At 53.0% G+C, this 56,101-nt stretch carries 60 protein-coding genes, 1 tRNA gene and 1 pseudogene (2 of these 62 cut by a window edge); 12 read left to right on the top strand and 50 right to left on the bottom strand.

What is annotated here, in order from left to right:
• From EBB_RS19155 to EBB_RS19105, 11 genes are all read right to left on the bottom strand, one after another.
• A protein-coding gene (locus EBB_RS19155; protein ID WP_192395352.1) for a vWA domain-containing protein crosses the window boundary here: on the bottom strand, positions 1-382 show its beginning. 551 nt of this gene lie to the left of the window's left edge; 382 of the gene's 933 nt are visible here — the first part of the coding sequence; the start codon lies at positions 380-382; the stop codon falls past the left edge of the window.
• 36 nt (positions 383-418) lie between these two features.
• On the bottom strand, positions 419-982 hold the full coding sequence (locus EBB_RS19150; protein ID WP_192395351.1) for an MxaK protein: 564 nt from the start codon (positions 980-982) through the stop codon (positions 419-421).
• On the bottom strand, positions 979-1,962 hold the full coding sequence (locus EBB_RS19145; protein ID WP_192395350.1) for a vWA domain-containing protein: 984 nt from the start codon (positions 1,960-1,962) through the stop codon (positions 979-981). The genes EBB_RS19150 and EBB_RS19145 overlap by 4 nt, the downstream gene beginning before the upstream one ends.
• Entirely contained in the window at positions 1,959-2,876 is a 918-nt protein-coding gene (locus EBB_RS19140; RefSeq protein ID WP_192395349.1) for a nonribosomal peptide synthetase MxaA, read from the bottom strand. Before EBB_RS19140 ends, EBB_RS19145 begins: the two co-directional genes overlap by 4 nt.
• Positions 2,873-3,727, bottom strand: a complete 855-nt coding sequence (locus EBB_RS19135; RefSeq protein ID WP_192395348.1) for a DUF58 domain-containing protein — start codon at positions 3,725-3,727, stop codon at positions 2,873-2,875. The genes EBB_RS19140 and EBB_RS19135 overlap by 4 nt, the downstream gene beginning before the upstream one ends.
• Before the next feature lie 350 nt (positions 3,728-4,077).
• The gene (locus EBB_RS19130; protein WP_192395347.1) at positions 4,078-4,704 is read right to left on the bottom strand and encodes an MxaP protein; all 627 of its coding nucleotides are present in this window, start codon (positions 4,702-4,704) and stop codon (positions 4,078-4,080) included.
• 5 nt (positions 4,705-4,709) lie between these two features.
• Positions 4,710-5,729 carry an AAA family ATPase gene (locus tag EBB_RS19125; protein WP_192396402.1) on the bottom strand — a complete coding sequence of 340 codons (1,020 nt, stop codon included), beginning with the start codon at positions 5,727-5,729 and terminating at the stop codon, positions 4,710-4,712.
• Between the two features lie 360 nt (positions 5,730-6,089).
• Positions 6,090-6,371, bottom strand: coding sequence for a methanol dehydrogenase (locus EBB_RS19120; protein ID WP_192395346.1), 282 nt, complete (start codon positions 6,369-6,371; stop codon positions 6,090-6,092).
• 162 nt (positions 6,372-6,533) lie between these two features.
• Complete coding sequence (gene moxG, locus EBB_RS19115) at positions 6,534-7,010, bottom strand: cytochrome c(L), periplasmic (protein ID WP_192395345.1); 477 nt, start codon at positions 7,008-7,010, stop codon at positions 6,534-6,536.
• 14 nt (positions 7,011-7,024) lie between these two features.
• Positions 7,025-7,867: a methanol oxidation system protein MoxJ gene (gene moxJ / locus EBB_RS19110; RefSeq protein WP_192395344.1), complete on the bottom strand. Its 843-nt coding sequence runs from the start codon at positions 7,865-7,867 to the stop codon at positions 7,025-7,027.
• Between the two features lie 146 nt (positions 7,868-8,013).
• The gene (locus EBB_RS19105; protein ID WP_192395343.1) at positions 8,014-9,822 is read right to left on the bottom strand and encodes a methanol/ethanol family PQQ-dependent dehydrogenase; all 1,809 of its coding nucleotides are present in this window, start codon (positions 9,820-9,822) and stop codon (positions 8,014-8,016) included.
• A gap of 504 nt (positions 9,823-10,326) precedes the next feature.
• Here EBB_RS19105 and EBB_RS19100 point away from each other — a divergent pair.
• Entirely contained in the window at positions 10,327-10,998 is a 672-nt protein-coding gene (locus tag EBB_RS19100) for a response regulator (protein ID WP_192395342.1), read from the top strand.
• 437 nt (positions 10,999-11,435) lie between these two features.
• Positions 11,436-13,637, top strand: coding sequence for a hypothetical protein (locus EBB_RS19095; protein WP_192395341.1), 2,202 nt, complete (start codon positions 11,436-11,438; stop codon positions 13,635-13,637).
• Between the two features lie 184 nt (positions 13,638-13,821).
• Here EBB_RS19095 and EBB_RS19090 read toward each other — a convergent pair whose 3' ends face one another.
• Positions 13,822-14,349 carry an SRPBCC family protein gene (locus EBB_RS19090; RefSeq protein ID WP_192395340.1) on the bottom strand — a complete coding sequence of 176 codons (528 nt, stop codon included), beginning with the start codon at positions 14,347-14,349 and terminating at the stop codon, positions 13,822-13,824.
• Positions 14,350-14,531: 182 nt separating this feature from the next.
• A complete protein-coding gene (locus EBB_RS19085; protein ID WP_192395339.1) occupies positions 14,532-15,149 on the bottom strand; it encodes a TetR/AcrR family transcriptional regulator in 618 nt (205 codons plus the stop codon).
• A 125-nt stretch (positions 15,150-15,274) separates the two neighbouring features.
• Here EBB_RS19085 and EBB_RS19080 point away from each other — a divergent pair, with 125 nt between their 5' ends.
• Genes EBB_RS19080 through EBB_RS19070 form a run of 3 tightly spaced genes read left to right on the top strand, consistent with a single transcriptional unit; the run spans position 15,275 to position 21,171 of the window.
• On the top strand, positions 15,275-16,504 hold the full coding sequence (locus EBB_RS19080; protein ID WP_225587601.1) for an efflux RND transporter periplasmic adaptor subunit: 1,230 nt from the start codon (positions 15,275-15,277) through the stop codon (positions 16,502-16,504).
• Between the two features lie 3 nt (positions 16,505-16,507).
• Positions 16,508-19,699: an efflux RND transporter permease subunit gene (locus EBB_RS19075; RefSeq protein ID WP_192395337.1), complete on the top strand. Its 3,192-nt coding sequence runs from the start codon at positions 16,508-16,510 to the stop codon at positions 19,697-19,699.
• The gene (locus tag EBB_RS19070; protein WP_192395336.1) at positions 19,696-21,171 is read left to right on the top strand and encodes an efflux transporter outer membrane subunit; all 1,476 of its coding nucleotides are present in this window, start codon (positions 19,696-19,698) and stop codon (positions 21,169-21,171) included. The genes EBB_RS19075 and EBB_RS19070 overlap by 4 nt, the downstream gene beginning before the upstream one ends.
• Before the next feature lie 380 nt (positions 21,172-21,551).
• Here EBB_RS19070 and EBB_RS19065 read toward each other — a convergent pair whose 3' ends face one another.
• A complete protein-coding gene (locus tag EBB_RS19065; RefSeq protein ID WP_442785868.1) occupies positions 21,552-24,077 on the bottom strand; it encodes a TonB-dependent siderophore receptor in 2,526 nt (841 codons plus the stop codon).
• Between EBB_RS19065 and EBB_RS19060 the strand changes: the two genes are divergently transcribed.
• The 3 genes from EBB_RS19060 (at position 23,970) to vapC (ending at position 24,983) form a co-directional block, all read left to right on the top strand.
• A complete protein-coding gene (locus EBB_RS19060; protein ID WP_192395334.1) occupies positions 23,970-24,254 on the top strand; it encodes a hypothetical protein in 285 nt (94 codons plus the stop codon). The two genes, EBB_RS19065 and EBB_RS19060, sit on opposite strands and share 108 nt — an antisense overlap.
• 148 nt (positions 24,255-24,402) lie before the next feature.
• On the top strand, positions 24,403-24,597 hold the full coding sequence (locus tag EBB_RS19055) for a type II toxin-antitoxin system VapB family antitoxin (RefSeq protein WP_033156185.1): 195 nt from the start codon (positions 24,403-24,405) through the stop codon (positions 24,595-24,597).
• Positions 24,594-24,983 carry a type II toxin-antitoxin system VapC family toxin gene (gene vapC, locus EBB_RS19050; RefSeq protein ID WP_192395333.1) on the top strand — a complete coding sequence of 130 codons (390 nt, stop codon included), beginning with the start codon at positions 24,594-24,596 and terminating at the stop codon, positions 24,981-24,983. Before EBB_RS19055 ends, vapC begins: the two co-directional genes overlap by 4 nt.
• A gap of 27 nt (positions 24,984-25,010) precedes the next feature.
• Here the strand turns inward: vapC and EBB_RS19045 are convergent, their stop codons facing one another.
• Positions 25,011-25,976, bottom strand: coding sequence for a FecR domain-containing protein (locus tag EBB_RS19045; protein WP_192395332.1), 966 nt, complete (start codon positions 25,974-25,976; stop codon positions 25,011-25,013).
• 6 nt (positions 25,977-25,982) lie between these two features.
• Complete coding sequence (locus EBB_RS19040) at positions 25,983-26,486, bottom strand: sigma-70 family RNA polymerase sigma factor (RefSeq protein WP_192395331.1); 504 nt, start codon at positions 26,484-26,486, stop codon at positions 25,983-25,985.
• Positions 26,487-26,999: 513 nt separating this feature from the next.
• On the opposite strand from EBB_RS19040, the gene EBB_RS19035 reads away from it, so the two are divergent.
• Entirely contained in the window at positions 27,000-30,167 is a 3,168-nt protein-coding gene (locus EBB_RS19035; protein ID WP_192395330.1) for a hypothetical protein, read from the top strand.
• 7 nt (positions 30,168-30,174) lie between these two features.
• Here the strand turns inward: EBB_RS19035 and EBB_RS19030 are convergent, their stop codons facing one another.
• Positions 30,175-31,566, bottom strand: coding sequence for a glycoside hydrolase family 30 protein (locus EBB_RS19030; RefSeq protein WP_192395329.1), 1,392 nt, complete (start codon positions 31,564-31,566; stop codon positions 30,175-30,177).
• A 238-nt stretch (positions 31,567-31,804) separates the two neighbouring features.
• Here EBB_RS19030 and EBB_RS19025 point away from each other — a divergent pair, with 238 nt between their 5' ends.
• Complete coding sequence (locus tag EBB_RS19025) at positions 31,805-32,044, top strand: hypothetical protein (protein ID WP_033156179.1); 240 nt, start codon at positions 31,805-31,807, stop codon at positions 32,042-32,044.
• Between the two features lie 94 nt (positions 32,045-32,138).
• On the opposite strand, the gene EBB_RS19020 is transcribed toward EBB_RS19025, so the two are convergent.
• Positions 32,139-32,456 carry a hypothetical protein gene (locus tag EBB_RS19020; RefSeq protein WP_192395328.1) on the bottom strand — a complete coding sequence of 106 codons (318 nt, stop codon included), beginning with the start codon at positions 32,454-32,456 and terminating at the stop codon, positions 32,139-32,141.
• Positions 32,457-32,653: 197 nt separating this feature from the next.
• Between EBB_RS19020 and EBB_RS19015 the strand changes: the two genes are divergently transcribed.
• Positions 32,654-32,965 carry a hypothetical protein gene (locus EBB_RS19015; protein WP_192395327.1) on the top strand — a complete coding sequence of 104 codons (312 nt, stop codon included), beginning with the start codon at positions 32,654-32,656 and terminating at the stop codon, positions 32,963-32,965.
• A gap of 259 nt (positions 32,966-33,224) precedes the next feature.
• Here the strand turns inward: EBB_RS19015 and EBB_RS26510 are convergent, their stop codons facing one another.
• From EBB_RS26510 to EBB_RS18885, 29 genes and pseudogenes are all read right to left on the bottom strand, one after another.
• On the bottom strand, positions 33,225-33,359 hold the full coding sequence (locus EBB_RS26510; RefSeq protein WP_306790026.1) for a hypothetical protein: 135 nt from the start codon (positions 33,357-33,359) through the stop codon (positions 33,225-33,227).
• A gap of 13 nt (positions 33,360-33,372) precedes the next feature.
• Complete coding sequence (locus tag EBB_RS26060) at positions 33,373-33,720, bottom strand: methyltransferase (RefSeq protein ID WP_229427609.1); 348 nt, start codon at positions 33,718-33,720, stop codon at positions 33,373-33,375.
• A complete protein-coding gene (locus tag EBB_RS26055; protein ID WP_225587600.1) occupies positions 33,681-34,232 on the bottom strand; it encodes a methyltransferase family protein in 552 nt (183 codons plus the stop codon). The genes EBB_RS26060 and EBB_RS26055 overlap by 40 nt, the downstream gene beginning before the upstream one ends.
• A 1-nt stretch (position 34,233) precedes the next feature.
• A complete protein-coding gene (locus EBB_RS19005; protein WP_192395326.1) occupies positions 34,234-34,845 on the bottom strand; it encodes a TetR/AcrR family transcriptional regulator in 612 nt (203 codons plus the stop codon).
• Positions 34,846-34,958: 113 nt separating this feature from the next.
• Positions 34,959-35,579 carry a hypothetical protein gene (locus tag EBB_RS19000; RefSeq protein WP_192395325.1) on the bottom strand — a complete coding sequence of 207 codons (621 nt, stop codon included), beginning with the start codon at positions 35,577-35,579 and terminating at the stop codon, positions 34,959-34,961.
• Positions 35,580-35,727: 148 nt separating this feature from the next.
• Positions 35,728-36,939, bottom strand: coding sequence for a type II toxin-antitoxin system HipA family toxin (locus EBB_RS18995; RefSeq protein WP_192395324.1), 1,212 nt, complete (start codon positions 36,937-36,939; stop codon positions 35,728-35,730).
• Positions 36,940-38,556: a DUF262 domain-containing protein gene (locus tag EBB_RS18990; protein WP_223146872.1), complete on the bottom strand. Its 1,617-nt coding sequence runs from the start codon at positions 38,554-38,556 to the stop codon at positions 36,940-36,942.
• A gap of 260 nt (positions 38,557-38,816) precedes the next feature.
• Positions 38,817-39,119, bottom strand: coding sequence for an XRE family transcriptional regulator (locus tag EBB_RS18985; RefSeq protein WP_192395323.1), 303 nt, complete (start codon positions 39,117-39,119; stop codon positions 38,817-38,819).
• Entirely contained in the window at positions 39,116-39,253 is a 138-nt protein-coding gene (locus EBB_RS26050) for a type II toxin-antitoxin system RelE/ParE family toxin (protein ID WP_229427643.1), read from the bottom strand. Before EBB_RS26050 ends, EBB_RS18985 begins: the two co-directional genes overlap by 4 nt.
• Positions 39,254-39,544: 291 nt before the next feature.
• Complete coding sequence (locus EBB_RS18975) at positions 39,545-39,814, bottom strand: type II toxin-antitoxin system RelE family toxin (RefSeq protein ID WP_192395322.1); 270 nt, start codon at positions 39,812-39,814, stop codon at positions 39,545-39,547.
• The gene (locus EBB_RS18970) at positions 39,798-40,025 is read right to left on the bottom strand and encodes a DUF6290 family protein (RefSeq protein ID WP_192395321.1); all 228 of its coding nucleotides are present in this window, start codon (positions 40,023-40,025) and stop codon (positions 39,798-39,800) included. The genes EBB_RS18975 and EBB_RS18970 overlap by 17 nt, the downstream gene beginning before the upstream one ends.
• Before the next feature lie 452 nt (positions 40,026-40,477).
• Positions 40,478-41,347, bottom strand: a complete 870-nt coding sequence (locus EBB_RS18965) for an AraC family transcriptional regulator (RefSeq protein WP_229427608.1) — start codon at positions 41,345-41,347, stop codon at positions 40,478-40,480.
• 66 nt (positions 41,348-41,413) lie between these two features.
• Positions 41,414-41,545 carry a hypothetical protein gene (locus tag EBB_RS26505; protein WP_306790025.1) on the bottom strand — a complete coding sequence of 44 codons (132 nt, stop codon included), beginning with the start codon at positions 41,543-41,545 and terminating at the stop codon, positions 41,414-41,416.
• 261 nt (positions 41,546-41,806) lie between these two features.
• Positions 41,807-42,292 (bottom strand): DUF6624 domain-containing protein, encoded by a 486-nt coding sequence (locus EBB_RS18960; RefSeq protein WP_192395319.1) that lies wholly within the window; start codon positions 42,290-42,292, stop codon positions 41,807-41,809.
• Between the two features lie 67 nt (positions 42,293-42,359).
• Positions 42,360-42,515 (bottom strand): hypothetical protein, encoded by a 156-nt coding sequence (locus tag EBB_RS18955; protein ID WP_192395318.1) that lies wholly within the window; start codon positions 42,513-42,515, stop codon positions 42,360-42,362.
• A gap of 73 nt (positions 42,516-42,588) precedes the next feature.
• On the bottom strand, positions 42,589-43,221 hold the full coding sequence (locus EBB_RS18950; protein WP_192395317.1) for an FMN-binding negative transcriptional regulator: 633 nt from the start codon (positions 43,219-43,221) through the stop codon (positions 42,589-42,591).
• 31 nt (positions 43,222-43,252) lie between these two features.
• The gene (locus tag EBB_RS18945) at positions 43,253-43,675 is read right to left on the bottom strand and encodes an SRPBCC family protein (protein WP_192395316.1); all 423 of its coding nucleotides are present in this window, start codon (positions 43,673-43,675) and stop codon (positions 43,253-43,255) included.
• A 9-nt stretch (positions 43,676-43,684) separates the two neighbouring features.
• A complete protein-coding gene (locus EBB_RS18940; protein WP_192395315.1) occupies positions 43,685-44,548 on the bottom strand; it encodes an alpha/beta fold hydrolase in 864 nt (287 codons plus the stop codon).
• A complete protein-coding gene (locus tag EBB_RS18935; RefSeq protein ID WP_192395314.1) occupies positions 44,536-44,961 on the bottom strand; it encodes a GFA family protein in 426 nt (141 codons plus the stop codon). The genes EBB_RS18940 and EBB_RS18935 overlap by 13 nt, the downstream gene beginning before the upstream one ends.
• A 14-nt stretch (positions 44,962-44,975) precedes the next feature.
• Positions 44,976-45,701, bottom strand: a complete 726-nt coding sequence (locus tag EBB_RS18930) for a class I SAM-dependent methyltransferase (protein WP_192395313.1) — start codon at positions 45,699-45,701, stop codon at positions 44,976-44,978.
• 84 nt (positions 45,702-45,785) lie between these two features.
• Complete coding sequence (locus EBB_RS18925; RefSeq protein ID WP_192395312.1) at positions 45,786-46,445, bottom strand: HAD-IA family hydrolase; 660 nt, start codon at positions 46,443-46,445, stop codon at positions 45,786-45,788.
• Between the two features lie 108 nt (positions 46,446-46,553).
• Positions 46,554-47,120 carry a hypothetical protein gene (locus EBB_RS18920; RefSeq protein ID WP_192395311.1) on the bottom strand — a complete coding sequence of 189 codons (567 nt, stop codon included), beginning with the start codon at positions 47,118-47,120 and terminating at the stop codon, positions 46,554-46,556.
• Between the two features lie 41 nt (positions 47,121-47,161).
• Positions 47,162-47,644 carry a GNAT family N-acetyltransferase gene (locus EBB_RS18915; protein WP_192395310.1) on the bottom strand — a complete coding sequence of 161 codons (483 nt, stop codon included), beginning with the start codon at positions 47,642-47,644 and terminating at the stop codon, positions 47,162-47,164.
• Positions 47,645-47,669: 25 nt separating this feature from the next.
• Positions 47,670-48,071: a DUF4260 domain-containing protein gene (locus EBB_RS18910; protein ID WP_192395309.1), complete on the bottom strand. Its 402-nt coding sequence runs from the start codon at positions 48,069-48,071 to the stop codon at positions 47,670-47,672.
• A 261-nt stretch (positions 48,072-48,332) separates the two neighbouring features.
• Positions 48,333-49,939 (bottom strand): annotated as a pseudogene (locus tag EBB_RS18905) (IS3 family transposase).
• Positions 49,940-50,141: 202 nt separating this feature from the next.
• Positions 50,142-50,357, bottom strand: coding sequence for a hypothetical protein (locus EBB_RS26765; RefSeq protein ID WP_371744345.1), 216 nt, complete (start codon positions 50,355-50,357; stop codon positions 50,142-50,144).
• A 266-nt stretch (positions 50,358-50,623) separates the two neighbouring features.
• A tRNA-Met gene (locus tag EBB_RS18895) sits at positions 50,624-50,701 on the bottom strand.
• A 52-nt stretch (positions 50,702-50,753) separates the two neighbouring features.
• Positions 50,754-51,845, bottom strand: coding sequence for a redox-regulated ATPase YchF (ychF, locus tag EBB_RS18890; RefSeq protein ID WP_192395308.1), 1,092 nt, complete (start codon positions 51,843-51,845; stop codon positions 50,754-50,756).
• A gap of 139 nt (positions 51,846-51,984) precedes the next feature.
• Positions 51,985-52,851 carry a hypothetical protein gene (locus EBB_RS18885; RefSeq protein ID WP_192395307.1) on the bottom strand — a complete coding sequence of 289 codons (867 nt, stop codon included), beginning with the start codon at positions 52,849-52,851 and terminating at the stop codon, positions 51,985-51,987.
• Positions 52,852-52,954: 103 nt separating this feature from the next.
• On the opposite strand from EBB_RS18885, the gene EBB_RS18880 reads away from it, so the two are divergent.
• Entirely contained in the window at positions 52,955-53,569 is a 615-nt protein-coding gene (locus EBB_RS18880) for a tetratricopeptide repeat protein (RefSeq protein ID WP_192395306.1), read from the top strand.
• A gap of 276 nt (positions 53,570-53,845) precedes the next feature.
• On the opposite strand, the gene EBB_RS18875 is transcribed toward EBB_RS18880, so the two are convergent.
• The 3 genes in view from EBB_RS18875 to EBB_RS18865 are tightly spaced (at most 29 nt apart) and all read right to left on the bottom strand, a layout consistent with a single transcriptional unit that may run on beyond the window.
• Positions 53,846-55,045 carry a sensor domain-containing diguanylate cyclase gene (locus EBB_RS18875; RefSeq protein ID WP_192395305.1) on the bottom strand — a complete coding sequence of 400 codons (1,200 nt, stop codon included), beginning with the start codon at positions 55,043-55,045 and terminating at the stop codon, positions 53,846-53,848.
• The gene (locus EBB_RS18870; RefSeq protein ID WP_192395304.1) at positions 55,045-55,884 is read right to left on the bottom strand and encodes an HDOD domain-containing protein; all 840 of its coding nucleotides are present in this window, start codon (positions 55,882-55,884) and stop codon (positions 55,045-55,047) included. Before EBB_RS18870 ends, EBB_RS18875 begins: the two co-directional genes overlap by 1 nt.
• A gap of 29 nt (positions 55,885-55,913) precedes the next feature.
• Positions 55,914-56,101, bottom strand: the final stretch of a protein-coding gene (locus EBB_RS18865) for a protein YgfX (RefSeq protein WP_192395303.1). The gene runs 244 nt beyond the window's last position; 188 of the gene's 432 nt are visible here — the last part of the coding sequence; its start codon lies off the right edge, out of view; the stop codon is at positions 55,914-55,916.

Below are 56,101 nucleotides of genomic sequence, written 5' to 3'. Positions count from 1 at the left end.
TGTCGGCGGCCCAGGCCATGCGCCAATCCAATGCCGCCAGCGCGGCGTCGATCTCGGCAAAACCCGAACAGACTTCGATCGGTTCGAACAGCAAAGTTGAGCGCCGTTCGGTAAACACGCCCAAACCGACTTGCGAACCGCAAGGCAGTTTTAACAATTCCTGGCGCAATGCGTGTTTGACAAACTGCAAGCGGCTGACCGGCTGTTTATCCAGCTGATAATCTTCGGTGTTCATGCTGCGGGTAATATCGACAACAAACACTAGCCGGTACAGTGACACTTGCGCGCTGGTTTGCGGATGGAAAAACACCACCGACAAACTCAGCAGCGCCGCCGCCAGCAAGCAGAAACGGTAATCCTTGAAATTGGGCGCTATGCTCATGCAGGAAAATTATGGTTAGAAAACAAAGCCGCGGCGCTAAGGCAAGCCACGCGGAAAGCCCGGCAAGGTAGTCCACAGCTGGGTCTTTTGGCTGAGATCGTCCTGCTCGTCGCCACTGCTGATTCTGTCCATCTCCGGCAGCAGCCGCATCGCCACTTCCAGGTTGTATTTGGCATCCCAAAACTGGCTATCCAGCGTCAAAGCTTCGCGATAGGCTTGCTTGGCCAGGCCCAACAGCGGCATAGCTTCGTTGATATTGCCGGCTTCGGCTTTTTGCATCGTTTGCCTTAGATACAGATTGCCCAGGTTGTAGCGGGTGTGCGCCTGAGCCTCGGCGCCGGCTTGCTGCAATAACAGATTCAGCGTCGCCAAGGCTTCGTCGTAGCGCTGGTGCTGGCTCAGATACACCGCGCGGGCCATGCGCACCTCCGGCGCCGATGTGGCAAGCTCGTCGGCGCCGACATCCTGGCCGGCCAACAATTGGCCTATCAGCCGGTTTTGGCCGCTCAACCCATACAATTGCAGCAGCTGCGTCAGTGTCACCAATAGGGCTACCGCTAGCGAAGCCCAAAGCAACCAATGTTTTAGTTTACGAATCACGGTCTGGTCTCGCAGAGTTTCAGGCCCAGCAAACCCAGCAACATCGCTGCCGCCCAGGCATAGCAGCGGGTGGATAAATCTTGTTTCGGTATCCGTTCAACATAATGCAAAGGCCGATTCTCCAAGCGGTTGATGTCGTCTATGGCCTGCTGCAACGCGCCGGGGGTTTCGGCTTCGTAAGCTTGATACGGGATATGCAGGCTGTTAAAAAATAGATGCAGATAGCGTTCCGGCATGGCCTGAGCATTGTCGTCGCGCGGATCGTCAGGCATTTCAAACAAGCCGGGGCTGTTGGCGGTGCGCAGGAATACCCAATACAAGCTGACTTGGCGTTGTTTGAACAACTCGCGCAAGGCTGCCTCGCTGTCCGGATCGATCACCGCCGCGCCGTCCGACACCAATAACACGATGCGCGAACCGGTCACCGGCCGGCTATCGAAAAACTCCAAAGCCATACTCAAACCCTTGCTGACATTGGTATACGCCAAGGCCGGCAAGGCTGTGGCGTCTATCGCGGCATGAATCGCGGCTTTGTTTTCGGTCAACGGCAGCACGAACAGCGGTGAGGTACTGTAGGCGGCGATGCCGATCAAATCGTGCGCGCGCTGATCGACAAACTGGTTCAACAAGCGGCGGGCGGCGCTGGCTTTGGATTCCTCACCCTGGGTTTCCGGCGTCTTGCCGGCGAAGGTATTGTCCATGCTGTTACTGCGATCCAGCAACATGACGATGTGCGCGCCGTGGCCGATGCGCTCCACTTGCTGTTCTTGCAGATAGGCACCGGCCAAGCCCAGGATCAATCCGCCTATCGCCAATCCGCCCAGCAAGCGGATCAAGGCGCTGATAGCCAGCGATAGCGGATCGATAGGCAATATCGCCAGCCAGGGATAAGGGTTGGCGACCGCCCCTATTCTCCATATCGGCAACAGGCATAAGCCCAAGCCCAGCAAAACCCACGGATACTCAAAGCCCAAATTCATCGGCTGCCTCGCTCGATTTCCCGGCAATGCCGGCACACGGCTTTGAGTTTTTGCAGATCTTGTTCTTGCGACTGGATCGAAGCGTCAGCGAAGAAGTAACGGTTGGAATAGTCGAAAAACCAGGCCAATTCGTCGGCGATGCTGCGGTATTCCGGATGGCTTTGATAAAACTCGGTCAATTTGTGCAAAAACACCGGCTTGCCGTGCAGACCGTTAAACGCGGTATGTAGCGCAGCCAGCGCCTGTGGCAATTGTGGCAGACCCAGCGTTTGCAGTTGGCGCTGCGCGCGCTTGAATACGCTGCGTTTCGGTAGTCCCGGTAAATAACCGTAAAGCCAAGCTAACCGTAAAGCGATGCCCAGCGCCACCGTCAGCGCCACGTATAAGCGCCGGACCATGACTGCGTCGTCTAACAGCGGCGGCGCTTGATCCGGACGCAGGTACTCGCCGTGTTGATCCTGTCTGACCACTAATTCCCGCAGTGGCGCGGCCGTAAAGGTCCAGGCCGCGACCGGCTGTTCCAAGGTTTGCCCTTGCTGCTGAAAGCGCAAGGTAAAACAGGGTATGCTCAAGGCTTTCACTTCCAGCGGTGCGTAAAATTGCTGATACAGCAGATCGATTTGATAGCGCTTGCCGTCACTGCCAGCCAGTTCCTGCACAGTCACCGCGTTCAGTTGTAACCAGCGATTTAACCGGCCCGGCGTCGGCAGACTGTTGCGTTCCAAGGCCATACCGGCGCGGGTTTCCAGCACAATTCGTTGCGGGATGGTATCGCCGATCACATAACCGAACGGCCGCGGCGTTTGCATTTGAAAATCGCGGAGTGCTTGGGTGGACGAGCCTGAACACGCCGCCAGCAGCGTGACGCATACCCATGCTAAACCGCAACCAAGCCGCTTTGCCGCCAACGTCATCCGGCTCTCCTTAAAAAATATTGCCCCAGCTGCTCAGCGCGGTAGCCGTTGTCGATAAACAGCGGCTCACAGCCCGAGGCCCGAAACTGCTGTTGCAATTGCACACGGCGCTGCGCAAATGCCTGTTCTATCTTGCGCTTCAAACCGGGACGCAACCACAGCGTGCGGCGCTTGCCGGTTTCCAGGTCCTGAACTTGAAACAGCCCCCAATCAGGTAACCGGCCGTATTCGGCTAGGTCCCACAGCACCAGCGGTATCACGTCATGGCGACGCAAGTTTTGTAAAATGGCTTGCAACTGCGGCAACGGAAAATGAAAATCCGACGCCAGAAACACCAAGGCCCTATGCTTGGGCAGATAGCGTTGGGCTTGCTGCAAACCGGCCGAACCGGGTTGCAGGTCGAGTGTTTCCAGGCGTTTTGCCGTGGCTTGAATCCGGCCCAGGTGTTTACCGGCCGGCAAATAGCCATCGGTGAGTACGTGCTGGTTAGCCGCAATAAAGCCGATGTTGTCGCCGTATTCCAGGGCCGATGCGGCAATCGATAACAGCATATCGGCCATTACACGGCGCTTGTCGTTATTGCCGACAAAACGCATGGAAGCGGACAAATCGGCCAGCAAATACACATCGATAGCACTGTGTTGCTGCTGCACCCCCACTTGGTAATGGCCGAACGGATCGAGCAGGCTGGCCCGTAAATCGATGCGCCTGGGGTCAGGTCGGGCAATCAAGGTGTCATGGCGCTTGAACAGTTGGCCGTTGCCGACCATTTGCCCCGGATGTGCGCCGGGAAACACACCGACTGCTGGGCGTGGCAGGCGGTATTGGAAGGGTTGGGTGTTGGCTGTCATGAATTAACTCGCGACATGCCGAAAGGTGTCGCTATCGCGACGACCAATTTAACGCCGGTTCTCGCACCGGCAAGCGAGATACTTTTCTTTGCTTGTCCTCGGCAATTGCTCCTGCATTGCCCTACCTCCTGCGTCCATGCAGTCGAAAGATAAAGTATCCAAAAGAAAAGACACCCGGATGCCGCTTTGATCCTGCGCTCCGAAGCTTTCGCCGGGGGTTGACGAAAGGGGCTTCCTGCCCCTTCGTCAACGTGCGGCATCCATGCCGCACCCCTTCGAGCTGTTCCCGGCGAAAGCTTCGGTGCTCGGCGCGGCATACGGGATAAACACCAATTCATGCTCAACATCGTTTATTGGCTAACAACCAAATTCGCCAGCACCGCCGTCACGACGAGGTATCCGGGCAGAGAAAACTTCAATGGCACCCTCATCAATAAGGCCACCACGCCTGAGTAAGTTTGTGCATTGCGGCTGTGGATGGCTTCGCCGAACAGCCATAGCAGAGAGTTCAAAAGGCATAAAGCCAGGATCGTGAAAAAACCGACATCGCTGAACAAAAACGATTTGTTAGCCAGCAGCGAGATGCGCTCGCTGGTATCGATAAAATTGGCAGTCAAAATCCCTATCATCAGGCCGCCCTCATCAAAGGCCACCAAAAAAAACGTGTAGGTAAACCGCCGCAAGCGCCGGCTGAACTCCGTCAAGGCGGGAAAATGCAGCGATAGATATAACACCGGCAGGCTCAGGCAAAACAGTAAGGTGCCGACCACCGCCAATAAAATCCAGAACTTAAAGCCCACCGCGTCGTTCAGCGCGCTGGTGTAATACGCGGCATACGGCACGTCCGAGTGTTTATCCAGGCTACTGGCGATAAATGAGCAGATAAAGCCGACGCCGGACCAGGTTAAATAGGTTTCCAATAAGTGGCCAAGGCCGGCATGCGGCAGCATGGCGTGCAGAATCGATTTAATGTTCATGGCTGTTACGGTGCGGCGATTTGGTTGAGTATGCTGGCTATCAAGGTGGGAATAATGTCGTCTTGGCGATAGCTGTACATCGGGTTCAGAAATATCCGGTGCGACATGGTGACGGCGAAAACCGCCTGCAAATCTTCCGGCAACAGGCTGTCGCGATTTTCCAGCCAAGCCCGGACTTTGGCGGCGCGAATCATATAGCTGACGCCGCGCGGACTGGCGCCGGCCTGCAGCAGGTTGCCAATCTCCACATCGGCTAAAGCGATGCCGAATGCGCCGGGATCGGCGGTGGCTTTCCATAAATCCAAGGCGTATTGGCGCAAGGCGGCGCTGGGTTGAATGCTGTTCTGAATCGCCGCCGCCCAGTCGTTGAGCTGGTAATACGGCATTTGGCTGGGGGCCATTTCCCCAATCAAGGCATCGACATCGTGGTAACGCGGATTGAACAGCAAATCGTCCAGCACCTTGTCGTCGCTGGGTGTGTTGATGTTGATTTCCATAAAAAACCGGTCGCGCGCGGCCGCCGGCAATTCAAAGGTTTCTTCTTTTTCGACTCGATTGCGGTCGGCAAATACCTGAATGTGCGGCATCCGGTATTCGCGATTGAACGCGCCGATACTGCGCTCGGCCATCACCCGCAACAGCAGCGAATGCACTTGCGGCCGAGCCCGGTTGATTTCGTTAAAAAAGAACACCGACAACTGTTCGCCTTGCTTAAGCAAAGGGCCGGGATCGACGCAGGGCCGGCCTTCTTGATTTAAGTAGGTGTAATAGATCAAGTCGGCCGGCATCAGATCGATGGTGCCTTCGATACGTTGGTAGTGACCACCGAGCCCTTGGGCAATGGCCCGCAATAAGGTGGTTTTGCCCACGCCAACCTGGCCTTCCAGCAACACATGGCCGCGGGCGAATACGGCTATCAAAAGATTGCGTACCGCCGCCTGCTGGCCGACGACGACATGGTTGATTTGTTGTTCCAACTGCAACGCACTGGCGCGCCAGTCGCTGAGGGTTTGCTTGCTTGTCATAGCTAATTGAGCGCTGTTGATTAAAGCCAATACCGCAAAAAAACTCCGGTGCTGGGTTGCCACGCCGCCGAGTGTAGACATACGCACGCTGACAACAGGCTGTAGCTGCGGATGGCTGATCCAAGCGGCGTAGCAACGGCCCGGAGCCGTGAGATTTCGTTTAGAAGCTGTTTAAAGGCTACTGCACTCGCGAAGTTCTTAAACAGCTTGCAGAGATTGATCGTGCCGTTGCCCTAGGCATTCCCTGGCCTACGATTCCCTCCCTATTATTAGTTGCCGCCATCCCTGGCGGCGTCCTAAGGGTTCGATCTTCCGAGCAACTGCCAGGGAGCGCGACGCGCCCCCTGACCTAACCGGTGTTTATTGGCCTTCGACGTCGTAAACAAACTTGCCGGTTTTCGCCATGATCTCACTGCGTTTAGCGTTGCGGGCTTCCATTTCTTTGATCGACTGCGCTTGTTTGTTCAGCTCGTTGGGATCGTGTTTCGGGTCGTATTTGCTACCCGCCACTTGCGCCGGATAACCCGGTTTCGGTTCCCAGCAGTTGCCGGCTTCTTTGCATTTGGTGCCGTCATAGGCTTTTGCCACGCCGGACAGGCCTAAAGCCAGCAGTACCGCGCCTAACATTACTAATTTGTTCATGTTGATCTCCTAAAGTAATTTGTTGGATAACCCTCACCCTGCCCTCTCCCACGGGGAGAGGGTTCAATACCTAACTTCCAAGGCAAACTCGAGCCGCCGGGAGTTAACTGTAATTTGGCTTGAATTCCCTCTCCCTCCGGGAGAGGGCTAGGGTGAGGGTGTTTATTTCAGCCATTCGGCTTTCTTAGGATCGCCCTTATAAATGCTGCGTAAGAAAGACATGATGTGCAGCATGTCGTCGGTGCTGAAGTTGACATACTGCGGCCCCATCATGCCGTTGGCGCCGCCGAACAGGATTTCGAACAAGCCCTGGTCGGACAGGCCGCGCGGATAGGTCCAATAGTCGTCTGCCAGACCGGGGCCGAGTTTGCCTTCGGCTTCATGGCCGTGGCAGCCCGAGCAACCGGTCATGTACAAGCTTTCGCCTTTCTTGGCTGCCTCTGCATCACCGTTGTAAGGGTTTTTGCCGGTTTGCATGAATTGCTTGAATTTGTCCGTGTTACCGCCTTTTTTGGCGAAACTCAAATCCAGCGCTTCGCCGGTCAAGGCATGGCGCAAGGTGATGTCGGCCTGGGCAGTACTTGCCGCCACCGCTGACATCGACAGCACGGCGCCAGTCAAAAATGTTTTCAATTTCATTCAAGGTTTCCTGTTTAGTTCATGGACACGGCGGTTTCGGGTTGATCCAGCAACGGAATGCCTTCCGCTTCCAGCAACTCTTCGATATTGTCCTGCCCGTCTTTGATGATTTTGTTCAATTGCGCCAACAAAGCGCTGTCGTCCTTACGCACGCCAATGGCGGTGCTGTAATGGAAGCCCACTTTTTCGCCGTCGGCACGCTTGGCGTTGTCCGGAATAACCGTCATCGTCAGCGGCGTGGCCGATGCCTTCACATAGCGAGCTGCGGCGGGTCCCCACAAGATGGCGATTTCCGCTTTGCCGGCAGCCACTTCGTTGACCAGTTTGTCGTTGTCGTACTTGACGTACTGGTTACGTTTGGACTTGAAGCCGGCCAACTCTTGTTGGTAATTGAACATATCGTTGTAACGGCCGATGGCCCGCAGCATGGTTTCGGCCGGAGAGCCGGGCGCGAAAGCAATCCGCTGGGCTTGCTTTAAGGCTGGGCTATCCCAGTTCTGCAAATCCAGCCCGTCTTTTTCGCGGCTGATAAAGACATAGCCGGAACGGTAGTACGGTGCCGTGGTCAACAAGCGCGGATCGCCGGCATCGACGCCCATCACCACGTCGCACAAGCCTTTATCCAGGTAATCGCGGATAAAGTAGCGCGGGTCAGTCCAGGTCACGGTTTCCAATTTGCGACCCAGTTTTTCGGCAACGTATTGCGCCAATTTGTTTTCAAAGCCTTCGCCATTTTTATTGGAGTAAGGCATTTCGTTTTCAGCCGTGCAGACTTTCAAAACCGGCTGTTCGGCTTGAACTGTGGAAAAACCAAAGCCCAATGCCAACGCAGCCACAATGCGTGTGCTTGTTTTCATAGTGATTCTAGGAATTAAGTAGACTCGTTCCCACGCGCCGCGCGGGAACGCCTTAGTAGCCGCGCTGCGGCAGAGTTGTAGGGTACGCACCGCGTACTTTTGACCGGTACGCCACACTGGTACGCGATGCGTACCCTACGCCTGATTTACAACGCGAACACCATCACGCCGCCGCCCATTTGCGTGTAGTGCGCCAACTCTTTAAACGCACCCACCGCACCCAAACCGGCAGTCGGATCGGCCAAGTCAAATACCAGACCTACGCCAGGCCAGCCGCCGACACCGTAGTAAATCGCCACGTATTGTTTGTTGTTGTGTTTATAGGTAATCGGGTGGCCGATGACACCGGAAGGCAGCTTAAACTTCCATAACTCTTCGCCGGTTTTGGAATGACGGGCCTTGATGTAACCGTCCAGCGTGCCATAGAACACCAAGTCGCCGGCAGTGGCGGTAGTACCCCCCCACACTGCAAACTTCTCTTGAACTTCCCATTCCATTTTTCCGGTGACCGCGTTCATGGCTTTGACTTGGCCCAAAGTGCCTTTCGGCCCCGGATACATGTTCAAAGTCGCACCCACGAAGAATTGGCCGGCCCGGTAAGGCAGCATGAACGGTTCCCAGTCCATGCAGATATGGTTGGTGCCCATGAAGAACAGCTTTTTGTTTGGATCGTAAGACTCGATGCCCTGGTTGTGATAACCCATCGCCGACGGACAGATGCCGGTGGCTTGGTGGTCCATGTGTGTGGAATATTCCGGATCGCGGATCGGCAGACCGGTTTTCAGATCGACTTTTTTCACCCAGTTGACGGTGTCGTCGATTTTGAAAGCATTGACCAAGCTGCCGTTTTCCCGATTTAAGGTGTACACCAAGCCGTTGCGGTCCGGATGAGTCAGCAGTTTGGTCATTTTGCCGTCGACCATTTGCTCGGACAGCCCCATGTAGTTAACGCCGGCGTAGTCCCACTCGTCGTGCGGGGTTTTTTGGTAGCCGAACTTGGCTTCGCCAGTGTTAACGTCGCGGCCCCAGATGGTCATGGTCCATTTGTTATCGCCGGGACGCATGGTTTCGTTCCATGGCGCCGGGTTACCGGAACCGTAGTAGAGCATTTCCAGATCGCTGTCGTAAGCGTACCAGCCCCAGTTGGTGCCGCCGCCGATTTTCCAGGCATCGCCTTCCCAGGTTTTCAAACCCAGACCGAACTGGCCGTAATGCGGATTGGCGCTGTTGAAGTCTTTGGACAATTTAATATCTTCGTCCGGACCGGTGGCGTAGACGCGCCAGGCTTGTTTGCCGTCCTTGATGTTATAGGCGGTGGCGTAACCGCGCACGCCCAACTCGGCGCCGGAGGTACCGACGATGACTTTGTCTTTCACCACGAACGGCGCGATGGTCAACGTAGAGCCCATCGCAATATCGGAGTTTTCCATTTTCCACAGCACTTCGCCGGTCTTGGCGTTAATCGCCACCACATGGCCATCCAACTGATTCAGGAAAATGGTAGCCGGATAATCCTTGCCGGCCGGCGCATAAGCCAAACCACGGTTGACCACGTCACAGCAGGCCACGGCGCGAGCCGCCGGATTTTGCTTGGGCTTGAACTGCCATAAAATTTTGTCCGGCTCGTCCAAACTGATCGCAAACACATTGTTGGGATACGGGGTGTGGACGTACATAATGCCATCAACAACCAGAGGCCCACCTTCATGGCCGTTCAAGACGCCGGTGGAAAACGACCACGCCACTTTCAGGTTTTTGACGTTGTTGGCGTTGATGTCGATCATTTCGCTGAAATGCGTCGAACCATAATCCTTGGTCTGCATCACCCAGTTGGTGTTTTGCTTGGACATCTGTTCCAGTTCTTTATTCGCTTGCGCCGATGGCGACACGGCCAAGGCCGCAGCCGTTACTAAGGCCGTGGTCGATACCTGCTTGGCAAACCGTGAAATTTGCATGAATCCTCCTATGTTGTTTATTAGGTTGCATGGCCCGGCAAATCGGTTGGTTAGGGGAGCCTTCCGTTAAAAGCGGATAACGCCATCGGCATTTCCGGGCAAAATCAATCACACGCTGCGCTTAATTTTGGCGTCAATCCGTGACGCGAGACTTTGCTTTGCGGCAGAAATCTCCTTCACTTTTCACATCAGCAATCTCAATCAAGTCGCACACAATATTGACTTAGACCTACCGGGCCATGCTGGCGCAAATGGTAAAGAAGGCGGCCCATCGGGCGTTACGGAATAATCCATAAATAGCTTGGGAATTCCGCGAAAAAAGTCATGGAAGTTTTCCCGGTCACCCGCAGCCGCACACCGCGGCAAAACGGGAAAAGCTCCCATGGTTTCCCGGCATAAAAATCGGCATCATGGCGGGGCAAGAAGCGCCAGCTAGGGATAGCACCGGTTCCGCCGGGGGCGTTTCTTGCTCATCCACACCAAACCAATCAGGACACGTAGTTAGTGGCGAATAAAATCAGCGTTTTATTAGTAGACGACCATGCAGTGGTCAGAGCCGGTTACAAGACTTATTTATCCTTGTCGGAACGAATAGGCGCCGTCTATGAAGCCGATAGAGGCGAGACTGCTTGCCAGGTATATGACAAGCAGACACCGGATGTGGTGGTGATGGATTTATCAATGCCCGGTTTGGGCGGCTTGGAATCGGTGCGGCGCTTATTGGTCCGTTATCCCAACTGCAAGATCCTGGTATTCAGCATTCATAACGAGCTGGTGTATGTGACCCGAGCCATCAAAGCCGGCGCTAAGGGCTACATCACCAAAAATAATGAGCCGGACACCTTGGTCACCGCGGTCTGTACGCTGGCGGAAGGCGGCACTTACATCGAGCCGGCTTTGGCGCAGCAATTAGCGGTCAATATGGCCATCGGCCAGGACGAGGCCTATAAAGTGAAATCGCTGTCACCGCGTGAATTCGATATTTTTTGCCTGCTGGCCAACGGTTTGAGTACCCGTCAAGCGGCGGAGAAATTATGTTTGAGCTACAAAACCGTCTGCAACCACAGCACGGCGATCAAAGAAAAATTGAATGTCAAAACCATGTCGGAACTTACCCTACTGGCTGGTCGCCAGGGTATCATCAAGACCGGCAGCGAACTGTATGAACACAGCTAGCGCGGGACACACCCTCCCTTATTAACCCGACTCTATTTATCCTGGCCTGCCGTTCGGGCTGAGCTCGTCGAAGCCCAGGCCGGTGCGCGCTTCGATAGACTCAGAGCGGGCCGTGTTAACAACGCTGTTAATAGGCGCTTACGACCGGAACTCCCGGCTACAAGCCTGCAAGCCCCCTCCCAAACAACTGCATAAAAAAGCCCGATTCAAGCCTTCCTGGTCTCAAAGCTGCGCCTGTCTTAATCATTACTTCATTATATTTTCATCTTCAATTCATGTTGAATGGTTATTGTGCCAAATGAATAACCTTATTAAAAATAGTAATAAAGCACCAACGAGGAGCGACGCGGTATCGGATATTGACCGTTTGCTTCCATTCATATGGGCAATTCATTAACGGTTACCCATCCGATCAAAACGTATTCATGGGAGATATTATGAATGCACGTCTATTTATATTTCAGTTTTTGCTGATTGTTCTGGGGCTATGCGGGTTTGGCAGCGTCCAGGCGCTTGAACTCAAACCCAATTCCGTCGAAATCTTGGTGGGTGAAATAGCCAAGGTTGCGGTCACGAAATCATCCGGAAGCATCAGTGTAAAATCCAGCAATACCAGCGTGGCGACAGTCAGTTACGCCAGCGGCATCGCCAGTATCAAGGGTGTAAAAGCCGGTTCAGCGACGATCACGGTTAAGGATCGTAAGAGCTCGAAACGCGTGGAAGTCAAAGTCATCAGCGCGCCCTCTGCCGTCTTGACGATTTCGCCGGCCGTGTTGGCGGTCAATGTAGGCGGCACTGCCAACGTCACGGTCACTAACGCCTCCGGGACGGTCAGTGTCCAATCGTCGGATAACTCAATTGCCAGCGTTAGCTACGCCAATAATCTCGCTAATATAAAAGGTATTAAAGCCGGTTCGGCGACGGTGACCATCCGCGATAGCAAGACGTCCAAAACGGTAGCCGTGACGGTGTTAAATACCACAGCTGTCGGCGAATATACCCTGCTGGCCTGGAATGACTTAGGCATGCATTGCATGGACGGCCTGGATTTTTCCGTGTTCGCGATCTTGCCGCCGTACAACACTTTGCATGCGCAATTGAAAGACAAAAACGGCAAGTTAATCAGTAGTAATGTGTTGCTGACTTATGAATCAGTCGCCGACAGTAGCGGCTCTATCAATACCAGCAGCGCCAACAAAACCAATTTCTGGTCTTGGGTCGGTGAGTTAGTTGGCCTGAATCCGGCCCCCGATGTCGGGGTTAACCTGGACGGTCTCGCCAGCGGTAAACCCATGCCCGGCAACAAAACGCCATCCCTAACACCCGCACCAATGACCTACAACACAGCGTTCGGCTGGTTCGAGGCCGAAGGTATTCCGGTGACACCCTTCGACGATAAAGGCAACAAGAACTTCTATCCGACCGTTAAGGTCGTCGCCAAAGATGCACTGAGCGGTAAAGTACTGGCTAGCGCCACCACCGTGTTGCCGGTCAGCGACGAGATGACCTGCAAAGGCTGTCACGCGTCCACTGACGCCAATAACAACGCCGCACAAACTGCCGCCAAACCGGTGGCGGGCTGGGTATTCGATGCCGATCCTGACAAAGACTGGAAGCGCAACATTCTGCGTCTGCATGATGACAAACAAGCGGGGAGTAAATTATTCAATGATGCACTGACCACATTGAGTAGCAAAGGTTACAAATCAACAGGTTTACAGGCGACGGCCGATGCTGGGCAGCCGGTTCTCTGCGTGGCGTGCCATGCCAGTAACGCCTACTTTGATAAGGAAAACAAAACCACGGTGATGGGCGGCATGGCCGGCATCCCAGCGTTTACCCAGTCATTGCATTTAAAACATGCCGATGTAAAAGACCCTGCCACCCAGTTGCCGCTGGATAGCCTGGACAACCGTAGCGCTTGTTACCAATGTCATCCGGGATCGGTAACGCAATGTCTGCGTGGCGCGATGTCCACCGCTACGGATGCCAGCGGCGACCCATCGATTAGTTGCCAAAGCTGTCACGGCAATATGAAAGCGGTCGGCAGTCCGACTCGGCAAGGCTGGTTCAACGAACCGACTTGCGAATCTTGCCACAACAGCGCAGCGCCAGGCAAACGCGCCATCTCTGGGATCGACGCCACCGGCAAAGCCATCGTACCGAGCGACCATACCTTCGCCACCAACGCCAATACCCCGGTTCCCGGCCTGAATTTGTATCGTTTCAGTAAAGGCCACGGCGGTTTGCAATGCGAGGCTTGCCACGGTTCGACACACGCGGAATACCCGTCCACGCATGCCGACGAAAACCTGCAAAGCATTGGAGTGCAAGGACACGCCGGCACAGTAGCCGAATGTAAGGCTTGCCATACCACGGTGCCGAATACGGTAAACGGCGGCCCTCACGGCATGCATACCACCGGTGACGCATGGGTTAAGCAACACGAAGACGCCAATAAAAACGGCACCGCTACCACGCCAAGCTGTAGCTATTGCCACGGTACGACCAGCGCCGGCACACCCTTGAGTGCGGTAAAAGTTGCGAAGACCATTGATGCCGATGAGTTTGGTATCAAGAATTGGCCGGCAGGTTACCAAGTAAGTTGTTTTAGCTGCCACAACGGACCGAATCCGTAAACCCTCGCCCCTAGATCGCCCCGCAAGGGGCGATTTTTTTTGCAGGTTCGCACGCTAACTACGTGAAGATAGCCTTAAATGACTCTAGCCATGCAGGCTTGCAATTGCGCGAGGCGATTGAAATCAACACGCAAAGCTCCCTGGCTCTGTCACTCCCACGTAATCAGGAATGACGAAATAAAATTTACTTCTCCAGCTTGGCTTTCAAGCCGTTCAAGCCGTTCTTGAAAAACTGCGTCATCGCTTTAACCGCCGCTTCGTCACTCAAATTCTCCGGTGGCGTGTTGCCGGTATCGCCACGGTAGAAGCGGCTTTTGATGGTGACCACGCTACTGTCGGCAGTCTCGCCTGCCGCGACTTTCACATCGACCGTATGCGAACTGGTCGGAATCGCTTTGGTATTTTCGGTTTTCAGCCGGTAGCTGTATTCGTGTTCCGCTTCGTTGTAATAATCCAATTCTTCGGTGAGGGTTTCATCGTTTTGAAACGTCAAGGTACGCAGACCGCCGGACTGATTCTTGCCGTCACCCGCACTCTTTTTCAAGTCGCTATGCCAGTTGGCGATGTCGTCGAAATTTTTTAATTCGCTCCAAACCTTGGCGATAGGCGCTTGGATGGTCACAGACTCCTTGGCTTTTTGCGGCGTTGGGCCGTGAGCGTGAACTTGCCAGGAAAGGAGCAAAAAGCTGAATGAAAGCATGATGTGTCGCATAAGCAATCCCGAAGGGTGGTGAAAACCCGGTATTATCCGGGCGCACCGCCCGCCTTCATCGGGAATAAACCCTGAATTAATCCAGGGAAACTTCATTTAGCCCAATACCATCAACTGGGCCGTAACACCGGAGCATTAGCTGCGAGATATGCGGATGCCGCCAGCGCGGCACATGGAATGACTTAACGGGTTACCAAACACCCCTGTAAAAACAAGCTGACAGACTGACGCACCCAAACGTCTATCTCCGCTTCGTCGGGCGTCGGCTCCAAACCCAACTGTAAGCGCTGTAAGCGTTCGCCACGCACCGCGCTGATGAATTGGTCGGCCAGGAAATACGGGTCCATTTCGATCATTAAGCCGGCCTGTTGCTGACGCATAAAAAACTGCGCTAACAATCCCAGCGTCCGGCGCGGTCCTTGTTCGTAAAATTGTGTCGCCAGATCAGGAAAACGCGGCGATTCGCCGATCAATATCGCCCGCATCCGCAATACATCCGGACGGGTAATCCGAAACAAAAACTGCCGGGCGAAATTCGTCAACGCCTCTTCCAATGCGCAATCGTCGGACAAGCTACCGATAAACTGGTCGCTGCAACGCCTGATCAACGCACCGAACAAACCGGCTTTGCCGCCGAATTGGCTATAGATCGTCCGCAGCGATACCCGAGCATCGCGGGCGATGGTTTCCATACTCAGGTTTCCGTAACCGTTTTCAAGAAAAAGCTGTAAGGCCGCATCGAGTAATCGATCCCGACTTTGCTGTTCATCGCCCTTACAAGGACGTCCACATTTGACCATGCTGTGTGATTCGCGAAATGAATTGACTTGAATAAAGATGATAACCTAGACTAAACGGTAATAGATATTACCATTTTTAGTTAAACGACGACTAAGGCAGTACGGCAATGGCAAAAAACCCGCGCATGACGCTCGCAGATCAACAAACCCATTCATCGCCGCTAGCGGCTCATTTTCCGGAGCAAACCCGTCGCCAAGCCTTGCAATGCGGGGTAAAGTTCGGCGTGGCCGGCATCGCCCTGCAACTGGCTTTGGCTGGCTGTGGCGATGCCGGAGCCCCTGCCGGCGCAACAGCCGCGCCACCGCCGCCCAATGTGAAAATCGCGCAACCCTTAAGCCGGGAAACGACGGAATGGGACGAATACACCGGTCGGATCGAAGCGATCAACTCGGTGGACATCCGCGCCCGGGTCGGCGGTTATTTGGACAGCGTCAATTTCACCGCGGGCGCCAAGGTCAAGAAAGGCGACTTGCTGTTTCAAATCGACCCTAAACCGCTAAAAGCCCAGCTTAATTACGCTCAAGCCGAATTGGAGCGCGCCAAAACCAAACGCGAGTTGGCGAAAAACGATTTGACCCGCGCCGAAAACCTGTTCAAAGCCAAAGCCATTTCTGCCGAAGAATACGACATGCGCACCAAAGGTTTGAGGGAAGCGGCAGCGGCGGTCGAATCGGCGGAAGCCAACGTCTATACCGCAAAATTAAACCTGGAATACACCGAAATCCGCGCGCCCATCAGCGGGCGGGTCGGCCGCGAGATGATCACCGCCGGCAACCTGGTCAAAGCCGACGACACCGTGCTGACCAACATTGTCTCCACGGATCCGGTATACGTCTACGTGGATGCCGACGAACAATCGGTGTTGCGTTATCGCCGGCATGCCCAGCAGCACGGCCAAAGCGCCGCCGATCTAAAAGGTACGCCGGTGCAACTGGCGGTTGCCGATGAATCCGATTTTCCGCATCAAGGCAAACTGGACTACATCGCCCCGCGCGAGGATGCCGCTACCGGCACCTTGAGCTTGCGCGGCGTGTTCGCCAATCCGGACGAATTGCTGAGCCCCGGTTTTTTTGCGCGCTTGCGGGTGCAGGCCTCGGCATCCTACCCTGCCCTGTTACTGCCTGATCGCGCCGTCGGCACCGATCAGGCGCAGCGGTTTGTCTGGGTCATCAATCAAGACAACCAAGCCGAATACCGGCAAGTCACCCCCGGCTCGCGTATCGGCGAGTTGCGGGTAATCCGCAGCGGCGTGCAAGCGGGTGATTGGGTGGTCGTGGAAGGTGTGCAAAAACTCAAACCCGGCGCTAAAGTCAATCCGGAACGCATCGATTTGGCCGCGCCGGGAGCGCAATAAGCCATGGATAAATTCAGTCATTTTTTTATCGACCGGCCGATTTTCGCGGCGGTGTTGTCGATTGTCATCCTGTTGGTCGGCGGTTTGGCGCTGATCGGCCTGCCGATTGCCCAATACCCGGAAATTGCTCCGCCTACCGTCGTGGTCAGCACCAATTATCCCGGCGCCAATGCCAAAGTCGTCGCGGAAACCGTGGCAACACCGATCGAGCAGGAAGTGAACGGCGTGGAAGACATGTTGTATATGTCCTCGCAATCCACCAACAGCGGCGCGATGTCTTTAACCGTCACCTTCAAACCCGGCGCCAATCTGGATAAAGCCCAGGTTTTGGTGCAAAACCGGGTGGCACTGGCCGAGCCGAAATTGCCGGAAGAAGTGCGCCGCCAAGGTTTAAGCGTGAAAAAACGCAGCCCGGATTTGAGCCTGGTGGTTAACCTGGTCTCGCCGGACAAGCGCTACGACAGCGTTTATATGAGTAACTACGCGCTGCTGCAAATCCGCGACACCTTGGCGCGTTTGCCCGGCGTGGGCGATATTCTGCTGTTTGGCGCCCGCGATTACAGCATGCGCCTATGGCTGAATCCGCAAACCATCGCCGCCCGCAACCTGACCGCCGCCGAGGTAGTGAATGCGGTGCGCGAGCAAAACGTGCAAGTGGCGGCCGGCGTGGTCGGTCAGCAACCCTCGCCGAACAGCGCCGAATACCAATACACCGTCAGTACCCTGGGCCGCCTCAGCACCCCCGAGCAGTTTGGCGAGATTGTCATCAAGCAAGGCGAAAACGGCCAAGTGACGCGCCTCAAAGACGTGGCCCGCATCGAACTGGGCGCCAAGGATTACAACTCCGGCTTGTATCTGGACGGCGATGAGTCGGTCGGTCTGGCGATTTTCCAACTACCCGGCTCCAACGCCATCGATACCAAAAAAGCGGTAATGGAGGCGATGGAAAAACTGAAGACCCGTTTCCCGGAAGGCCTGGATTACAAACTGGTGTACGACACCGTGGTCTTCGTCGAGCAATCGATACACGCCGTGGTCGAGACCCTGTTCGAAGCCTTGCTATTAGTGGTCTTGGTGGTGATCGTGTTCCTGCAAAACTGGCGGGCGGCGGTGATTCCGTTGCTGGCGGTGCCGGTGTCCTTGATCGGCACCTTTGCGGTAATGTCGGCCTTGGGGATTTCCTTAAACACCCTGTCGCTATTCGGCTTGGTGCTGGCTATCGGCATCGTGGTGGACGACGCCATCGTGGTGGTGGAAAACGTCGAACGGCATATCGCCGAAGGTCTTCATGCTCGGGATGCCACCCGCCTGGCCATGTCCGAAGTGGTGGGACCGGTGGTCGCCACGGCGTTGGTGTTGGTGGCGGTATTCGTGCCCACGGCTTTTATCACCGGCGTATCGGGCGCATTTTACAAACAGTTTGCCTTGACCATTGCAGTATCCACCGTGATTTCGGCGTTTAACTCGTTGACACTGAGTCCGGCCTTGTGCGCCTTGCTGCTGGACCGCGCTCACGAAGACAAAGACGCTTTCACCAAAGTATTCGACAAGCTGTTCGGCTGGTTTTTCGGTGCATTTAACCGCTTTTTCGAGCGTTTCAGCCTGGGCTATTCGCGATTGGTCGGCCGGTTGATTCGCGTGACCGCTGTCGTTCTGGTGCTGTATGTCGGCCTGAACGGCTTGAATTTCCTGGCATTTGAGAAAGTACCGACCGGTTTTATTCCGCAGCAAGACCAAGGCTATCTGGTGTTGTACGCGCAATTGCCCGACGCCGCGTCCCTGGCCCGCACCCAGGACGTGGTGCAGCAAGCCAGCAAGATCATTCTGGATACCCAAGGCGTACAACACGTTAACGCCTACGCGGGTTGGTCGGTGTTAAGCGGGGCGAATCAGTCCAATGTGGCCACCATGTTTGCCCGCTTAGGCGAATTTACCGACCGGGCCGGTCACCCCGAATTGCATGCCGACGAGATCGTCAAAAGCCTTACGCAGCGCCTGAGCGTAATTCCCAACGCCCGCATCGCCGTATTCGCGCCACCGCCGATTCGCGGCATGAGTTCGGTCGGCGGTTTTAAACTGCAAATTGAAGATAGAAACAACGCCGGCGTGGACGAATTGCAGCGCGTCACCAATGAAATGCTGGGACAGGGCAATCAACAGCCCGGCTTGGTGGGTTTGTTCAGCACGTTTAGGTCCGGCGTGCCGCAATTGTTTGTGGACGTGGACAGAACCCGGGTCAAAGCGATGGACGTACCGTTGAAAGACGTGTTCGACACCTTGCAAATATATCTCGGCTCCTTGTACGTCAACGACTTCAACGCCTTTGGCCGCACCTATCAAGTCACTGCGCAGTCCGATGCCCCATTCAGGATGTTGCCGGGCGATATTGACCAACTAAAAACCAAAAACCGCCAAGGCGGCATGGTGCCCTTGGGTGCGGTCAGCGAGGTGAAAGAAATCGCCGGTCCGGACAAAATCACCCGTTACAACATGTATCCGGCCGCGGAAATCAACGGCGGCACCCTGCCCGGCATCAGCTCCGGCCAAGCCATCGACACCATGAGTAAATTGCTGTCCGCCGAATTGCCGCCGGGCTTTGATTTCGAATGGACCGAACTGAGCTTGCAGCAGGTCTTGGCCGGCAACGTGGCGATGCTGGTGTTTCCGCTCAGCGTGATCTTCGTGTTCCTGGCCCTGGCCGCGCAATACGAAAGCTGGTCGTTGCCGTTTGCGGTGATTTTGATTGTACCCATGTGTATTTTGTCGTCGATGACAGGGGTTTGGTTGAGCCATATGGACAACAATATCTTCACGCAAATCGGCTTCATCGTACTCGTGGGGCTGGCGAGTAAGAACGCGATTTTGATCGTCGAATTTGCCAAACAACGGCAAGAAAGCGGCCTGAACCGGTTCGAAGCCGCCGTTGAAGCCTCTCGCATCCGCTTACGGCCCATTCTGATGACCTCATTTGCCTTCATCATGGGCGTATTTCCTTTGGTGATTGCCCAAGGTGCCGGCGCCGAATCCCGGCGTCTGCTGGGCACGGCGGTGTTCAGCGGCATGATCGGCGTGACGGTGTTCGGCTTGTTACTGACGCCGGTGTTTTATGTGGTGGTACAAGCCATCGCCCAACGCCTGCGGCCCGCTGCCACCGATTTAACCAGTCATCAACCTGCAATTGAGGCCCACAAATGAGTCTGCGCCCCTCCAAACTCCGGCATCAGGCCCTGAGTGCTGCCGGCCTGATCGGCCTGCTGCTCGGCGGTTGCGCGGTTGGCCCGGATTATGAATTGCCCGCCACTGCGGATTTACCCGCCAGTTTTGCCAACGCCCAAGCCGCCGAATTTTCTGATCGCGGCATCGAAGAGCGGTGGTGGCAGCTGTTCGACGATCCCCAATTGAGCGCGTTGATCGACAACACCATCAGCCATAACTACGAGCTAAAAATCGCCCGTGCCAATCTGGCGGAAGCGCGCGCTTTGTATCTGGAAACCGGCCTGAACCTGTTACCGACCGTCACTTCACACGCCAATTACACTGAGCAAAAACGCAGTACCGGCTCATTCAATAACCGCACCGGCGTTTTTCCACGCGAATTGAAGCTGTACAACACCGGTTTCGATGCTTCCTGGGAAATCGATTTCTTCGGCCGGGTGCGACGCAACGTCGAGGCCAGCAATGACGAAGTCGAAGCGCAAGAAGCCAGCCTGCGCGACATCGGCGTCAGTCTGATTGCCGAAGCGGCCCGGAATTATTTTGAATTGCGCGGTCTGCAAAACCAGTTGGCGGTCGCCCGCAAAAATGCCGACAACCAGGCCCAAACCCTGGCGCTGACCCAAGTCAAACTGGAAAACGGCCGTGGCACCGAGCTGGACACATCCCGAGCGCTGGCCCAACTGGAAAGCACCAAAGCCACCATTCCGCGTCTGGAAAGCGCCATCGCCCAAGCCATCCATAGGCTCAGCGTCTTGACCGGGCAAATGCCGGACACGCTGACCAGTAGCTTGGTGCAGTCCGCACCGTTACCCAAAGCCCCGGACAGTATCCAAATCGGCAACCCGGAACAACTCTTGCGCCGGCGGCCGGATATCCGCATCGCCGAACGCAGCTTGGCCGCCGCGACCGCCCGCATCGGCGTAGCCACCGCCGACTTATTCCCGCGCGTGACGTTCGTCGGCAGCCTGTCGCTGGAGGCGAGTACCCTATCCGGCATCGTCGCACCGGGATCGGAATCCTATTCAGTCGGGCCAAAAATCAGCTGGGCAGCGTTTGACTTAGGCCGGGTCTACGCCCGCATCAAAGCCGCCGATGCCCGTGCCGAAGCCAGCTTGGCGCAGTATGAACAAACCGTACTAAATGCTTTGGAAGAAACCGAAAATGCCCTGGTCAACTATCGCCAGGAGCGTGCCCGCCGCAGTTCGTTACAGGCTGCAGCGAAGGCCAGCGAAAAAGCCGCGGAACTGGCGCATCTGCGTTATCAGGAAGGCATCGCGGATTTTCTGACCGTGCTGGATAGCGAATTAAGGTTGTTGCAGGATCAAAGCCAGTTGGCGCAAAGCGAAACCGCCACCGCTACCGCGTTGACTGCGGTTTACAAGGCTTTGGGCGGCGGTTGGCTGGAGCAGCCCGAGGCTGCGGGTAAGTTGGAGACGAGTCTTATCCAATAGGTTTCTAAGATTACAATAGTTAACCATCTAGCGATTGTCGCGCCGCCTCTACCAAGTTTGTTGGCAGGGGCGTTTTTTTTATCCCGCCACCACCCGCATAGCAAAATCGAAGACGAGAGACTAAGCAATTAGCCGGCTGGCTAGGCGCAGCTTTGTGTAACGCAGTCCAAACCTGAGCATGCCAATCTGCGCTAATCCGCCATTAATACCGTTCGCCCTGAGTTTATCGAAGGTTGGGGTGAGGCACGCACCCCAACACGACCACCATAAAACCACCCGCAAACCAGCGGCAACGCAACAATAAAGTGATTGATGATTTTTAGGCCATCAATGTTGGAATAAGCCATCATGTTGGGGTTCGTGCCTCACCCCAACCGGCCCTAATACTCCAACTTGATAGACCCCATTACCATCAACGGTTCGCCAGGTATATTCCAGGCACGGTAGGCGGAATAAGGTGCCCCGGTAAAGAAATAACGTTTATCGAAAATGTTATTGACGTTGAGTTGAGTCGTTAGCCTGGTTTTGCCAAGGTTCATCGCATAACCCGCAAAGGTATCGACTCTTACGTAACCGGGCAATTGATAGCTATTGGCGATGTCTCCTTCACGTTTGCCGGCTATGTAAGCGCCAACACCCATGTTCAAGCCCTTTAAAGCACTCTGCTGAAAGGCATATTTTAACCATGCGCTTCCGGATTGCTCGGCGACATTCGGCATCCTGTTGCCTTCATTGTTCCCGGTCGCATCGCCATCACCAATAATGCGAGCATCGGTGAATGCGTAGGTTGTAATCAGGCTGAGACCATCGGTAATCTGCCCGGCAACGTCAATTTCTATCCCTTGGCTGCGCTGCGCGCCTATCGTGTCGGATAGGCCATTGTCGCCTATCAGTGTCATGACATTCTTTTTATCGATATGAAAATAAGCCAGATTGGTGGTTAAGTTGCCGTCGAACCATTCGGATTTAAATCCCGCCTCAAATTGTTCGGAAGTTTCGGGATTTAATGGCTGGCCCGTGGCTGATCGTCCATTGTTGGTTCCAAATCCTTCGACCCAATTACCGTAAAAGGAAAGCCACGACCACGGCCGATACAACAAACCCACGCGGGGGCTGAAAAAACCTTCGCTTTGCTTTTGTAGCTCAATTTTGTCTAAACCAGGCACATTTCCATTCCAGTTGCCGTTGATATCCGTGGCATTCGTGGCCGAATTGGAGAAGCCAGAGGCTAAATGCGCCCAATCGTATCGGCCGCCGCCCAGTATCTGTAATTTTTCATCGAACATCGAAATATGGTCTTGGAAGTACAAGCCATACCACGATGTCTGGTTGATGAAAAAATTATTAGGCCGATTGATGCGTTGAGATTCGAAAAAGCCGAAATCAAGGTTTGGGTAAACCGGGTTGTTCAGATTTACCCGAGAAAATGCCAGATTTCCACCGGCAAAATCACCATCCAAGTGAAACGGGCTATCGGCAGGGGCGTTGGCCGCGCTGAAACCAAAATAGCCTCCAGATCTTTGTTCGGTTGAATAATAATCCCCGCCAAGCAGAACATTGTGCTGAACTTCGCCAGTGTTGAATTTTCCGTTTAAATTAAAATAGGTTGTGTAGGTTTCCGCTGAATCATCCACAAACTGCGAGCCCCGTCTGACCTGTTTGGGATTGGCGCCTTCTTCCAATAACGGTTGAAAAACGGCGACCAGGATGGTCTTAAAGTGATTATTTGTCCAATTACCGGTAAAGCCGTTCTGAAACTTCCAGTTATCATTAAATGCGTGTGACCAGTTGACATCCAGAAGCGTACTGTCACTAGGATCTTCATTGAATTGAGTACCCGGCTGCCCGTAATTGGTGTTGAAGGGTACGTCGGCCACTCGATTACCAATCGCCGGAATCCCAGTGTCTTGAGGGAGGTTTCGGTTCATATACTCAAGGCTCAAATTAAACTCTGTCCTATCATTGGCTTGCCAATGTAGGGCGGGAGCCACAAAGACCTGATTTTGACTGACGAAATCACGAAACGAATTGCGGTCCGTGTAAGCAAAATCCATGCGGTAGGTTAGCGACTTGTCATCGAGCAGCGGCCCTGTCGCCTCGGCCACCGTCCGGTAAAAATCATAAGAACCGAACTGCTGTTGCAATGAATAATGCGCTTCCTCCTGCGGCTTTTTGGTTACGACGTTTACCATGCCGCCCGGCTCAACTCGCCCGTAAAGCATCGCCGCGGAGCCTTTTAGCACCTCGACCTGCTCGACATTAGCCATGTCCGTATTGAAACTGGCAATCCGTTGTCCGTTGCGAAATCTTGCATTGCGCGTCCCAAAACCGCGAATGACAAAATCCTGCCCAAATCCTTCTCCGTTCCATACCCGTTGTACACCACTGACATTCTTGGTGGCATCTTCTAAAATCACTGCTTGTTGATCTTTTAAAATTTGCTGCGGGATAACTTGTAGTGAGCTAGGAGTATCCATAATAGGCGCATCGGTTTTGGTGGAAGTAGTGGCGTTGCCTACGGCATAGTCTTCGTTATACGGATCATTCGCATCATAAACGGCCTTTCCCTCCACCCTCACCGCCGGCAATGTCGATACGTCAGCAGATGCTTCCGCCACTTTAATCGCCACCGCATCACCAGCCGTAAACGTGTAGGTCAAGCCAGTCCCCGCCAACAACTTTTGTAAACCTTGCTCTACGGTAAATTCGCCGTCCAGCCCCTGGCTGGTTTTGCCGTCGGTCAATCGGGCATCCGCCGAAAGCATAATCCCGGCGTTGCCGGCAAACTGGCTTAGCGCATGGCTCAAGGTGCTACGGCTGATGTGATAGCTGCGCTCGGCACCGGCGGTTTCGGCGGCAAGCGCGGGCATCGCCGCCAGCGAGGTTGCCAGTACCAAACCGGTCATGGCCTGTTGCACGCTGCTGCTGGTTTTGTCGATGGGGTGCTTGGGTTTTCGCTTGGACATGGGGTCACTCCCTTGGTTTGTTTAGGTTTCAATTCACTTGCCAATCGAAACGGAAAAAAGGGAACCGCAAAAGTGAATTTTTTTCGATTATTTGCAATTATTTTTTTATGTTGTTAATAATCAAACAGTTACGAATTCATGCTTTTTACAGGCTTCTCCGTGCATGATTGTGCATATGCGCGGTTTGCCTGGTAAATATTATGGGCGGAGACAAATCGTTAGTTGTGATGTATGATTTTCAAAAATCATACACACGGAGATTCCGATGCGGACCAATATCATGATTGATGAAGCGCTAATGGCCGATGTTTTAAGCGTGACAGGCATTAAAACCAAGCGCGAAGCGGTCGAACAGGGCTTAAAAACTTTATTGATGCTAAAGCAGCAGGAAGCCATCAAAAAAATGAAGGGTCAATTAAAATGGGAAGGCGATTTAGATCAAATGCGGGCTGAGCGGTGATTTTGGTCGATTCCAGTGTTTGGATCGATTATTTCAACGGCACGGAAACCATCGCTACCCAAAAACTGGACGGTTTGCTAGGTGTAAAGCCTGTCTGCACTGGTGATTTGATTTTGGTGGAAGTGTTGCAGGGTTTTCGTAACGATCAGGATTACCAAACCGCAAAAGCGATTTTATGTACTTTGCCCATGCACACCATGCTCGGTAGGGAGATAAGTTTAAAGAGTGCGGAAAACTTTAGAAGTCTACGCAAGCAAGGTATCACCATTCGCAAGACCATCGACACCCTGATTGCGACTTTCTGCATTGAAAAGCAGATGCCATTGTTGCATTCGGATAAGGATTTTCTGCCATTCCAACAGCTTTTGGGCTTGCAGGTTATCTGAGCCTGCCATGGGCCGCCAGTGCAAAACTCAACGCCGCTCAATCCTCACCCACAACGGCGACACTTGCGAGACTTTGACCGGCAAGGTTTTTTCCAGCTCGGCCAGAATTCGGTCGGTGTCGTGAATGGGGTAGGCACCGACGATGCGTAGTTCGGCAATCTCCGGCGCACAGGTGATGTAGCCATGGCGATAGCGATTGAGTTGCACCACAAATTCGCTTAACGGTTGGTTGTCCGCCAACAAAAAGCCTTGGGTCCAGGCGGGTTGATTGAGTTCGGTCGCTTGAATGGGGGCAATGGCTTGGGCGCTGAAGTGGGCTTGCTGTCCGGCGCTTAAGGTCTGGCGACTGGCGCCGAGGCCGCTTGGGGTGATTTCCACGGCACCGGCGTAGACACTGGTGTGGCTTTGTTCATGCTGTTGGCGAACGCTGAAGCGGGTACCAATTGCCCTAACCCGGCCTTCCGCACTATCTACCACGAAGGGGCGATACCGGCCGTTGCTGTCCGGCGCGGTTTCAATATAAATTTCGCCGCTTAGTAGGCGGATTCTGCGCAAGTCAGTTGAAAAATCAACGTCGATAGCGCTGGCCGCATCCATCTCGACGTGGCTGCCATCCGCCAAGCTAAGGCTGCGGGTGGCGCCTATGCCGGTTCGGTAATCGGCGCGCCACCCGCTCAGATAATCGGACCGCCACAACTCAAAGCCGGAGAAGCCTACCACAGCCAAAACCGCCAAGTTTTTAAGGGCCTGACGGCGCTGCATATCCGGCGAGCCTAACGCTGCCGCTGCGGTTTGCGTGGGCAAGCCATCGAATTTATGGGTAAAAAACTCCACCCGAGACCAAGCCGCCCGATGCGCGGGATGTGACGCCAGCCAGGCCTGCCATTGTTGCTGCTCAGTTTGACTGGTAGCGCCTGATCCCAATACCGCAAACCATTCCGCCGCCTCTGCCAGGATGCGGGGGTGAATGTCCGGATGATGTCGTTTAGCCATGGTTTTTTATAAGGTGGCGGTGAGGCAATGCAACATCGCTTGGGCCATGTATTTTTTCACCATCCTATCGGAAACCCCCAAGCGTTGAGCTATCTGTACATAAGTTAAGCCATCCAGTTGCGACAGCAGAAATGCGCTACGGACTTTGGCAGGTAGTTCGTCCAGCAAGGCATCGATTTCCTGCAGGGTGGAGAGGATGATGGCGTGCTCTTCCGGCGATGGCGCCAATGGCTCCGGGTACGCCGCCACGGAATCCCAGTAGGCTTGTTCGATAGCGGAGCGGCGCCACTGATTGATCAACAAGCCTTTGGCAATCGTCATCAGATAGGCGCGCGGCTCGCGAATGGCTTGCATATCCTGTACGGTGAGGACGCGCATGAAGGTATCGTGCGCGTGATCTTCGGCCTGCAACCGGCATTGGACGCGGCGGTTTAGCCAACCGAGCAGCCAGGAATGATGCTCTTGGTAGAGTTTGGTCAATGCTTCGTCAGGCATTATTGTGGCTATCATGATCTATGTGCTACACCGCGTAACATAAACGTAAATGCAATCCAAAATAAACAGGGTCGGACATTGTGTTGTGTGCTCATGGAGGTTGCCACAATCGGGGTAAGGGCTAATTCAGACGCGCGATTTCTTATAAAAACCTATAAATAAGGCAAATTTAGGGCCGAATATTAGGATTTTGCACTACCCCAGTGCGTCACTTGCTGGCTTATTATTTTATTTCAAAGACTTACAGGTGTTTCTTTCCGCGGTGTTAACTGGGACTCAGCGATTTTCCTTGATACATGAGCGAAGAAAAGACAGCTTAGGCGATGATTTGACCGAATCGGTTTGCGGCATATGACGCAGTTTAATTTTTAAAGCGCTCTGCCGGTTGTTAATCCATGCAGTCTGCACACTGCACACAGCAGCCTTCTTTTTTAAAGTGAGCTGTCACGGCGTAGGAACCATGCTGGCACTTAGCAAAACGCTTGCTAGAGTTGTAGTACTTTCAATCCCGAAAACAACGGTATCCCCATGAATCAGCCCCGCTATTTCTTCGCCGGTGACCAATGCTTTGTTATCGAACAGTATAACGACTGCGCCCCCTTCGCCAGCTTTCTGCCGGGGATTGCAGGGATGCACGGGCGTCCGGCCTGGGTGTTTTATGTCAATCGCGGCCAGGCCATCGCCAGTTTCGGGGTGCGGAACAAGGACGGCGCGTTTTTAGAGTTTTTCCCGGCTGATAAAGCGTATCAACTGACGCCGTCGCGCGGGTTTCGCACTTTTCTTAAAGTTGGCGATGGTCAGCAAACTCTGAATTACGAACCGTTTCAGCGCGGTGCTGGATCGGACGTTACCCAACGACTTTACGTGACACCACACGAGGTGGGCGTGGAGGAAGTCAATCCCCCACTGGGTTTACGCTTGCGCGCCGACTTGTTTACGCTAGCCGAAGCGCCAGTTGCCGGGTTACTGCGGCGGGTAGAGATTGCCAACACCACGGATAAAGCCCTACACCTCGAGATTGTCGATGGCTTGCCGCAAGTGCTGCCGTATGCGATGAATCAATGGATACTCAAATTCATGAGCCGCACCTCCGAGGCTTTTATGCGGGTAGAGGGTGTGGCGGAAAATCGGCCGTTTTACCGCCTGAAAGTCTGGCCCACCGACAGCCCGCAAGTGGAAGAAGTGGTTGCTGGCAATTTCTTTGTAGGCGTTTTGGATGGGCAGCTCAATCAGGCCATTGAGGATCCTGAGCGGATTTTTGGTTTGGCCGGCGACTTTTCGCAAGCGGAGCGGTTTTTTTCAGACCAGCCTTTGGACTTTGCCGAACAAGTCTGCGGCAATCAAACACCCGCCGCGCTTCAGCATTTGACGCTATCACTGCAACCCGGCGAAAGTCGGGTGTTTTACGGCGTTTACGGTCACGCTGGCTCCCGCGAGATTTTCGATCAATTTCTGATTGAAGCTCAGCAACCAGGCTATTTCGAGGCCAAACGCGAAGCCAATCGCCGCTTGGTGAACGACATCAGCCAAAAGGCTTTTACAGCCACCGCCCAGCCGCTATTCGATGCTCACGCCCGGCAATGTTATCTGGACAACGGCTTGCGCGGCGGCTTTTCCATGCCGGTGCCGGGCGGCGCGCATTTGTATTTATTTGGCCGTAAACACGGTGATCTGGAGCGCGATTACAACGACTTTTTATTGCAGGACACGCCCTACTCCGAAGGCAACGGCGACTTTCGCGATGTGTTGCAAAATCGGCGCATGGATTTGTTCTTCGATCCGGCCTTGGATGCCAAGAATATTCGCTATTTTTTCAACTTGATTCAGCCGGATGGCTATAACCCTTGTGCTTTGCGCAACTCGCGGTTTGCCGTGGATGCAGCGGCGAATTTCGCGCCGTTTTACGGACGTTTTCCGGCGTTGGAACCCTTGCTGCACAAAGAATTCAAGTATGCGGAACTGATAGAAATTCTGGGCACCGCCGACGATGCGGAAAGCATACTGACTGCCATTTTGGCCCAAGCCCAAGAAGTGGAAGATGCCGAATTCGACCGCGGTTATTGGTCGGATCATTGGACCTATCTGGTGGATTTATTAATCAGTTATGCGGCGATTTTTCCGGACCGATTGACGGGTTTATTTCAGGACAAGACCTACAGCTTTTTCGATCCTACCCATAAGGTGGCGCCGCGCGCGCAAAAGTATGTGGTTACGGCAAACGGTGTGCGCCAATACAACGCCGTGCACTATTGCCCAGAGAAAAAGGCATTGATCGATGCGCGAGAGCAGCGCCGCTATCAAGTGCGTTCGCAAGCCGGCCACGGCGACATCGTTTACACCACGCTATTGGGCAAGATACTGACGCTGGTCGCCAACAAGCTGGCGACGCTCGATCCCGCCGGCGTGGGTATCGAGATGGAAGCGGATAGGCCCGGCTGGTGCGATGCGCTAAATGGCTTACCCGGCATTTTGGGTTCGTCGGTCAACGAAACCATCGAGTTGAAGCGCCTAGTGGATTTTACCCTCAGCGCGCTGAACCAATTAGAGGGAGCCTGTGCCGTACCCGTCGAATTGGCCGACTTTGTGACGGCGTTGCATAAGGTGTTAACCCGCACTGACTTGACGCCGGAACTGTTCTGGCAGGCAAGCGGCACGCTGAAAGAAGCGTATCGTGAACAGGTATTCATGGGCTTTGCCGGTGCCGAACAAGCTCTGGCGCTGACTGACATCCAAGCCTTCCTGAGCTTGGTAACCCATTACCTGGACGCCGCCATCGACAAAGCCTGCACACCTCAGAGCATAGTCACCTATTTTGCTTACGAGGTTGAACACTATCAGGAACTGGACACTGGGGGCATTGCCGTTACGCGTTTTCAACAGAAGCCGCTGACTTTATTTCTGGAAGGTTTTGTGCATGCCTTACGGATCGCCGATCCAACACAGGCTCAAACGCTTTACCAAGCTGTGCAAAACTCCGAGCTGTTCGACAGCAAATTGGGTATGTACCGCGTCAACGAACTCTTGGGTGACAAGGCGCTGGATTTGGGGCGCATCGGGGTTTTTAACTACGGTTGGCTAGAGAACGGCTCGATTTTTTTACACATGCATTACAAGTTTGTACTGGAGATGGTGCGGGCTGGATTGATTGATGCGTTTTACGCCAACATCGAAACGCTCTTGCTACCGTTTCACGATCCGGGCACATACAAACGCAATCCCATTGAAGCCTCCAGCTTTCTGGTCAGCAGCGGCTTTACGGTTGATGCCCGGCAACACGGCCGCGGCTGCGTGGCCCGTTTATCCGGCGCAACCGTGGAATTTTTGCACTTGTGGACGTATCTGTTCCTGGGGCCGGCGCCGTTTACATGGGAAACCGGCATCTTGGCGTTTAAACCGACACCGTTGTTGGCCGCCGCGTTTTTTACCGCCGAAGCACAAATTGCCACGCCGTTTGCCGAACCTAAAACCTTGCCTGCCGATAGCGCAACTTTTACGCTGTTTGGCTCGACCTTGCTGGTATACCTCAATCCTCAGCGCCGCGATACCTTTGGTCAGGATGCCGCCAAACCGATTCAATACCAGTTATTCGGCAGGGACAGCACTACGCAGACGGTAACGGCAGATTCGATTACGGGGGCCTTAGCAGAAGCGTTGCGTCTAGGCCAATTCCGTAGGGTCGATATACTGCTTGGATGATGCGCCGTTAGGCTGCCCAAACATGGCTAGCCACCGCTCTAGCCGGTAACTCAACGACCACGGTTTTGCCTTGATATTGAATCCCAAACGCACGCGGTTCGGCAGTCTCGTTTAGGACGATCAACACCACAGAGCCCTCAGGCGTGAGGAAGGCCGCGTTAGGCAAATAGTCGTTTTGTGCGCCGGAAGCAATCCTCATGGAACCGGGCCGGACAAACTTCGCCGCGTGGGCAATCACGTAATAAGCAACATTGCGTGTGACCTGATTGCCGTCTATCGTCAACGCGCCCACGCAGCGGGCCTCACCGCCCGGCGTGTGTGGGCCGCAAAACGGATCGGAGGCCAAATTCCATTCCAACACCGCCCTGCTCCAGTGCCGCAACGAGCCGATCAGCACGTGGCGGGCGTGCCACATTAAATCCCCGCCAAATTCACCGTCCGAGCCCACCCATTGTTCGGTGAAATACAGTTTCATGTCTGGGTAAGCTTGATGCACGTCCGATAACACGGAAATATCGCCGCCGTACAGATGCCAAGCGGAGCCGCTGAGATACTGCCGAGCCTCGGCGTCGGCGAATACCGTCAATGGGTATTCTTTGACATCGCAATTGTGGTCCCAGCAAAACACTTCCACATCGGCTAATCCCGCCTCGCGCAAGGCCGGTCCCAGATGATGTTTGATAAATTCGGCCTGCTCCGGCGCTTCCATCACCATGCTCGGCTCGTTTTTTTGATTCAACGGCTCATTCTGCGGAGTAATGGCGTGGATCACGATGCCGCGTTCGCGCATTGCTTGCAGGTATTTCACCAAATACGCCGCGTAGACGGCATAGCATTCGGGCTTAAGCTTGCCGCCGATAAACGCCTGGTTAGTCTTCATCCAGCGCGGTGCCGACCAAGCGGTGGCGATAATTCGAATAGTTGGGTTGAGCGCCAGAATATCTTGGAGCAGCGGGATAACATCGATATCGCCGGCATTCAAATCAAAATGCGCTAGCTCCATGTCGGTCTGGCCATCAGGCATGTCGTCATGGCTAAAGCACCGCTCGCTTAAATCGGAAGCGCCTATGCTAAGCCGCAAACAACTGACGCCGATCCCGTCACCATCAGGCAAAAATAGCTCCTGCAACAAAGCTTGTCGTTCGGCGCTGGGCAGTGCGGTAATCAGCATGGCGCTGCCGCCGGTCAAGGAGAAGCCAAAAGCTTCCACGGTTTGATAAACATCGCCGGTGTCGACCGCTATCACAGGCAAATCGCCGAGATCGTGGTTAAAACCAAACCGGCTGGTCTGTGGTTGTAGCAAAGCATGCTGGTCGGCGGTCGTCAGCCAAATTTCTATAGGCTCGCGCGCCTCGCTTTCAGAAGAGAGTGATTGAAAAGCGTTGGTTTGCTCAGACATGGCTGCCCTCATGGTTAATGCGGAAGCGGTTCCGCCGGATTTCATACAAACAACATGTTGCTATATTATCGACTTTGCTCAGGCTAGCCAGTTAATTTTCCGCCTGGTTTGATTCCATAGTGAACGCTGCACAATCCAAACATTGTGCTCAGAGTCTCAGGCTTTTTGTTGGGGATTGTCATAAAACCGTCAAAATCACTTATACTGCGATTTCCGTTTTAACGTATGGAGATCGGATATGAAAAAATTGGTTTCAATTCGCGCGCTAACCACTCGGCTAAATCGTAAGCTAGCCAAGGAGTCTAAGAAGTTGTTGAAGTACAAGCCGAGGTTGCAGAACAACGATACGATTGTCGAATACGCCGTCGTGGATCTAAAGACGAACTCCATCATTAATTTTCATATGGCGAGCGAATTGCAAGAATTTGCCAGAGGGCTAGGCTGCTTGGCCAGCCTGGAAGAAGTTTCTTTCGAATAGCAGCCATTTAGCGTTGCAGTTCCATAAAGCCGGGTACGCCCGGCTTTTTTGTGCGCCTAAATCACAGCTTATCTATATTCAGAGCGTCGGCTTTTTAGGTTTTGCCGTTTAACTGGTTACTCAAAGCGCGTTCAGAAATTTCGTTGTACAAATTGGCTAATTCAGCGATCAATTTTTGATATTCAGGATGGTGCTTTAGAAGCGGCATCATAGTGCTGGCCTCTGAAAGCATTTGTTCAAAATGCATGATTTCAATCTCGTTCAGCGTATCGCCCTCTTCCACTCTTTTTTTAACGGCCAACGCGCGTGGAATGGACTGCTCTTCCAATTGCTCCACAAAGGCAGTGATAATGCCGATTTCATCATCTGACGAATACATTTGTATTTCCTGTTTGTCGCGACGAAAAGCCATCGCTGCTGAATTATCACCGGGTCTCCCGGAAGTCTCTAACCTTCTGGCTTTCTCGGAGCATAGCGTTTCCTTTGGTTTTTAGAAGCTCCCTTCCCTGAGTTTTCGGTATTTTGCGGAAAAAACCAGATGTAAGTTTTGACTTTGAACATGGTAAAGCCGAATATTGAAGCTACTCTTTAGCATTTTTGGATAAAAAGATGACATTTCTTAAAAAAATATCTGCCCTAGCCCTTTTATCTCTAACAACGAATACCGCTTGGTCCGAACCCGTTCACTTTTGCAAAGTGGAAAGAGTTTATGAAGACGATGTCAGCGTAGCAGCCAAGATTGTCCATGAGGACTGCTCTGGCGTCGCCTTTCTTTGGTATGCCAAATTTTACGTCGAAGCATCCTGCTGGCCGGGCGCTATAGAATTATTAAAGGGTAAATGCGAACAAACTGAAGTCGATTCCAAAGACTACGCTCCTGAGCCAACGGCGACCGAAACCCAAGAAGAAAATCAGGAATAAGGGCCTTTAGGCAACAAGCCCTATCAAGCAGAAACGATTGGCCTGCGGCTCAGGTTTTCCCTCCCTGCGTCGATTACCTCAGTTGCCCAGCAGATACTGAAATTCCCATCGTCTGCTTTGTGCTCTCGACGTCGAGAAGGCCCGGTTGCTCCGGGGCGAGTCCAGCATTTGCCGGGCCGCCGTTATCGTCTTCACTGCCAAGTATGACGGTTGGGGTGTTTGTACAGGTAATGTGATTTGCGCTCGTTTTGCGCTTTGTTCAAAGCGATTGATCGGCAAGCCTTACCGGTGAAATCCGCAGCAACCAGCCGAACATCCAGTTCGCCGTCCCGTCGTAAAACGACGCAGCCTGCCGGGATTGATCCGGATACCAGTGTAAGCGAACTCTCGCCACACGGATTCCGGAGTCATACCGGGCTGGCGCAGTGAGCCGCTCGCAATACCAATATTTTCCCGAACGTTCGCAAGCTCACCACCTCTTGAAGTACCAATCCGCTGGCATCGAAAAGCCGCCGCCATTCGGCCAGCGTTCGCTCCCTTCCGCGGGTATTGACGAACATCTGCATGTCGAATGCGGCTGTGGCGATGTCGGTCGGGCTATCCGGCATCACCATCTCCATCACGGCGATGGCAGCGCCGCTATCTGCACTGGCTTGCGCGACGTTGCGCAGCACGGTGACGCAGGTGTCGTCGTCGAAGCCGTGCAGCACCGCGCTCAACAAATAGATGTCCTTGCCGCTGTGCGCCTTCGGCACGGCTTTAAGCAGATCGCAGCCTTGTAGTCGTAAAACGCCTGTCCGTGTACCGATTCGAACGGCACGCCGCCGCTGCGCACGCCCTGCTCCAGTTGTTCGAACCACGGCCGGCTGATTGCCGGCGAATTGTGCATCAGCACCATCGCCCGCACGCTGTTGGGATGGTCCGGGCGCAGGCAGGACGAAAGCTTATTGTTTTTGAAGCGCCTGTCGGCCACTTCTTCGAACACGCCCATCGCTGCCAGCATGCGCAGCAAGCGGTAAAGCGCATCGGCGTCGGCGGCGACGCGTTCGGCCAGGGTTTCGATGCTCGCTTCGCCGCCGGCCAGCGCGCCGGCGATGTCCAGCCGCGCGGCGACATACAGCGCCCGCGATTGCCAAAAGGCCGAACCGATCTGAATCAGACGGAACGGCGGCGGCACGATTTTGTTGGGCAAATTTTGCAGCCAGGCGCCGAACCTCGCTAGCTTGGCAAAACGGCGCACCGCGCCGGCGTTCTTTTGCAATGTCATGTCACGCTCCCGCTTGCGTCGCAGCCATGCCAGCCACCAATAGTTTGCCGTTAAGCGTTGCGAGTTCGTTGAGGAAGGCCTCATCCATCTGCCCGCCCATCTGTTCCTCGAAGATGTCTTTCAGCAGCATCGGCATCATAGCCAGACTGACGAAGGCCATGCGCGCCACGTCGGGATTGATCGCCCGATCGACCTGACCGCTTGCCTTCAGCTGTTCCAGCCGCCGCGCGCCGCCGCTGCGGCCGCGCTCCAGCAATTGCAGGATGAAACGCCGGCCCGGCCCGTGGTTGAGGGCCAGCACCTTGAGGATGAGCTTGGGAAATTCGGGGTGCTTGCGCATAGTGTCGTAATAGAGGCGCAGATATTCGGCAAAACCGCCGGCCTCGGACAGCGTATCGCTGTCTAGCATATCCAAGAGGGGCTTGAGCGTCTCGCGTATCATTTCTTCGTAAAGGCCTTCCTTGTTGCCGAAGTAGTAGCGAATCATCGAAATGTTGGCCTCGGCCTTCTCGGCGATCATGCGGGTGGTGACCTTGTGGTATTCGTCGGAAAGGAAACACTCCAGCGCCGCCTTGAGCAGACGCGCGTAAACCGGGTCGCTAATATCGTTCATCGTAAAAACTCCTGCAAGCCATGATGGCGGCAGGTTAGCACCGGCGGCACAACCGCCCTAGCAGTTTTGCCAATCAAGATGCGGGGTTTGATTGAACGGCAAGCCGTGCGCAGTCAGCGCAGCAAGCGAACCCCGAGCAGCATACAGCCCACGGCAAAGGTGAAAATCCCAACGATAGACACGTATACCGAAATCATAGGCCCCAACGCATAAACCACGGCGCCGATGAAGATCAATGCCGCCGCGGGTTTGGGATAGATGGCCGAACGGTAGATAGCCAGGCAAAACAGCACGATGCCGATCAATATCGTCGCGGAAGCCGAAATTCTAAACGCCAACACCGCCGGATCGTTTTTGATGATGGCGTCGCGTAGCAGGAACGCGGTTTCTGGATAGCGGGCGATGACGGGATAAAGAAACAGCTCCCAAGTCACCTTGCAGACTTGCAGCAAATAAGCCGCCTCGACGAACAAAAAACCGACGGCGCCCTGCACGCCGGCCGTGTTACGCATCTTGGCATAAACAGCATAGAATCCGACCAGCAACGCTAACACGCCAGCGAAGGCAACCAGCGCTAAAGGCACCCAAGCCGAGTTGCGCACCATCTCGACATAATCGAAGCTTCTCGTCCCTAAAGGCAGAAAGATCGGGAACAAGACCGCATAAGCGCTGAGCAATAGCGATCCCACGATGATGGCGATGCCGCCGAGTTTTTCGAAAACGTGTATGTTCATTCTGCCTGTTTTGATTGATGGTCGGGCTGGGATTCAGGTTAGACCACGGCATTGAAGCTTGGGACATAGTCGTGGGCAGAGCGAAAGCGAAACCCAGAAAAAATGCCATCAATGCTGGGTTTCATTGCATTCAACCCAGTCTAAGGTCCTAATTTTTTCGATAGAGAAGGATTTTCCTAAAATGGCTCTCAATAGTGTTGCGCTGTGTAGAATCGTAACCCAAGTCGCCGTTTAAATTTTGCCATGCGGTTAGGATCGCATCCAACGAAGCTTGGACGCCCTCAACCATACTTTGCTCTGCATAGCCTATTTTGCGCGCCATACGACGAAAAGAATCCATCCCAACATCTTCCCAGCGTTTCGATTTGGCTAAGTTCAGGGCAAGTTGGTCATCTCGCATGTACTGAATTGTCGATAGAAGATCGTAGGCTGGCGAGAGCTCAGCCTTAACACCATCCGGATAGAGCAGACTCCAGTTTTTGTGATGAGCATCGCCGTTACCGGAGACAAGAATGAATATCAGGCGGCGAATGAATTTCTCCAGACCCGTTTCCCCCGTGAGAGCCAAAATCAACTTGGCTAGGGTTTCATAGTTATATTTCTGATATTTCTCTTCGGGATACAAACCTAGAATTTGTGCAAAGTCTTCCATGTGAACACGTCGGCCGGTAACCGGTCGATCAAAGCGACGAATAGCTAATGCGAAATGTTCGGAGAAAGTCCCGGCGTCCGCGGGGAGCCCGTTTATGTCACTTAGATTTATCAATTCCAACTCGGGTATGTCAATCCCGCTCGCCTTCGCCCACAGCATCGTGGCATATTCGTTTTCCGGCACTTTGGGATAGCGGGAATCGGGAAGCTTGACGATCCAGTCGCCGCCTTGGCCGCTAACCGGAATGGTAAGCCCCCTATCTTTGCGGCGCGCAGAAAATTTGAGCTGTACCCCGGCCAAGGAAAAATGCCAGGCTCCAGCCGGTTCCTGTTCTAGCGTCTGGGCGTTGAGCTCGGCCTGAGGTTCGATCAAAATGTCATCCTCAACAATGCGGACCGCACCAGGTAAATCCTCACCCAAACGATGTAGCAGGAAGAACTCTCGTGTAGAAGCCACGCCGGCTTGTTTCGCTACCAAATCTCGAAGCGGCCCCTCGGGCAACAGATTCGAAAACCACGGTGGAACGCGGGAGCGGCTAGTATGAACCTGCTCCAGGTCGTCAAGAAATTGCTGACCCAACACCGGGCGTGGATAAGCCCGTTTGTAGGATTCCAGCAACCTGAATTCGCCGCCATCATTGCGGTTTAAGTTCAGCGTACCAATGGGCGTATCGTTTAGCAAAACTCGCAGGGTATTGGTCGATTCCATTTATTCCTCCTCGTCCGAGACTATCAGCGAGGCCAGGGGGGGGCGATCAGGCTCATCCCAACGCGCGTATTGTTCGAAGAATCGTTCAAAATGACGCTGTAGATGTTCCGCGCGTAAGATAAGAAATTGCGCTGCATCGCCATCACGCAAAGCTTGCATAGCAACATCGGTAATTCCGTGCGAAACCAATACAGCAGGGTCGGCTACATTTAGCAGTAGACGACGTAGCCCTCCGCTACGATGGGGATGAGCCAGTCTGTTAGCAGCGGAAAGATACAATCCGTTTTGAGTCGGAGTTTTATAAGCAAGCACTTGATGAAAAGGTATCTCTTGATCAAACAGCCTGTCAGCTTTCTCCCCCAGATGTAATAATTTTCCGCTCTCAAGATCGCGCGGAGCCAGTGCTATCAGAGCAAGAGCCTGAAGTTTGCTTGCGGAATAACGAAAATTGAACGGCTCTGTCGCGGATGGATAAATGTCGGGTTTCTGCTTAACCATATCCAACATGCGTTGGACCGACAGCGCTTCATTATCCGGATCAATACGATCTAACGCTTTTCGGGTAGAAACCGTATCCCCCTGATGTGAACCGTTCAATGCGCCACGCCAGAGCCAGCGCACCAGCAAGTCGCGCGAGCGAGCATTGGCGGCCGGGTGATGACTAAAGAATTTTCCTAGCGTAACCAGCGGTTGCTTGTAAGGAAGCAACTCATAGTGAGGAATGCCGCTCTCTTCCTTGAGAAACTGAATCACCCGTTTCGCGGCCTCTGTCGTTTGCCGATAGGCCTGCTCCGCTTCGCCCAATGAGAGACGCAAAGGCCCATCACTTCCACCTTGAATGACAGGGACTCCTTGAAGAACCCTTAACAATTTATAAAGAGTCTGTTCTTCGACGCGACCAAAACCGAGCGGCTCCAATTCCGTAACAATGTCTTTGATCGTCGCAGGGCGCGAATGGGTTCTGGCACCATGCAATGCATCGAATACTTGGGGTGCTTTCAGCCCTTTACCCGTGGAATTTACACGGCTAAACACTTCTCGGAGAATCTCTTCGCTGTCTGTTCGTACTACATAGGCGGGAATATCGTACTCGCGAATGCGTTTACCCAATTGAAAAGCACGGTCTCGTCGTTCTTTACTGATCGATGATTTTGCCATTAACCATTGAAACAGGCGTTCCGAATCCAGCACTTCCGTCATGGGCAACCAGCGTGCAGCATCTCCGCTTTGTGCCGCTGCCGAAGGTGGAGGGACAAATTCGATCCGATCCAAGTCGAAGTAAAGTGCGAAAGCATCGTTATCCGCTTCGGAAGCTAATAATATCCGCGCCATAGAGACAATACGCTGCTGACCATCTACCACCCATAAAGCATCTGTCCGCCCTCCGGCGGTTACGGTGATCGACCCGAAACGCATCTCGCCCGGTTCCGCAGCTGTCTCCCAAAACAATAGAGTTCCAATCGGATAACCACGATATAAGCTGTCAACAAGCTTGCTTGCATCTTTCCGATCCCAGCTCAATGGTCTTTGAAAAGACGGAATGCGTATCCGTCCTAAGCGAACTTCGGCGAGTAGATCTTCGATCTTGAAGGCACGTGCTTCGGGTCGACGCTCCAAGGGCTGGGGGCTTGAGTATGATCGATGGTTACCATTTCTTTTAATTTAATGAATCTTTGAAACATCAATATGGCCGTAGGATGTGCTGAACAGCGGAAGCGCACTTGTGCCCTTTAGGGTATCGTTCGCGATTGGTGCGGTTCGTAAACTCACCACACCCTACGCCTGATTTTGGCTGGAATTTGCCATAGGCACTTTCGTTTCGTCTGACGAATTTTGGCCGGTTTTGGGCCTACAACTATGGCCTTATCCAGCCAAGTTCACACAGATTCCAACTCTATTTTTACCTTTTTCCCGAGCGCGGCGGCGGCGCTTACCAAAGTGGTCAAGGTTAAACTGGTATCTTCTTCGTCCAGCAGGCGATTAAGCGAAGCCCTGCTGGTGTGCATTTTCTTAGCCATAGCCGTTTTACTGAGTTTTAGCGCCGACATGCCTTCCGATATTTGCCAAGCGATGACCCGCTTGGCCGCTACCGCTGTCACTTCGTCGAGGATGGCTTCCTCATTTAGGAAGTCGTCGAAGCTGCTACCGATATGAGGATTTTCTTCTTGGTTAGTGTTCATTGCTTACCTCGTAATGCTTTCAATCTTTGTTTTGCCAAATCGATTTCCGCTTTCGGTGTTTTTTGACTTTTCTTGATAAAGCCATGCAGCAAAATCATCGTCTGTTTATCGATGACAAACAGAACGCGGGCTATCCGGTTGTCCAGCTTAATTCTGACTTCCCAAATATCGCCTTCGAGATGATCGACTAATAGGGCATACCGAGAGGCTAGCCGAATTGCACCGTTTTAATATCTTCGCCTATCGTTTTTCTGTCTTGTGCGGACAATCCTTTCAACCATTCTCTAACGGGCTCACTGCCGGCATCCGTTGCAAAAAATCTAACAGAAAGGATTGGATTCATTGAAGTAGCGTATCAAAATTGGTACTTAACAACAAGGTTGGCTACACGAAGCAAGATGTTGGGGCTAGATTTTTAGCGATTACTACTTGTCCCGATAAATGTCTTTTCGATGGCCCAATTCGACGACCAAAACGATTAATTCGTCGTCTTGAATCTGGCAAATCAAACGGTAGTCGCCAACCCGATAGCGCCAATATGCGGACAATTTGCCTTGCAAGGCTTTGCCGTTAATGCGCGGATTATCTTGTTCGGCTAACTGAGCGAGAAAGGTTTTGATTCTGTCGCGGACCGGTTTGTCCAGCTTGTTGATGGCTTTGGCGGCGCCCGTCTTGAGCCTAATGCTCCAAGGCATTGAGTTGCTGCCCCCATTCCGCCAAGCTGATCGTATCCTCCTTGCCGCTCGTCAATTCTGCTAACGCCGCATCGGCGGCAGCCGCATCAGCCAAGTCTTCGAGATAATCACTAAGAAGATTTTTGATCAGTTGCGCGGGGCTGACGTGTTCCTGCTCGGACAACTGGCGGAGCAGGCTAGCCGTGTCGTCGTCGATATTTAGTGTCATCATGCTGCTGCCTCTATTGTGATTTTAGACGCTTAGTCTCGTTGTATAACGCCGAGCAGTCTCGGTAAGCCGGTAAACATTTATTCTATAGCGTTTGTTGTGGGCTGTTCGTGCTAAGCAGTGTCGAGGCATGAACGGCCCATAACACATTCATCGCTGGGTAATGGAAAATCCCGTGCGCCCTCGACAAGCGCTGTACCCAACGGGCATAAAGACAAACGGGATTTTTCGTGGCCCAACTGCTCTTAGGTTTATAGTGATTCTAACATGGGTTACGGCTCTCAATACCTGCTTCGCGGTTTATGGCAAGGCCGTAAGGCGCAATCTTAGGGCGTCAATAGGCGTAGCCATATTGCGCCGCATGCTGGTGATTAACGTTTCGGCGCATTCCGCTAAAGCTAATCCGCCCTGCGCGGCTGGGTTTTACCATGGACCAACTATTCGACCGCTTTCGTTTACACCAAAGGCAGATATACATCCGTAATCTGTTCGTGCTCGGGCGTTTCAGGCACCCGTTTGATGTAATGAAAAAACAGCGGAAATTCCCGCAACTCCTCACCGCTTTCCGGCAGCCACTCCCGGTAGAGGTAATAAACACTGTCGCTAATCCGGTCGGTCGAACCGATATGGCGCACCACGGCGCAACGTCCTCCCGGAATCAATTTGTTAATCACCCCTTGCGAGTTTTCCGGCACGGGTTGCTTGACCTCACCGCATACATCGAACCGGAATGACTCTGCGGGCGTGACAGCCGGGTCGTCATAGGCGATACCAATCGTGCGGCTGCTGGAGATTGGCGACAAGCCGCTCTGTTTGCGCCAGTCTATAAAGCTTCTGACCGACTCCATGATTAGGCTGGGCGGGCCACGGTGCTCCAAGACGGCTATTGTGGTTTCTTGAAAATCGACGATGTTGACGTTCATCTGGGGACTCCTTATTCGTTGGGGTAGTAGCATGCGCTCATTCCAAGGCTGCCATGCTGGGTGCTTTCGAAATTGAGTAGGCGTTTGTCCGAAGCATTTTTTGAACGCGCGGGAAAACGATTCCGCATTGCCGAAACCGGCGTCCAAGCCAATATCGGTAATGCTGCGCTGCTCCTGAAACACCAGTTGGTAAGAAGCCTTACGCAAACGCAATAACTGGATGTAGCGCGTCGTGCTCAGCCCGGTGTAAGCGGAGAATTGCCGTTGAAAGTGAAATCGGGAAAAATTGGCCTGTTTGCTCAGTTCATTGACTGACATCGGCTCGAACAGATGTTTGTCTATGTAATCGAAAATCCTATCGAAGCGCATGGCATAGGCCGCGCTGGCCGTTTTATCGTCCACTTTCATACCTCCTCAATCGAACGCTACTGTAACAAGCGCCGAATCATCTCGCCTGACTCAACGTGCTCAATTGACCAGAGGCATATCTAAAACAACTTCGTGTACCGCGGCGACGAATGCATCGGTCTGATCCTGCATGATGAAATGGCCGCTGTTGCTGACGATGATATGCCGCGCATGGCTGGACAGATGAGCCAAATCGTCTTGCTCGGCCTGTTGAATTCCGGGGAGTCGCTATTTTTGCCGAAAGATTTTTTCGAGCTTCCCAGCAGGAAAAAATCGGCAAAAATTACGCGACCGCTTATGCCTTCGGCGCCCCGATTCGTCCGCGTCACCTCGTTCCGACCCAACAAGGGGTCGAAACATCGGCTCTCGCATGACTCGACGCCGTGTCGCGATGCCTTGCAGGTTTTCTCCGCTTCGCTGCGAAAACCCGCCCGGCGCTACGGCTATCGGGGACTAAAAATCTTCACTTCGCTGGCGCTCCGTTTCCAAGATTTTCAGCGTCGGCGAGCACCTTTTCCGTCCGCTTCGACATCTTTGCCCGCCCTCACTGCTTCGCGCTCGACTATAGCCAAATCCACCGTAAATGCGAATACGGTCTTCCAGAAACGCCGCCTGCCAAGGCATCACGTCGTTGTTGGCGGTGGATTGCTTCAACAAAGACAGACAATGCCGCATGAATGGCGGATTGCCGATGGCATGTGGAGCAATCAACCAGGCCACCCATGCGCCCTCCTCGCCAACAAGAGCGTTTCCGGGCCAACCGTATTGTTGGATGATGTCCGCCAGGCGAGCGGCGTTGCCGATATGTATTGCTTCCATGCGCGGATGGTAGAGAGCTCGGCCCAGCGAGCCATCGGCAACCAACGCCTCCCGTACCGACAGATCGTTTTTTGCCATCGCCACCAGTTCCTGGCTTAATGTTTCGTTTGAGTGGTGCATCGGGGCTCTGTTTCGCAATCGGCAAAAGGCGTTCCAGCCTTATCCGGCAGTCAATCAGCGAGCTGCTTTAAGCAGACGGACGTTTGATCAAGAGCCGAATCCAAAACCACGTCTCGAAGCCTGCACCAACGATGAAAGCGGCGTTACCGATACCGGAATAGCCAGCCAGATAACACGCTACGGCCAGCGCTAAAATCATGACGGTAATGATGTGATGTTTCATAGAACTCTTCTCCTAAATAAGTTTAAGGCACAACATTAACCAGCCTACGGAACAAGCACATCCAGGGTTGGACTCAAGGCTTGACCGCATCGACAACCAAGTCTGCCATGGCCGCCTGACCGGATTCGCGCAACGCTTCGATCACGCTGATGCGGTTCTCCGGCGGCTGGTTTTGACTCACTTTCCACTTGCCTTGCAACCGGGTCACGCTGATTTCGATACCGACAATCTGCGTGAGCAAGCGTTCGGTAAAATCGGCCGGCGCGTCCGCTACCGACCAGGGCTCGGGGAAACCAGCTTCGAATTCATCCGTCATGGCCTGCAATTGCCGACGAATCCAGGCCGGGTCGTCGATGATCCTTAGTTTGCCGTAAACATGCACCGCGGCGTAGTTCCAGGTGGGCACCACCTTGCCGGTTTGCGGCTTGGTCGCATACCAGGACGGCGAGATGTAGGCATTTTCGGATTGAAACACCGCCAATACTTCGGCTTGCTGATCGAAGTCGGTCCACAGCGGATTCGAGCGGGCGATGTGGCCGCGCAAACTGCCATAAGGCGTATCGCCCTCCTCCGCCCAATGTAACGGAATTTGGTTGGCGTTGAGGCCGTCGGCGGACAAGGTGACCAGCGTCGCTAGCGGATAACTGCGTATCAAGGCTCGCATGGCCTCGATTCTGGGTTCGTCGAAATGTTTGGGGATGTACATGAACTGATCGGATTGTTTTCAGGATAAATAATTATGTCTGTTCCACATAAGACTTAAGCTGGGCCAGAAGAAAATCCCAGACGCCAGTCATCAGGTTCCGGCGTTCTTCTGTCAGTAAGTTTTTATGCTCAAGTATCAGTCGGGTTCCTTGTTCGGTATCGCTTAATAGATACCGAATAGTCATATGGTGTTGGGCAAGGCGCTCTGTGCCGTGGTTATCGCTCCAATAGCTATAGCTAAACTCGCGGGGAGGATCGAAAACATCAATAACGCCATAGTCGGTAAAAGCGTGCCCATCCACTTTTCCCTCAAAAATAATTTGTCCACCGCATCGACTGTCGGATCGAACGGCGTCGACAGGATAATATTGAACGATCTTGTTTGGATCGCTAATGGCGTTAAAAACCAGCATTGGGCTTGCTTCAATTTGTATCTCTTTTTGAACGGTTATCATCCTTGTCTCTTAGGTATTCATGGATTTATGAGCATTTAAAGATAGGGCGGAAATGTCGGCCTGGATCGACCTACAGATCGCCGGCGCGGCTCGATACAGACAAGAATAATGGGAAAGCCCGTCCAGTACAGTGATTTTCGAACAGCCGGGCAACGCCGATACCAAAAATTCGGCCATGGCAAGCGGCGACCAGTTGTCTTCCGCGCCGTGCCAGATCTGGGTATCGACGCCGATTTCGGCCAGCGTTGCTTTCCAAGGCTGGACGTAGGCGATGACATCGCGAGCATAGCCTAGCGAATCGCGCTTGAAACAGGTTTTGAGCATTTTCGTCATCGTGGTCCGAAACTCCGGGTCGGCCAGAAACGCACGGTCTTCGCCGGCCGCGCTGGCAAATAGCATCCGCAATAACAGGCCGGGAAACCTTCTCGCCAGCCATCCTTGTACCCGAGCCAGCCGCAGAAATGCCGACGGACGATTTTGAGCCAGCCGGAAAACGGCTTTTCCCGCCGCCACGTCGATGAAGTCGCCAGCATCCAGCGGCGCGGCGGCGGAAACCAAATGCAGGCTGCGCACTTTGCCCTTCATCGTGCGGCAAACTTGCAAGGCGATGAAAGCGCCTATCGAAAAGCCGATAAAATCGACCGGGTTATCGCCCACTTTCTTGGCAATCTCATCGGCGAGGCATTGGTAATAAGCGTCGCCTTGCAAGCTAGGGGCAATGGTCGAGCGGTCATAACAAAGGATGCTCAATTGATGTTGTTTGCCATAAAGGTCAAAAATTTCACATTCGTCAGGCGAACCCGGCGTACCGTGGAAATAGATCACCTGCTGGCCGTCGGCGGCGCCGAATTGGCTGAATTCTATTGATGACATAAAGGTGGCATCCTATGTTTCCAAGGTTCGGATTGTTTGAGCGTCAGGAATAGCAAAGTCATTAACATCCCGGTGAGGCCAAGCGAAAATACGCTGTCGCGTAAGGTTTCCGGTAATGAGGAACCCAGCCCCAAAAATGCGCCATGGTTATGGGCAATCTGTGAGCGCACGGTATCGCCGCAAGTCGGACAAAAGCCGCTAGTAACGGTATTGCCGCTATCGGCAGTCAGTTCGTAAAATTTCAGCGCTCCCGAAATCATTGTGTCTTTTGCCGATCCCACAAACTCGGCCGAATGGCCTGTGCCGGTGATTCTTTGACACTGCCGGCATTGGCATAAAAAAGACAGACGCGGCTCGGATTTCACTGCGTATTGAACCGCGCCGCACATGCAACCGCCTTTAAATTTGCTCATGCCATCTCTCGAAGTTAGGGTTTAATCGCTATGATGGTCGTCATGCGGTTGACGACTTCGTTAAACGTCACCCTTAAGCCACAATCGGCAAGGATTTTCACGACATCGTCTGGAGAGACACGGACTTTATAGTAGGAACTCACTTTTTGCTGCCAGCCGTTTTCCGTTTTAATCTGCAACAAATCCGTCACCCGCACCCGGTCTGCCTCATAATCCAGGCAGCAGGTCAGTATTGTGGTGTCGTCACTTTTTACCGGTATAAAGCGCTGATCGCCCGAGAGTGCCGTTGAATAATCTCGAAAAGATAAAACCAATTTTCCGCTTTCAATTAACGATTCGCAGCAATCGATAATCAATTGTCTAATGTCATCCAAGCTTTCAAGATGCGTCAGTGTGTCGCCGCAGCAAGCAATCAGTTCAGGTTTGGGATCAGCATATTCTTTCACCTGCCGAATATCGTCATTAAAGCCGATAACGGAAAGTCTCTGGGCATTGTCGATCAACTCGGATAACAGCTGTTGGTTAAAATCGATTGCTTTTACCGTATATCCCGCTCTGGCCAAGGACACGCTTTGTATACCATGTCCAGCTCCCAAGTCTAAAGCGATTGAATTGCTTTTTGGACACAGGTCGTTTGCCGCCAAGAATTGTTGAAATTCTTTTTGCCTGGCGTCAAAGTCTCCAACCATCCACGCATAAATCTCGGCAAGATGCCGATCATAATGTTCTTTTGCGGTCATACTCTTTTCCTGTTGTCTTTGATTCGGGCGAAATTTTCAGATAATTTTGGCGGTTGCCTATAAATGACTCTGCAGTCTGAATAGCTAACGGTTGAACTGGCTTGTATTCGCAAATTGCTCGAGCAGTTGCGGCAGTTGGGACATGTCATCGAATACAACATGAGCTGCGGCCTGATACGAATTGGTCACGCCGGTCTGTACATAGTAAAGCGGTGTCATGCCTGCTGCTATGGTAGCCGCTATCCCCACTTCGCTATCTTCTATCACCACGCACTGACCAGGCACAAAGCCCATCGTACGGGCGGCATATTGGAATAAACCCGGATCGGGTTTCCATGAACCGATCTGATACGAACTGAATAAATTGTCAGCAAAATATCCAGCAAGGCCGCTGACTTCCAGGGCCTGACGGATTTTCGCAAGCGGTCCGCTGGAGGCTATGCACTTTGACGCGTTCAGGGTGGCGAGCATGTCCAATACACCCGGCATGGGTTGCAAATCACGGGCGAAGAGTTCCGCAACACGCTGGCGATACTGCTGTTCAAACGAATCTTGCAGCTTTAGGCCAAGGCGGTTTTCAAGATCAATCATAATCGAGCTTAGTTTTTGGCCGCGATAGCGCTCGGTCAAGGTTTCCAGTGAATCATGCAATTGCGGAAGCAGATCGAGAAAGGCTTGATTGCCCAGTCCCTCGCTGTCGACCAACGTACCGTCCAAATCGAAGATGACACAAATATTGTTCATAGCGAGAAGCTGGTTACGCGTCTCAAGCGGACCAAGACCGACGATATGTCCGATGTTTGCGGCTTGGACGGATTGGAAATCGGGAATGACATAAGCCCGACGCCATTTTTAAAGTGCCCCGCCCAGCGATTCCTTGAGTGGAATATCGGCATGGAGTTTATGCCAGTCATTGAAGCGCTGACGATAGGATTCAAAGGGTTGATGCAATTCCCTACGCGGATCGTTGCTCAGCGCGTAGGCCATGCCTTCGGTCAGCCACTGCTCACCGCTTAGCAGCACCAAGCTGCCGAATTGATCGGCTTGCCAATGATGGATGAGCTCATGCGCCACGTAGTGTGGCTGCCAGCCACGCGGCGCGATGGCGATAGCGAAACTGCCCAAGGTGAATCCCGCCTTGTTCGATAGTCCGAACGCTGACCGGCATTGCTCCATGCTACAAAAGACGATCTTCGGCTCGCCGATAGACAAGCCCCATTGCCTGGCAAGATAAATTTTCGAGTCGTGGAGTAGTGATTCCGCCTTCGCAAGCTGAGAAAAATCGTCCATGCATAGGTTTTGTGCGTTGCAACGGACGCCGAATGCTTCAGGGATCAGTACCCGAACCGGTTTGAAAAAAGCCAACGCGGAAATCGGCACTAACAGGAAAATCACGGCTATCCATCTACTGTATTTCATCAATCTTCCTCCATGGCAACTAACGCAAAGCGCATGCGTGTTTAGTGATTGGTAGCTAAATTCTGTCTCATTTTCCGACCGCCGACCGGCATAAGACCATTTTGCTGATAAAAACTTAATGTCCGCTCGAATTCCGGGAGTGGCGGTGTGCATAACTCCATACACGACCAACCGCGCTGCCGACCAAGATTTTTGACTTGCTCAATAAGCAGCGCGCCGACACCCGAACGGCGAAACTCTGGAATAACGTAAAACTCTTGAATAACGCCTACCTTTCCGCCGGCATATAAGGCATAGGTTTCGGTGATGGTCGAAACGGCAACGGGAACATTATCCGACCAGCCGACAATAGCCGCATAGTGCCCCGCCGATAACAGCTCGGCACAGCGCTGAACCGTACCTGCCAAGTCAATATCAAAATGCTGCGCATGCGTGCGCTCACAAATTTCCTGGGTAAGCCGGACGACCAGCGAACTTATAATTTCTGCATGGGCTGGCGTTGCTTGTATAAACTCCAATGTCATTTTTATATCTCAGAGCCCAAACCGGTTATTGCTCTTCCGAATGTTTGGCAGCAAATCGCCCGATGCGGCCAAGATGGGTAAAACCGAATCCAGCCGGGTATTTGAGGCCGTAACCCAGCGCCCGGTCAAAACCGATATGGGCACACCAGATTAAACCGGCACATTGAAGTGTCAGGGACGGAACCGTAAAGCCGATCACCAGACTGGCAAAGGCACCGAGGTATGAGTGCGCGGTGTTATAGCTAACAGCGCCAACCTTGGCGCCGGCGAAATAACCGAGCAAAGAAATATCGGGCACCAGGAAGTAGAGTGCAAAAGTGCTCCAGTCCAGATCGAGTTTTGCGTAAACGATGCAGGCGGCAACTAGCATGCAAAATCCCTCTAGTCGCAATAACACACGAACGGCACCTGTTGTTTCACCTGACATTTTGACTCCGGCAGTTTCTTGGGTTAATTACAACTCAGGATTAGGTCGCGCAACAACTGTCAGTATTGACAGGGTATCGTGCAAAACATGTAACCTATGGCGTACAGCTTACTTATGATCCGCCATCACTGCACCTTCAGTCTAGGATTTATTGTGTATTGTAGTGGTCAACTTTTTTCGGACACCGAGATAGGTTGTTGAGCTCGGAAAATTTCAAGCTAGTTGTCGCCTCAATGCAAAAACTCATGCGGCTATATTGCCCTAGCTGGCGGCCTCCTGGATTGTGGTGTTGGACGTGTGTTGCGTATCGGCCCGATCGGGATTGAGATACACGGTATGGACGCGGTTCCAGCGGCGGGTCTGTCGGCTCCAGCGCCGGGGGGTTTGAGCCTTGGCTTGTTCGTACAACGCCTGGCGTTGAGCAAGCAGCGCTTGGTCCAAGCCGGCATGGCGTTGCGCCGGGGTCACGAAGCCGATGGCGCTGTGGCGGTGTTCGTGGTTGTAACCTGAAGGTCATAAATACCACTGCACGAGATCAGCCACCCAGTGCCGGGCGGACGTTAAGTCGGCAAACGGTTGCAACGGGTATGGCGGACGGTATTTCAAGGTTTTGAACAACGATTCCGAATAGGGGTTGTCGTTGCTGACCGCCGGTCTGCTAAAGGACGGCATGATGCCGAGCCGTTGCAGGGTGGCCAGCATCGTGGCGCCTTTCATTGGGCCGCCATTATCCGAATGCAGGACGACCTGTTGGGGCCGCAGGTCTTCGCGCTGATAGATGTCCCGTAACAGCTCGCTGGCCAATTGGCCGCTTTCTGCCTCGAACACCTGCCAACCCACGACCTGCCGACTGAAAATATCCAGGAACAGGTAGAGATAGTAGAACCGGCCTTTGACCGCCGCCGGCAGATAGGTGATATCCCCGCTATAGAGCTGATTCGGCGCGGTGGCCGTCAGCGCCTTGGGCTGGGTACGGGGCTGGCTGGGGCGCTCGCTACGGCGGTGCTTCAGTTGCCTTGCGGCTTTCAGAATGCGGTAGAAGGTCAATTCGGACGCCAGATAAATCCCTTGGTCGGCCAGGCGCGGGACAATCTGGCTGGGCGGCAGATCGGCAAACTCAGCCGAATTCGCGACGACCAAGAGGTGACTCCGCTCCGCATCGCTCAAGGCATGCGACGGCGTATAGTGCCGTTGCGGCCGGCGGTCTTCCGTCAATGTTTCCCCGGCCTGCCAACGTTGCAAGGTGCGCGGGCTCAGGCCCAGTACGGCACAGGCTTGGTCCTGGCGAGCACCGGCCGCCGTGGCTTCGGCGACTGAGTCGACCAGCTGCTGGCGCTGCGGAAGGGAGGTCATTCGACCGCGCCCACCCAACAGCGCCCGCACCTTTTCTTGTGCCCTGTGGGTATTTGCAGGATCAGCAAGGCAGCGGCTTCAGCCAGGGCTTTGTCCTTACGGTTCAGTTCGCGCTCCAGACGTTGATTCTCGGCTTTCAGGCCGCGCAGCATCAGACTGTCATCGCCACCTGAACGCGGTCGAGCGGCAGCGCAAAAATCGCTTCGCCACTGGACGAGTTGATGCGCAAATAGCCCGCGTTGCCGACACCAGGCATTCAGCGCCTCACCGGTCAAGCCATGGCTTTCATGGAGTGCCAGCAAGCGTTCTTCCGGGCGCCAATCTTGGGGGCGTTTGGCTGGTTTGGGTTTCGGGGTATCCGTCGGTGCCACGTTGCTCATCCAGGTTTTTAAGGTATGTATGCTCAGGTTTCATTCATCGGCAACCGTTTGAATGGATCGGTTGCCCCGGCTGTAGACTTTCGCCAACGCTTGGTCTTTGAATGCATCAGAATACTGCTTTTTGGAACGGCTCATGGTTCATCTCAAATTTCAAAAGGAATCGAAATTTGAGGCGACAACTATTCTGACTCATGGGGGTAGGATCATGGTTATCACCCTTTAGGTTCCTGTCTAATTTCTGGACAGGACAGGTTAATAACCCTGGTCAATCTTCAGCCGGAATTTACCGGTTTACTTGGTCAATTTTCAACCGGCGTCAACAGTGACTTTCCTCTGGCTAATATTGACCGACTCGATGGAGTTGGTGTTTAAATGATGCGGCGTATCTCCGGTGGAACGGGATGACGTGACTCCAAATTGCGCCGCCATATCGGGGCAATCGATGGATAATCGCCGTTCCATTGCGCCTCGAACTCAGCCGGGCGTTGCTCAGCTCTGCCACGGTAGCCGATTGATAAATCCGTTTGAGGTCTGCAGCGATCTGTTTGCGCATTTTCAAACCGACATAGTTCAGACTGTTACGAACCAGATGGACGATGCAAAGCTGAACGGCGGATTACCCAAAGGGCATAAGTGCGGATAAACGGTTTCGTTTGGTGGTTTTGGGTGAATTTAGCTGGTGCAAGGTCGGTGCGAATGCAATAAAAATTCGGCCTGTTGTTTTGCGGTTTGTTGTGGCTTTTTATTTCGAAGTGTCCCACCAGTGTCCCGCAGGCATAAAAAAAGGACTAGCGAATTAACGCAAGTCCTTGATTTAAGTGGTGGCGATACCGGGGATCGAACCTGGAACCTCGGGGTTATGAATCCCGCGCTCTAACCGGATTGAGCTATATCGCCACTGGGAACAGCTTTGAAAAGACGCGCATTATAGGACGCGTCTTTTCTATTGTCAAACATTGAAACGAAAGTGCATCACGTCGCCATCCTGAACTTTATACTCTTTGCCTTCCAACCGCCATTTACCGGCATCTTTGGCACCTTGTTCGCCGTTGTAAGCTATAAAATCTGCATACGAGACCACTTCGGCGCGGATGAAACCTTTTTCGAAATCGGAGTGAATGACGCCCGCGGCTTGCGGCGCAGTGGCGTTGACAGGAATAGTCCAAGCTCTGACTTCTTTGACGCCTGCGGTGAAATAAGTCGAGAGATTCAACAACTCATAGCCGGCACGCACCACTCTGTTCAAGCCAGGCTCTTCCAGGCCCAAGTCTTCGAGAAATTCTTTCTTTTCGTCTTCATCGAGCTGCACGATTTCGGCTTCTATAGCCGCGCAAACAGCGACGACCTTTGAGCCTTCTTTTTCGGCAAACGCTTTGACTTTGTCCAGCATCGGATTGTTCTCAAAACCGTTGTCTTGAACATTCGCAACATACAGCGTGGGCTTGATCGTGATCAGGCACAATTCCTTGATAAGCTTGGCTTCCTCTTCGGTCAAACCTAAAGTACGCACGGCTTCACCGGCATTGAGGTGATCCAGCACCCGTTCCAGAACTTCTTTTCTCGCCAGTTCGTCCTTATTGCCAGACTTTGACGCTTTTGCGGCTTTTTGCAACGCTCTTTCGACGGAAGACATATCGGCCAGAGCCAATTCGGTATTGATGACTTCGATATCGTTAATCGGATCGACCTTGCCGGCAACGTGAATCACATTGTCGTCATCAAAACAGCGCACGACATGGACAATGGCATCGGTCTCGCGAATATTACCGAGAAATTGGTTGCCCAAACCTTCTCCTTTAGACGCGCCAGCCACTAAACCGGCGATGTCGACGAACTCAATCGTAGTCGGTAATACGCGCTCGGGTTTGACGATGACCGCCAGTTTATCCATGCGCGGGTCCGGTACCGCCACCACCCCCACGTTGGGGTCTATCGTGCAAAAAGGATAGTTTTCAGCCGCAATGGTGGCTTTAGTAAGCGCGTTGAACAGAGTTGATTTACCGACGTTGGGCAGCCCAACGATTCCGCAATGTAGTGCCATGGATTTTATACAGAAGGATTAATTTAACAGAAGCCGGATAAACCGGAAGAGTGCGGGCACGATTATACAGGGAATTTACGGATATGACCGCGCCGACACGAGGAGTAGCGCATCGTTTGCAGACGATGCGCTCAGGTTGTTACTTGACTTGCAAAACGCCACCTTGACCGCTGCCGCCACCGCCTTGCACTTCCTGCGCTTTATAGTTTCTGAGCGACTGGACCATATTGTTATAAGCGTCAAAAAAGGCTGCCGCCGTAGCTATGCCTTCCGGAGTTCTGCTGTACATGCCTATGCTGCCGCCCGCCGCGCCGGCAAAAAGTCCGCCCCAACCGCCGAACGCGCCGCCGCCCGAAGTACTCATATTGTTAGCGGTGGCACTGCCTTGAGAAATGGCAATTTGTACGGTCGAACGAATATCGGTCAGTGTCAGTGCCACATCGGTGGTTCTAGTTTCCACGGCATGCGAAACCGCGCCGGCAATAGCGCCTAAACCGCCCAAACCGGCAGCGCCTAATCCGGCACCGATTAATCCGGCTCCAATGGAACCCTGTTGTCCGCCGGTCGATTCATTAGCGACGATAATCTGCGGGTCGAGCAAATAGTCAGCCGCAACACGCTGGCCTTTATGTTGTTTTGAACCTGAGCGGTATTCCCCGGAGTTTCTTTGTTGGTCAGTGATTCGATCCAACATGGCACTGGTACTCATATTGCCAATACCGGTGATAATAAAACAATTGGATTGCTGTACCGCCAAGCGGATTAACGGATCAACTGTGGTTACCCCTGACGCTCCCGAAAAACGCCCATCGCTAACCGCCAAGGTACCCAACGGGCTGGCGCAACGTTCTAACGACTTATTGGCATTGACGCTGGTCGCTCCGCCGGCAGAACCAGAGACTAAATTTGAACTACCACCTGTCTGCAAGCCAGGCTGTTGCGCACAGCCGGCAAAAGCAAAAACAGAGACCAGTAATGATAAATCTCGAATTGATTTAACGCTCATCCAAAAAACTCCAAAAAATTGCCATTCAGTTAATGGCGCCTAGCAAACTAAAAAATTCGAGCGATAATAGACCAAAACTTATGAAAAGAAAAAGGAAATACTCATGCATTCAAAAAAGCCTTTTTTGTCAACGCTATTTGTATTATTCGTAGCGTTTGGCCTTGTCGCGTGTACACATCAAGAAAAACAAGTTAAGTCGGACACCATCAGAATTTGCGACGAGAATGGCTGTGCAGATCGCCCGAAAGACTATGCCTCTTTTCAGCCGGAACCGGCGATGTCCGCTGAAGACGCTGCAAAAATCAAAGCACTTGAAGAGCTGGCCGCAAACGACCCGCGCGCCGCTTATGATTTGGCTCTGCGTTTCTTTAGAGCTGACGGTGTTCGCCAAGATACCTATAAGTCGATCAAGTGGATGCGTGAATCCGCCGAAAGAGGCAACTTCGACGCGCAAAAAGCTTTGGGTAGAGTTTATCTGACTGGTCTTGGCGAAATGGGATCCGATCCGGGCGAGGCTGAAAAATGGTTGTCCATTACCGCCAACAAAGGCGACAAAGAAGCAAGCAGCTTACTTAAAGAGGCAGTAAAAGCGCGCCAATCGGAGCAAGCCGATTATCAGTGGCGGAGACGATGGCAACAGGTTTTTTACAACAACTGGTATTCCGGCTATCGCTACAATTGGTACTGGGGAACAGGACGCTGGTATTTGTATTATTGACCCGGCCCTTCATGCCGTTCGCCTTAATGGCTTGAGGTTACTGAGTCTGCCGAAGAGCACACCAGCTTGGGCTTCGGCGAGCTCAACCCAAACGGAATACCCGTTAATAAAAATAGGGCTTGGTTAATAACCTACATAGACTAACAATGCGTAATTACCTAAAAATCAAGTACCGGACTGACAGAGACTCTGTGATGTTATGCTGAGTGGGAAATTTAAATATTTTTAGTCACAACTTAAGGTTATGAATACCTCAAAGAACCATCCAAAATACTCTTACAACTGATCCGAGCAGGCTTCGCCGAATACTATCGTCTTATCTCGGCCGCTGGCTTTAGCTTGATACAACGCCGCATCGGCGTAATTAATCATTTGATCAATGTCTGGTGTTTGTTCGGATTGAATTAAATCGCTATTCAAGCAATATAAGCCAATACTCAGGGTCAAATTAACCACTTCTTTATTAATAGACCATTCCAGGGTTTTGATTTCCTGACGAATGCGCTCCGCAAATGTTTTACCGCTATCGCAGCGGGTATTGGTAAAAATCGCTACAAACTCTTCGCCACCAAAACGTACCAGAATATCGGTGTTACGCACTTGCCGCTTTAACGCTTTAGCTACACCGGTCAGCACTTGATCGCCGAACAAATGTCCGAAGCGATCATTAATGACTTTGAAATGATCAATGTCCATCACCAGCAAACAAAAACCGGTTTTGTAGCGCTTATGGTGAGCGATAACGACTTCGACTTGGTCATAAAAGAACCGCCGATTATGCAGGCCTGTTAATTGGTCATGCATGGACATACTGGCAAAATGATCTTTAAGTTGATTGGTTTCAGCAACCAAGCTCTCCAACTCGGCCGTCCTGGAAGCAATTTGCTGTTCCATATGCTGAACCAGGCGCCTGGTGGTGATCAACTGACCAAGAATGTTTTTATAGACTTCCAACAAACGGATATGCCAATCGTTGAAATAATAGGCTTGCGGATGCGATACATTTAAAACGCCAATCAGGGTGCGGTTGAAAGTAAATACCGGCACACTGATAATTGAACCGGGCGATTGGTTCGAGTTTCCGGTTTTTTCAAATCGCTTATCTTCATGGCAATTTTGACAATGCTGCAAAACACCGGTCGCAGCAGCAGTGCCAATCAAGCCTTCCCCTACTCTAAAGCGCAAAGACCTATCCACATTTGCTTCAGGATTGCCAAGCTCGCTCACACTAATGCCGGCAACATTGCTTAATAAGCCTTCGCTATCCACGATGAAAAAAGAGCAACGCTCCATATCTTGATATTGGATAAGGCTTGCCAAAGCTTGTCTGATAAGGGCTTTTTCATCATCGACTTGACAGTCTATTTCGGATAATTGTTTGACTGCGGACAGCGCATTGACTAGATCGATCAGTAAATCCTGCACGCCGAAACCCGCCAGTTTCACATCTTGACTGTTTGCGCTAGGCTGGTTCATCAATTCCCCATGATGGCGGCAAGTTTTTGCATAGCCGGCTGATTTTCTGCCAGTTGTTCGGCAAGCTCTCGTATATTGTCCAACGGCAACTTAATTTTCCGGCATTCCGGTTCGAACTCTTGCAGGTTAATGGATTCACCGGCGATCACAGCTACACTTAAGCGTTCACAAACCCTCAATAAAATCAGCAAGGGCAGTTCTATCCCTTCAAAGTCCTTATTTTCATAATTGTGTAATAGCACCTGGTACAAAACCGGCAAATGCCATTTATGTAATAAAAAATGACCGATTTGATAATGACTCTGCCCCATTTGTCGATAAATCCCCTGGCTCACAGGCAAGCCGGTTTTTTTGCTTTCGACAAAAACCTGATGCAGCTCTTCGGGCTGCACATAGCCGAGCACCAATACGCCGATATTAAGAAGTAATCCACCGGAATAAATAGTCGATGGTGTAAATGCACGCAATTGCGGAATCTCGATAGCCAGTTTTTGTGCGGATACCGCGGTGGTTAATGAGCGTATCCAAAAATACTCGGCGTCGAAACCTTGACATTTGCGCGTATCGAATTGGACATTAAAAATAATTGCCTGTGCCAGGGCCTTCACCAAATCCAGACCCAAGACCTGAAAAATAGCGGTACGAATATCTGAGACATTTCTGCCACGGGCGAAATAGGCAGAATTCGCTAATCCAAGCAATCTGGCGACTAAACCAGGCGATAACGATAAGGCATCCGCCAACTTTTCTATGGGTATGTCCGGCGTGTTGATGGCATCTAGAATCCGCAGACTCGCATCGGGCAGAACCGGCAAGTTTTTCAGCGAACCCATTTGCATTTCAATTGTTTGCTTTACACCGACATTCATCAACCATGACCATGACGTGAAATAATTAAACAAACCGAGAGCTTGCGGTAATCGTCGTTACTCATTGCATCTTTTAGAATTATCATCGATTCACACCTCCCTTTATCATGCACCCAATGCAGCGCAATCAGTAATCCGGTTACCACCGTTGACGCTTGAATCTCGATAGACCCGTAGTGGTCGCCAG

The sequence above is a fragment of the Methylomonas fluvii genome, from assembly GCF_014850975.1.
Lineage (GTDB): Bacteria > Pseudomonadota > Gammaproteobacteria > Methylococcales > Methylomonadaceae > Methylomonas > Methylomonas fluvii.
The sequence above is the reverse complement of the archived record's forward strand: the minus strand, read 5'-3'. Positions and strand labels throughout refer to the sequence as shown.

What these genes read in the sequence shown, in the direction of transcription:
- EBB_RS19120 (WP_192395346.1), bottom strand. Translation starts at nt 6,371, where the DNA reads ATGAACAAATTAGTAATGTTAGGCGCGGTACTGCTGGCTTTAGGCCTG.
- EBB_RS26765 (WP_371744345.1), bottom strand. Translation starts at nt 50,357, where the DNA reads ATGCGCAAACAGATCGCTGCAGACCTCAAACGGATTTATCAATCGGCT.
- EBB_RS18880 (WP_192395306.1), top strand. Translation starts at nt 52,955, where the DNA reads ATGCATTCAAAAAAGCCTTTTTTGTCAACGCTATTTGTATTATTCGTA.
- EBB_RS19000 (WP_192395325.1), bottom strand. Translation starts at nt 35,579, where the DNA reads ATGAACATACACGTTTTCGAAAAACTCGGCGGCATCGCCATCATCGTG.
- EBB_RS19090 (WP_192395340.1), bottom strand. Translation starts at nt 14,349, where the DNA reads ATGCGACACATCATGCTTTCATTCAGCTTTTTGCTCCTTTCCTGGCAA.
- EBB_RS19015 (WP_192395327.1), top strand. Translation starts at nt 32,654, where the DNA reads ATGACATTTCTTAAAAAAATATCTGCCCTAGCCCTTTTATCTCTAACA.
- EBB_RS19020 (WP_192395328.1), bottom strand. Translation starts at nt 32,456, where the DNA reads ATGGCTTTTCGTCGCGACAAACAGGAAATACAAATGTATTCGTCAGAT.
- EBB_RS19035 (WP_192395330.1), top strand. Translation starts at nt 27,000, where the DNA reads ATGAATCAGCCCCGCTATTTCTTCGCCGGTGACCAATGCTTTGTTATC.
- EBB_RS18985 (WP_192395323.1), bottom strand. Translation starts at nt 39,119, where the DNA reads ATGAACACTAACCAAGAAGAAAATCCTCATATCGGTAGCAGCTTCGAC.
- EBB_RS18870 (WP_192395304.1), bottom strand. Translation starts at nt 55,884, where the DNA reads ATGCAAATGGGTTCGCTGAAAAACTTGCCGGTTCTGCCCGATGCGAGT.
- EBB_RS19095 (WP_192395341.1), top strand. Translation starts at nt 11,436, where the DNA reads ATGAATGCACGTCTATTTATATTTCAGTTTTTGCTGATTGTTCTGGGG.
- EBB_RS18960 (WP_192395319.1), bottom strand. Translation starts at nt 42,292, where the DNA reads ATGCACCACTCAAACGAAACATTAAGCCAGGAACTGGTGGCGATGGCA.
- EBB_RS18885 (WP_192395307.1), bottom strand. Translation starts at nt 52,851, where the DNA reads ATGAGCGTTAAATCAATTCGAGATTTATCATTACTGGTCTCTGTTTTT.
- EBB_RS18970 (WP_192395321.1), bottom strand. Translation starts at nt 40,025, where the DNA reads ATGATGACACTAAATATCGACGACGACACGGCTAGCCTGCTCCGCCAG.
- EBB_RS19060 (WP_192395334.1), top strand. Translation starts at nt 23,970, where the DNA reads ATGGCTCAAGGTGCTACGGCTGATGTGATAGCTGCGCTCGGCACCGGC.
- ychF (WP_192395308.1), bottom strand. Translation starts at nt 51,845, where the DNA reads ATGGCACTACATTGCGGAATCGTTGGGCTGCCCAACGTCGGTAAATCA.
- EBB_RS19080 (WP_225587601.1), top strand. Translation starts at nt 15,275, where the DNA reads ATGACGCTCGCAGATCAACAAACCCATTCATCGCCGCTAGCGGCTCAT.
- EBB_RS18955 (WP_192395318.1), bottom strand. Translation starts at nt 42,515, where the DNA reads ATGAAACATCACATCATTACCGTCATGATTTTAGCGCTGGCCGTAGCG.
- EBB_RS18950 (WP_192395317.1), bottom strand. Translation starts at nt 43,221, where the DNA reads ATGTACATCCCCAAACATTTCGACGAACCCAGAATCGAGGCCATGCGA.
- EBB_RS19025 (WP_033156179.1), top strand. Translation starts at nt 31,805, where the DNA reads ATGAAAAAATTGGTTTCAATTCGCGCGCTAACCACTCGGCTAAATCGT.
- EBB_RS18915 (WP_192395310.1), bottom strand. Translation starts at nt 47,644, where the DNA reads ATGACATTGGAGTTTATACAAGCAACGCCAGCCCATGCAGAAATTATA.
- EBB_RS19040 (WP_192395331.1), bottom strand. Translation starts at nt 26,486, where the DNA reads ATGATAGCCACAATAATGCCTGACGAAGCATTGACCAAACTCTACCAA.
- EBB_RS18920 (WP_192395311.1), bottom strand. Translation starts at nt 47,120, where the DNA reads ATGAAATACAGTAGATGGATAGCCGTGATTTTCCTGTTAGTGCCGATT.
- EBB_RS18940 (WP_192395315.1), bottom strand. Translation starts at nt 44,548, where the DNA reads ATGTCATCAATAGAATTCAGCCAATTCGGCGCCGCCGACGGCCAGCAG.
- EBB_RS18975 (WP_192395322.1), bottom strand. Translation starts at nt 39,814, where the DNA reads ATGCCTTGGAGCATTAGGCTCAAGACGGGCGCCGCCAAAGCCATCAAC.
- EBB_RS18875 (WP_192395305.1), bottom strand. Translation starts at nt 55,045, where the DNA reads ATGAACCAGCCTAGCGCAAACAGTCAAGATGTGAAACTGGCGGGTTTC.
- EBB_RS18935 (WP_192395314.1), bottom strand. Translation starts at nt 44,961, where the DNA reads ATGAGCAAATTTAAAGGCGGTTGCATGTGCGGCGCGGTTCAATACGCA.
- EBB_RS19070 (WP_192395336.1), top strand. Translation starts at nt 19,696, where the DNA reads ATGAGTCTGCGCCCCTCCAAACTCCGGCATCAGGCCCTGAGTGCTGCC.
- EBB_RS19105 (WP_192395343.1), bottom strand. Translation starts at nt 9,822, where the DNA reads ATGCAAATTTCACGGTTTGCCAAGCAGGTATCGACCACGGCCTTAGTA.
- EBB_RS19055 (WP_033156185.1), top strand. Translation starts at nt 24,403, where the DNA reads ATGCGGACCAATATCATGATTGATGAAGCGCTAATGGCCGATGTTTTA.
- EBB_RS19145 (WP_192395350.1), bottom strand. Translation starts at nt 1,962, where the DNA reads ATGAATTTGGGCTTTGAGTATCCGTGGGTTTTGCTGGGCTTGGGCTTA.
- EBB_RS18925 (WP_192395312.1), bottom strand. Translation starts at nt 46,445, where the DNA reads ATGAACAATATTTGTGTCATCTTCGATTTGGACGGTACGTTGGTCGAC.
- EBB_RS19140 (WP_192395349.1), bottom strand. Translation starts at nt 2,876, where the DNA reads ATGACGTTGGCGGCAAAGCGGCTTGGTTGCGGTTTAGCATGGGTATGC.
- EBB_RS19065 (WP_442785868.1), bottom strand. Translation starts at nt 24,077, where the DNA reads ATGACCGGTTTGGTACTGGCAACCTCGCTGGCGGCGATGCCCGCGCTT.
- EBB_RS19130 (WP_192395347.1), bottom strand. Translation starts at nt 4,704, where the DNA reads ATGAACATTAAATCGATTCTGCACGCCATGCTGCCGCATGCCGGCCTT.
- EBB_RS19135 (WP_192395348.1), bottom strand. Translation starts at nt 3,727, where the DNA reads ATGACAGCCAACACCCAACCCTTCCAATACCGCCTGCCACGCCCAGCA.
- EBB_RS18910 (WP_192395309.1), bottom strand. Translation starts at nt 48,071, where the DNA reads ATGTCAGGTGAAACAACAGGTGCCGTTCGTGTGTTATTGCGACTAGAG.
- moxJ (WP_192395344.1), bottom strand. Translation starts at nt 7,867, where the DNA reads ATGAAAACAAGCACACGCATTGTGGCTGCGTTGGCATTGGGCTTTGGT.
- EBB_RS18945 (WP_192395316.1), bottom strand. Translation starts at nt 43,675, where the DNA reads ATGATAACCGTTCAAAAAGAGATACAAATTGAAGCAAGCCCAATGCTG.
- EBB_RS18930 (WP_192395313.1), bottom strand. Translation starts at nt 45,701, where the DNA reads ATGACCGCAAAAGAACATTATGATCGGCATCTTGCCGAGATTTATGCG.
- EBB_RS19085 (WP_192395339.1), bottom strand. Translation starts at nt 15,149, where the DNA reads ATGGTCAAATGTGGACGTCCTTGTAAGGGCGATGAACAGCAAAGTCGG.
- EBB_RS19030 (WP_192395329.1), bottom strand. Translation starts at nt 31,566, where the DNA reads ATGTCTGAGCAAACCAACGCTTTTCAATCACTCTCTTCTGAAAGCGAG.
- EBB_RS18995 (WP_192395324.1), bottom strand. Translation starts at nt 36,939, where the DNA reads ATGGAATCGACCAATACCCTGCGAGTTTTGCTAAACGATACGCCCATT.
- moxG (WP_192395345.1), bottom strand. Translation starts at nt 7,010, where the DNA reads ATGAAATTGAAAACATTTTTGACTGGCGCCGTGCTGTCGATGTCAGCG.
- EBB_RS19075 (WP_192395337.1), top strand. Translation starts at nt 16,508, where the DNA reads ATGGATAAATTCAGTCATTTTTTTATCGACCGGCCGATTTTCGCGGCG.
- EBB_RS19045 (WP_192395332.1), bottom strand. Translation starts at nt 25,976, where the DNA reads ATGGCTAAACGACATCATCCGGACATTCACCCCCGCATCCTGGCAGAG.
- EBB_RS19125 (WP_192396402.1), bottom strand. Translation starts at nt 5,729, where the DNA reads ATGACAAGCAAGCAAACCCTCAGCGACTGGCGCGCCAGTGCGTTGCAG.
- EBB_RS26055 (WP_225587600.1), bottom strand. Translation starts at nt 34,232, where the DNA reads ATGACATTGCAAAAGAACGCCGGCGCGGTGCGCCGTTTTGCCAAGCTA.
- EBB_RS19005 (WP_192395326.1), bottom strand. Translation starts at nt 34,845, where the DNA reads ATGAACGATATTAGCGACCCGGTTTACGCGCGTCTGCTCAAGGCGGCG.